Origin of the sequence: Coleofasciculus sp. G1-WW12-02, assembly GCF_040219735.1 — a bacterium.
GTDB lineage: Bacteria > Cyanobacteriota > Cyanobacteriia > Cyanobacteriales > Coleofasciculaceae > Coleofasciculus.
Genome location: NZ_JAVJRX010000050.1, coordinates 57,672 through 115,342, shown reverse-complemented (window position 1 = coordinate 115,342; position 57,671 = coordinate 57,672). Strand labels below are relative to the sequence as shown.

Here is a 57,671-nt window from a genome sequence, read left to right as displayed (position 1 = left end):
CAGACGGCAAAGGTTAGGGGCATCTTTTGAACGAATACATCTAGATGTACTCACAGAAGAAGCCGCGATTGCTTTGCTAGTGTCATTGATTGGACAAGAACGAATAGAGGCAGAACCGGAACAGGCAAAACGTCTGTGTCAAGAATTAGGCTATTTACCCTTGGGATTGGAATTAGTGGGGCGCTATTTACAGCGTAAGCCTGATTTGTCATTAAAGAAAATGTGCCAACGTTTGGAGTTAAAGCACCGTTCTCTACAAAATCCAGATGGGGATATGACCGCACAATTGGGGGTTGAAGCGGCATTTGAGTTGAGTTGGCAAGAACTGAGTCAAGAGGCTCAAAAGTTAGCTGGTTTGCTGAGTGTATTTGCGTTGGCTCCCATTCCTTGGAAATGGGTGGAACAATGCTGGTTAGACGAAGATGTAGAAGAGTTAGAGGATGCTAGAGATGATGAATTGGTGAATCGGAGTTTATTGGAACGGGTAGATAAAGGGAGTTATCAACTGCACCAACTGATTCGGGAATTCTTGAACGGGAAGTTAGAGGAATTAACGGAAGCATCAGAACTTAAACAACGGTTTTGTCTGGGAATGGTCAGGGTAGCACAGCAGATTCCTGAGACGCCAACTAAAGATGATATTGTCATAGCTACCCCAATGATTCCGCACTTAGCAGAAGCTGCAACGACTCAAAAGGATTGGTTAAGTGATGAGGCTTTAATGTGGTTTTTTGTTGGCTTAGGTCGATTTTATCAAGGTCAAGGACTTTACAGACAAGCGTTACCCTGGTACGAGCAGTACTTATCGATAACGAGAGAGCGTTTAGGAGATAACCATCCTGATGTAGCAGCCAGTCTGAACAATCTGGGTAATCTCTACAGATCACAGGGAAGGGATGAAAAAGCCGAACCTTTGTTACTGCAAGCCTTAGAGTTGAGAAAATGTCTGCTGGGTAATGACCATCCTGATGTGGCAAGAAGTCTGAACAGTCTGGCTCTACTCTACGAATCACAGGCAAGGTATAGTGAAGCCGAATCTTTGTTGCTGCAAGCCTTAGAGTTGAGTAAACGCCTCCTGAGTGATAACCATCCTGATGTAGCAGCCAGTCTGAACAATCTGGCAGGACTCTACTTATCAAAGGAAAAGTATAGTGAAGCTGAACCTTTGTATCTGCAAGCTTTAGAGTTAGATAAACGCCGACTGGGTGATGACCATCCCGATGTAGCAAGAAGTCTCAACAATCTGGCTCTACTCTACTCATCACAGAAAAGGTATGGTGAAGCCGAACCTTTGTATCTGCAAGCCTTAGAGTTGAAAAAACGTCTGTTGGGTGATGACCATCCTGATGTGGCAAGAAGTCTCAACAATCTGGCTGAACTCTACTCATTACAGGGAAGGTATGGTGAAGCTGAACCCTTGTATCTGCAAGCCTTGGAGTTGAGAAAAAGCCTGTTGGGAGATGACCATCCCGATGTGGCATGCAGTCTGAACAATCTGGCTCTACTCTACTCATCACAGAAAAGGTATGGTGAAGCCGAACCTTTGTATCTGCAAGCCTTAGAGGTGAGTAAACGCCTGTTGGGAGATGAACATCCTCTAACAATCACTATCTATCTGTGAAAATTTGCAGTTCTTGCGTGAGGAACGCAATCAATAACAAAGTAAACTTAAGCCTTCTTGAAAAGGAAATCGCGGAACCAAACGAAACAAAGTCCACCTACGCGGACTAATGAAAAACTAGGGGTGTGGAAACCCGCGCAGGCGGGTTTAGTTTGTGTAGCTGCGGTTTTAACCGCCCAATTAATGGTTAAGGTCAGTGCAACGCCTGTAATAGTCTCTCAGCAAAAAATAACAGATCAGTATTACCTGTGTGCTACTGATCTTAAACTGAGTGTGACACTCCTAATCCCCCAAGGCGATTATAAGAGTAGTAGATGTACCCCAGAGAGTTGCATGAGAGAGTGGCTCTCTTTTTTATTTGGGGATTGATACCAAATCCGCCTTTATTACCCCCTTTTGCCACGGCGATTGAAATCGCTGCTACACAAACAAAGTCCGCCTGCGCGGACTGGGTTATAACGGGGATAGCTAACCTGGATTTGTTTATGATACCAAGTTGCGTTATAACGTCTCATGGGGGTTTCACTATTATCTTTTCGGTTGCACAAAAGATGTGACTAAACCCGCCCTAATTCAGGTAGAGGAAGGTTTAGGGAGAGGATAGCACCGATAGGCGCGACGGGGCAAAACCCGCGCTGATGCAATTGTCGGGGAACTTCCCCAATCAGCGATAACGTGCTATGAATAGGGGATATCTCACCTCAAGACGCGATCGCAGGATGTCTACCCCCAGTCACCCCCTCCCAAAACCGGAATTTCGTCGCGAACATCGCTTAGGACTCGTCGTTTATGGTGGTGTTTCTCTCGCCATTTATATGAATGGTATCTGCCGCGAATTCTATAATGCTGTACGGGGTAGAGGTATCTATAAGCTGATAAAAGCCCTAACGGATGCGGATATTGTTGTGGATATCCTCTCCGGAACCTCAGCCGGCGGTATTAATGGCGTGTTGCTGAGTTACGCCCTTGCCAATAGCACCAAAGACGCGGTTGTTGACTTTCAAGAATTTGGGCAAATTTGGCGTGAGAGTGGGAATATCCGCGAATTAATGCATCACCCCTCAACCCAGGAAACCCAACGGGAGTCGGTTTTGGATGGTGCAGGGTATTATCAAACAGCCCTAGCGGAAGCGTTTGAAAAAGGCATTTATAATCGCACGGATGCGCCAGAGGGAGAGTGGGTATCTGAGTTTAATGAACTCGATTTATTCGTCACCGGAACCGATATGCTGGGACGCATTTCCCAGGTATTTGACGATACCGGTCAAGTCATTGAAGTCAAAAATCACCGCCAGATTTTTCGCCTCAAGCATCGTCAAGGACGCTACGAACCCTTTAATCCGAATAGTGACCCAGCAGATTTAAGTCGGACTCCGGAACAAACCTATCAATCCCTGGCAAAACTCTGTCGAATTACCTCATGCTTTCCCGTGGCTTTTCCATCGGTTAATGTGGGTTTAAAGGAAGATACAAATGATGTCGATCAGCGACTGATCCAATGGGGACAATTGGAGAATCGTGACTTACCCGAACAACGACCAAAAGAGGGTTATCAACTCCATTTTATTGATGGTGGAGTGTTGGATAATCGCCCGTTTAGTTACACGATTAAAGATATCTATTTTCGCACCGCTAACCGTCCCGTCGATCGCAAGCTGATTTATATCGACCCCAATCCCGATCGCTTCTTGGGGAATCCCAAATTTAATGCCATGGAGAAACCCACCACCTGGGAAGTGCTTCAGGATGCGTTAGTCGGACTCCCCACTTATGAAAGCATTAGCAACGATTTGGAGTTAATCCAAGCCCAAAATGATAAAATCTACCGCTATAATAGCTTACTCGCCAGTGTAGAAACAAAAGACCCAGCCCAACCGGGCACAGCTAACGAAATTACCGTTAATGAAGAGATTTACCTCCGCAGTCGCCTGATTGGTTTACGCGATCGCATCCTCCCCCTGATTTTACGCATGGATCGAGAGCAAACCACGGCTTCAGGGGAGGATAAAAAAGTCATTTTAGATAAAACAGGACAACAGCTAATAGCGGGTATCACTAGCCAGACAGACCGTCAAGATAAAGACATAATTCTTCAACAAGCCAGTCAGCAAATTCGTAATCTTGATATAGACTATGCCTTGAGGAAGCATTTCTATATTATTGATAAGCTCTTTAAACATCTCGATGAAACAAGCGATATCGTTGAATATAATAAGCAGCGATTACTTGTCAGTCGTTTAAATCGACAACTTAAACTGCTAGAAGTTATTCGCTTTAGTTTAGATACATTACTCAGTCATCCTCAAGTTAGTGAATCCTTCTACAGTTTACTAGAGGAAAGTTTAGAAAATTCGGATTCGGAATTTCAACAACAGTGGCGCAAGCAAGTCTATGATCGCCTCTTGCGTTTGCACCGCTTCTTCTTGGATGCGGATGGTTTAGATGACCTCTCCCCATCCGGCTTAGACCAAAATCGCCTGGAGTTCGTTCCCGCCAACTTTTTTAAGACATTACCCACCGCTGCAGAACAGTTAGAATTAGAATTAGACCAGCTTCAAGAAAAACCGAGGGACTGGTTACCGCAAAAACAGATTTCCAGTATTATTGAACAATTCCAGCAAAAAATTAGCCAACTCGATAATGACCCATCACTCCTTAATCGTATTTGGTTGGCTCAAAAATATCAGGATAGCGAGTCGGACAACTGTAGTGAACTCTTTTGCTCCATTCTCTATCAAATTGATCAGGCATCAGAAACATTAATTAAAAATAGTAACCTCATTCATTGTGACGATATTATCAATCGTTATCAAAATTTCTGTCACTTAGATCGGGTACTTTATCCCTTTGAATATTTAACCAATCTTTCCGAAAAAGATATCATTGAGACAATCCGCTTTAGTCCAGATGATGCTCAGCTAGGTTTAGGTAAGGGGAAAACCTTAGATGATAAATTAGCGGGGGATACCTTTCGAGCTTTTGGCGGATTTTTTAAGAAATCCTGGCGTTCCAATGATATGTTGTGGGGGCGATTGGATGGACTCAATCGCATTGTTGAAGCCTTAGTTACCCGTGAATCGGTGCAAAATTTTTCACGTTTTTTGGCGCGACAAACCTACAAAGAAGGATGTACAGAAGATGAATACATCGAACAACTCATTCAAGACTGTTTCCCCGATTGCACAGTCAACACTCGCCAGAAACTAAAATCCCATCTTCGCCTATTAGCTGAGCCAAACCTGTCTGATGCAGCGATGCATATCATTTTAGACGATCTGGTTTTAGAAGGTCATCGCTCAATTTTAATGACCGACTTAGAAACCGTGATTGAAGATGAAATCAGCGAACAATTAACCTGGAATCGCCAGCGGGTTAAACCGACTGATCCGGATGATGTGGAACGATTGCTGACTCAACTCGGTGATGAACCACCAAGCTATCAACCCGTTCCCGGTTATTTTGAGAAAACGGTGAATACTTTAGCAGCGGGAAAATTAGCCAAAGATGCTATTGGGAGGTTTTCGCCTCAAGCCAAAGAAGACTTCTTTCGCAATCAATACCGGATTGGTAAAGAAACTATTTTAAAAGATATTCCCGGAATTGTGCTGGCAAATCTTGCTACTCGTGCGGCTTTAATCCTGCGAGATATTATGATTACTACTCTAGGAAAGCGACGTGCGAATAAACTTCAAGGGCTTTTAAGCTATCAATTTGTGAATAAATCATTACAACTCGTCTACTGGTGGTTACAATTGAGAAGTCCAGCCGCGTTTCAAAGTCGCAATTTTATCGGAAAGCGACCACTGATATTAATTTTACAGGTAATATTCCTACTCGTTGCAGTTATCAGTGTGGTGATTACTGTTTCTAAGTCGCCTATACCCACAGCTATCGCGCTCATTGCTATATTATTGTTTTGGTTACTAGGGTATGCTTTGAAAAAGTCTTAGTCATTCGTCATTCGCCAAGGAAATGGAAACGAGGAATTCAAAATTTTATGTTTATAAGTGCCGATTTTGTAACGCTTTCATTTCCTGTCGCACATCCACAACAATCTGTAACGCTTCATTAAGTAAACGTCCATGTTCCGTAGCTTGATCGCTAACTTGTAAAGCTGTCAATGCCATGAGATTATTATCAAATAGTTCAGAATTGTATTTGATAAATCGGGCATTTTCTCTCAAAATTCGTTCCGTTTTCAAGGCTCGAATAATATCGTCACGGGTTAGCCGAAGTGCCTGAATGACTTGTCCTCGATTTTTTAAGCTTACACCAGGATTGCCGACGGCTTCAATTTTATCATTAATATCAATCGCTTTAATCACCCGATTAAATCGGTGGACATCTTCAAACAGTCTGACTAAATTGCGACATTTGCGGCTAATGGCAATTTTGCGAATATCGTTTAAGAATAAAGTAATGGCAAGAGTGGAATGGACAGAAATTAATAACGTAAAATGTTCTGGAAAAACCTGGATCAGCACAAACCCAGTTAAACTAATCAGCAGAATAATCAAAATGGTTTTAGCAATCTCTGCGATAAATTTGGGCAGAGTTGGGGGTTTCAGGAGGGTATGAACGCTTACTCCACTCAAATGTTTGAGTTCTCCTTGGGTAATTTCTAGTCCCTGTAAGTCAGGTCGCATCGTGGGTATGATAGTTTGACGTTAGCGATCCGGGTTCGGCTTAATCAGTGATACGCATAGTTGTATCTTCCTCTGTATTAGCACATAAAGTTATTGCTTAGTCGTCACGCCTCCAATCACAGACAGTAAGAAACTAACCACCATCGTAATCATAAACATCCCGCTAAGCGTTGTAAAAGCAGCCGCAATCTCCCAGCCGCCGCGACGGGGATTAAGACTTCATTCCGGTGTATTTTTGCCTGAAGCGCAATTTACCGAATCTAGCAAAAGACATAAATCTGAAATGCCAACTTGCCGCCGCCGCCTTTTGAATTTACACTAATTAAAGCTTCTCAAAAACTTATAGCAGTATTGTTAATGAAACAGCCTTCTTATGAATCATCTGGAGAAACCTGATGACTCATTCTTTAGTTCACTCAATTTGGCAAAAGTTCCAGTCGTGGTTTACCCAGGCGCAAGCAGCAGTAGCAATCGAGGATGAAGAGGTTGAGTTGCCCGATGGGATTCAGACTCAACTGGAGCAAAAAATCCAGGCACTCCCCTGTTGTCAGGTCTATCAAACCACAGTGCAAGAGGCGATCACCGATGGGGTTGAAAACTGGCAACGTCACCTGGATGCCGCCAATAGTTTGATCATTTTGGGCAGCCCCGTAGAACCAATTGCCAAAATTTTGAGCGATAGTCTGCAAACCTGGCACAATCCCCCCGTAGAGGTATTCACACCTCTACCTTACCGAATGCGCCCTCATGATCCATTAATCATGTCTCAACAAATTCAGCAAGCCCTGCAAGCCTACCCACAGATTGATGTTAAAAACCCTAAGGATACTGACGGTCTACTTGAGGCAGACTCCCTGGATGATCGAAAAACATTGGTGATGATTCCCTGTCTGGAGCAATGTTTTCTGCGCTGTATTGGGGGTTGGAATAGCATTGAATACTTACGAGACATGATCATTCATAATCGCAATTGCTTTTGGGTTATAGGCTGTAACCATTGGGCTTGGGATTTTCTGGATTTTGTGTGCCAGATTAGCGCCTATTTTAGCGAGGTGAAACCGTTACCGGAACTAGATGGAGCGATGATTCAAACCTGGTTAAACCCGATTGCCAAAACGATAGTTGAACCAGAGGCGATAGAAGACTCAGAAGATAATCTTGGTCAGGCATATTGGAGGACTCTTGCCAGTCAATCCTCTGGTGTCAGTAGTATTGCCGTTGGCGTATGGCTAAATAGCTTACGAATCGAGCGCGATCAACTAGAGGATGGTAATTTATCTCAATTGAACTTGAGCGAGACAGCGACAACCAACAAAACCCGTTTTACCTTACGTCAAACTACACCCACATTGCCTAGTTTGCCATCATTAACGGGGATTGACCGCTATTTACTTCATTCGTTGCTAATTCATGGGCAAATGAGCCATACCCATCTTGCCCTGAGCTTGGGTGAAGCAGAAAGCCAAATCCAAGCTCAGATTCAGGGGTTATTGCGAGCCGGGGTACTAGCTAGCAGCAATGGCATGCTATCAGTACGTGCTGCCCATTATGCCAAGCTGAAGATTGAATTGACGAATAATAACTTTTTTGTTGGCGAGGATTAACCATGAGTTTATCGGGTTTTGAATTGATCAGTTTTGTTCAGACAATGCCGGCGTTGTTGGCACAAATCGAGGCATCGGAAATTTTACCGCAACGAGTTCTTGCTAATATTACGCTGCAAAAAATTTTTCGTTCTCTCGTCGTTATTTTGATCGCTTATGGGAGCATATTTGTCATTCAGTCGCTCACTAGCTGGATTTCAGAACGAGTTCCCCGCCGCTTTCGATTATTGATCAAACAATCTTTGCCCTTTTTGAAAGGGTTGATTTTGATCCTAACGGTTTCCTATCTCCTGAATCTGTTTCTGAACTTGTCTCAGGAGAACCTCCTCGCATTGACAGGCACGATCGCTATTGCCCTAGGATTTGCTTTTAAGGATTACGTGAGTTCAATTATTGCAGGAGTAGTTGCACTGTTTGAAGCTACCTATCGAGTGGGCGATCGCATTCAAATTGAAGATCATTACGGTGAAGTGGTGGACTATGGTTTGCGTGAAATTCGAATCCAGACTCCTGACGACAACATTGTCTCTATTCCCCACAACAAAATCTGGACTGAAGCTGTCTCCAATGCCAACAGCGGACAGCTAGAAGCTCAGGTTCTCACTAACTTTTATTTTGCTCATACTGTAGATGCTGAACAAGTCATCCAGATTCTGTACCAGGCAGCTTACAGTAGCAAATATACGCAGCTAAAGCTCCCCATTTTAGTTGTTATGCAAGAACAACTCTGGGGTACTCAGTTCAAGCTGCGGTCTTACCCAATGGATGCCCGCGATGAATTTATCTATAAAACCGATCTGATTCGCCGTGCCAAGCAAGCCTTTGCTCGCCAAAATTTACCTTACCCAAGGTTATCAGGTATCCAAAACAATGACAGTTGCCCCTGAGCAGCTAATGTTTAAATTTGTCCGGTGAGGGCTTGAGAAAAAAGTGAAAATACTAATCTTTTTTTTAACTACACATTTACCTAGTCTTCGACGCTTAGTTTTAACCTTTAAATCCACTATAAACCCTATATTCTACTTCAAGGTTAAGAGGATTTCGCAACTAAAAGCGTCCCTTTTGATGACGTAGTCGCAGTAATGACTGAGAAACTAAAACCATCACGGGGAGTTCAATCAGAGGTCCGATGACTAAGGCAAGGGCAATTAAGGGACGTTCTCCAAAAGTAGAAGTGGCGATCGCTAAGGCAATGGGTGAATTCCGGGCAAGGGTTGTGCAATTAAAGCAAGCCACTTCTTCATAGCTAAAGTGAGCTAAACGCCCAATGATTTGACCTAGCCAGAAGTTGATAACGAAGAATATTAAGACCGGGAGCAGCATTTTTAATAGTAACTCTGGTTGTTCAATCAAAATCTCTCCTTGTGAGGCAAACATGGCAGCGATCGCCACACAAAGAAATAGCCATTGATTAGCAGCAATTTTTAGTATCAAGCGGTGCAAAATACGATTTTGCGGTTTGATTAGACGCTTTGAGATAAATGCCAAAAGCATCGGCACAACTAAAACCAACACCACACTTTCAAGCAGAATCGCTGCATCAATATCTATCAGGCTTCCAGTAAATATCAAGAGATAAACGGGTAAGAGAATGACTTGCAAGAGCAGATTCCAGGGCAGTAGAGCAGTGGCAAGCGCAACATCGCCTTGAGCAAGGCTAGTAAAGATAAGATACCAATCTGTACAGGGTGTAACCATCAGCATAATCAGTCCTACCCATAGATCGGGAGTGTCTCTTAAGAAAATTGCTCCAAGTCCCCAAGCAAAAACGGGTGTCCAGAGAAAGTTTATTCCTAAACTTAGCCCTGTCACTTTATAGTTTTGAAACGCATTCGCTAAGCGATTAAATGGAATATTCAGAAATACTCCATAGAGCATCACCATCAGAGCCGGGACAATTAAATGAACGGCATTTTCAGAGAACCAAGATATTTGGCCTAACGCTAGCCCAATAAAGATAGCTGTAATGACCAATACTGTTTGGAGCTTTTCAGTCCGACTCAAATCAGTAACCTCCGTTACATCCAGAAGCCAGAATCATGGAAAGACTACGTCCCAAAGGCTCTAGCCTCTAAGTTTATGCCTTTAGTTAGGTTCGGTAAACTGCTCTGCATGCAAAGATATCGCAGTACAGAATCTCAATGTTGAATTATTTAAGACTGCGGTGAACGTTCTACTGTTTATTCTCGGACTGCTCTTGGTGCTTTTATCGCTCCTTGATGCGCTGTGGACAGCCCTATGGGTAGATGGAGGTGCAGGTCTAGTGACCGATCTACCCGCTCCCGATCTTGCATCTGTGCGCCAAGCTGGGATTCGAGTGGTTAGTGATGAAGAGTTTATGCGATCGCGGCAATTGTGGCTAGAGTTGGTGAGATTTAGCTGAATTCGCAAGAAGCCCCACAACTTCTGCGACAAAGAGAAAATTATATTTTTATTGCAACTTGTAAACTTGTCGTGATATGCTGACTTCAAACCATAAGTTTCCTTGTGGGTATTCATCAGCAACAGATGCAAGTAATGCTGCAAAAAGTGAGTTCTTCAGTAGCCCTAAGTATTTGGAATTGTCCACCCTAGCGTGGAACTAAAGTTTTACTGTGACGAAAAGTTGCTCTCATCCACCAGTACAAAGCTTGGCGAGTAAATGCTGGTCTGAGTTGGATTGGTTCTCGTTGCAGTCAGTGAGTTAACTGAGCTCTTGCACCGTTCTCAGGAAGCTGCTCTCACCCGCCCAGAGTTAAAGCTCCGGCGTTACGGCTTAAGTAGACTAAAACTCTTATCCAGTCGTCTTTAGACGACTTAAGCTATGAGACAGTGGTTAAAACCACTGGCGGATTGTTGCCACTGGTGCAAGCTGTGAGTTTTCACCAATACATAGCATTTAGCTAGTGCAGTGCGCTCTTTAAGTCTCTAAATTAAAGCGCTAGCAACAGCTTATTTTCTCCTTATCGTACTTGTTTCTCTCGCGATCGCATGATGGGTGGGCCCAAACGCAGTGCGTCAAGAGTCTTGCTTTTTTTCGGACAGCTACATTTAGGAGGAAACTTGAACAGGGCAATTCTGAGGCGAGAGTGGTTTTTTAACACTCAGCGCGACATTATGGCAGGAGCAGTTGTGGGGCTTGCTCTGATTCCGGAAGCGATCGCCTTTTCGATCATTGCCGGGGTAGATCCCAAAGTCGGGCTTTACGCCTCGTTTATTATTGCGGTCATGACGGCGTTTTTAGGAGGTAGACCCGGTTCAATTTCTGCCGCCACAGGAGCGATGGCGCTGCTGATGATTGATTTAGTTAAAGATCATGGCTTGCAGTATCTATTAGCGGCAACCTTGTTAACAGGGGTCTTTCAAGTTCTGTTTGGGGTGGTAAAACTGAGCCGCCAAATGAGATTTATTCCTAGGGCGGTGATGATTGGCTATATCAATGCGTTGGCGGTGTTAATTTTCCTCGCCCAGTTGCCCCAACTGACGAATGTGCCGCCGACTGTATATGTGCTGACTATCCTTTCCTTGGCAATTATTTACATTCTGCCTCGCTTTACCAAAGCAGTGCCTTCTCCCTTGGTGGCACTGGCGGTGATGACGATAGCCGCGATCGCACTAAAGCTCGATGTTCCCACGGTTGGGGATATGGGAGAGTTACCCACTGCGCTACCCAGTTTTGCCCTGCCCCAAGTCCCGTTAACTCTAGAGACACTCAGGATTATTTTGCCCTATTCGGTGACTTTAGCGATCGTAGGTTTGTTGGCGTCATTTCTCACGGCTTCACTGGTGGATGAACTCACCGATACCCCCAGTGATAAAAACCAAGAAGCCAAAGGACAAGGCATCGCCAATATGGTTACAGCCTTCTTTGGGGGTATGGCGGGGTGTGGAATGATTGGACAATCGGTGATTAATGTGCAGTCTGGCGGACGGGGAAGACTATCAACTCTTGCGTCTGGGGTTTTCCTGTTAGTTGCCATATTGTTTTTACAAGATTGGGTTAAGCAAATGCCGATGGCAACTCTAGTCGCCGTGATGATCATGGTGTCAATCGGTACATTTCGCTGGTCATCCTTCAAAAATATCCCGCGCATCCCCCGCACTGAAACCGCTGTTATGTTAACGACGATGTTTGTGACAATTTTCACCCGTAATTTTGCCCTCGGCGTGGTGACAGGTATCGTCATGAGTACCGTATTCTTCTCTCGCAAGATTGCCCAGTTAGTCTTTGTGGATAAAGTGCTGAGTGACGATGGCTCTCATTGCATTTATAAAGTAGCTGGACAAATTTTCTTTTTATCCAGAGATGAATTTCTAGAGTCTTTTGATTTTACAGAACTAGTCGAGCGCGTCACCATTGATTTAACCTATGCTCACCTGTGGGATCAGGGGGCAGTGGAGGTACTCGATAAAGCGGTACTTAAATTTCGCCGCAATGGAGTAGAAGTGGAGCTAATTGGACTGAATGACGCTAGTGCTACCTTGCTGAATAAATTGGGAATTTATCAAAACTCCGATACCCTGAAAAAACAGTAAAATTTTGCCTTTTAACCCTCTTACTTTTAGGGGATAAAACCATAATGAAAACTATTTTGCTTTGTACCGATGGCTCATCTTTTGCTGAAAATGTTTATAAATATGGAGCTTGGTTTGCTACCAAATTCAATGCCCAAATCAATGTTTTATTTGTTACTGATATTCGCAGTCAAAAAGTAGCGTCTACTGGAAACTTGAGCGGTAGTATTGGACTTGGTGCTTCAGAACAACTACTGAATGAGTTGGTTAATTTAGAACATGAAAAAGCAAAGCTGAATAATCAACGGGCAAGGTTGATTTTACAAAATGCAGCTAAATTTCTCAAGGCTGAGGGTGTAGAAAAGTTTAATTTAACCAACAAAATAGGATTTTTGGTAGATTGCTTTCATGAATTTGAAGAAAATTCCGACTTAATTGTTTTAGGTAAACGGGGAGAAGCCGCAGAGTTTGCATCGGGACATTTAGGAGCCAATATAGATCGAATTATTCGTAGTAGTAGTAAGCCATGCTTAGTTACTCCCCGCGAATTTAAACCGATTGAGCGCATTTTGGTTGCCTATGACGGTAGTCTAAGTGGGAAAAAAATCCTGCAATTTTTAGGAGATTCTCCTGTCTTTCAAAGTTTAGAGATACATCTGCTGACGGTGGCTAAAAGCAACTCAGATCAAACAGCAATGGTCACACTGAATGAGGCTCAAGAATGGTTGTATACAGGAGGATTTCAGCCAGTTTTTAGCTTGATAGCAGGTGAACCAGAAAAAGCTATTGCTCACTATGTTACCGAGCAAAATATCAGTCTTTTACTAATGGGCGCTTACGGGCATAGCCGCATTCGGCATTTAGTCATTGGTAGTATCACTGCCCAACTGCTGAGAAGTAGCAATATTCCTGTATTGCTATTTCGTTAACTCAACGTCTATAAATTCAGCTTGATTTTTAAATGGAGGAAAAATTCTCGTGAACATAACCAATCAAATCCATTTCCGTAACGTACAAGGAGATATTCTTGGGGGGTTAACGGCGGCGGTTGTTGCCTTACCGATGGCATTAGCGTTTGGTATCGCTTCTGGAGCCGGTGCTTCTGCCGGTTTATGGGGGGCAATATTAGTCGGATTTTTTGCGGCTTTATTTGGCGGTACACCGAGCCTAATTTCTGAGCCAACAGGCCCCATGACAGTCATTGTCACCGCCGTCATTGCCGAACTAACTGCTAATAATCCTGCTGAAACTGGTCTGGCAATGGCATTTACCGTCATCATGATGGCAGGAGTCTTTCAAATCCTCTTTGGGGTATTGCGATTGGGGCGATATATTACGATGTTGCCCTATAACGTGATTTCCGGATTTATGACGGGAATTGGGGTCATTCTAATTTTTCTGCAAATCGCTCCTTTTATAGGACAACAAACTCCTAAAGGGGGTGTCCTTGGCGTCATTCAGAATTTACCGACCTTAATCGCTAATATCAATCCTTGGGAAACTATTTTAGGGGCAATAACCTTAGCCATTCTTTTCTTGTACCCTGCTCGACTTAAAAAGGTTGTTCCACCACAACTCGTCGCTTTAGTCATTGGTACGGCAATTTCTCTAACTTTATTGAGTGGTTTTGAGATTCGCACGATTGCCACGATTGGAGAAATTACTCCCGGTTTGCCTCAATTCCAAATGCCTACTTTTTCACCGGCAAATTTGAGGTTAATGTTTGTTAATGCAATGGTGTTGGGCATGGTGGGTTCCATCGATTGCCTGTTAACTTGCCTGGTGTCTGACAGTCTCACTCGAACCACACACAAATCCAACAAAGAATTAATTGGTCAAGGTGTGGCTAATTTAATTACTGGCTTATCTGGTGGGATTGCTGGTTCTGGAGCGACAACGGCTACTGTAGTTAATATCCAAGCCGGTGGACGCACTGCATTATCGGGTATTAGCCGTGCTTTAGTGCTTTTAATCGTCGTATTGTGGGCTGCTCCCTTAACGTCTGTGATTCCCCTGGCTGTCTTAGCTGGGATTGTTTTAAAAGTAGGAATCAATATTATTGATTGGGGCTTTCTCAAACGGGTTCACAAAATCTCTTGGAAGGCAGCCGGAATTGTCTACAGTGTGGTGCTGCTAACGGTGTTTGTAGATTTAATGGTAGCTGTAGCTGTTGGGGTATTCATCGCGAATATCTTGACGATTGAACGTCTTGAGCAACTTCAATCTGATTCGGTTAAAGCAATTACTGACGCTGATGATCAAATTGTCCTGACCGAGGAAGAAAAGCAATTTTTAGATTTAGCGAACGGGCGAGTTTTACTGTTCCATCTGAGTGGTCCGATGATTTTTGGTGTGGCAAAAGCTATTTCCAGAGAACATAGTGCGATTGCTAACTATGATGTTTTGATTGTCGATTTAGGTGACGTTCCTATCCTGGGAGTAACATCTTCTTTGGCAATCGAGAATGCCATTCAAGAGGCGATTGATGCCGGACGAGAGGTGATCGTGGTTGGCGCAACCGGGAAAGTAAAACGTCGCTTAGAAACCTTAGGTATTGCCGGTTTAATTCCCGGACAGCACTGGATGGGTGATCGCCTGACTGCATTGCAAGAAGGTTTGGCTTTAGTTCGAGAAAAGCAAGAGTATAGTTACGATGGAACTGACAAATCTTTTCCTTCTGTCGGCTGAACGGGGCTATATTCTTAGCTGACTTCCGGTTCGGGTAAACCTTTATTTAGGAATACAAATAATGTCAATTCATCAATATAGGCTTTTCCACCACAAGTACGGGAGAGCCACTTTTACTCTAACTTTTTTCAGGCGGCTGAACTTGTTTTCTGTGCTATCTCAACCCAAAGTGCAGTTAATGCGATCGCGAAAGGCACTACGATGGCTAATCCCAAAACGGGTGCATAACTGCCAAATTGCTCAAACCCAAGAGCAAATAACACCGGACCAAAAGCCGTACCCGCGACAGCGATAGTCGTTGCCAAACCACTAATCGACCCCAGATGCGATCGCCCAAAATAATAGGCATAAACTCCAGATTGAATAACTCCATTCATCCCCTGCATTAAACCCAGCAAACTGCCGTAAGCCAGCATCAAGTCAGAACCTGTCACTCGTGCTGCCATCAATAAGGCAATGCATAAAAGCACAAGCATGGCACTGAGGAGAAAGCGCGGCGAAACCCGATCCATCATGATTCCGGTGATAAAATTGGAAGCGGCTGTGACCAAGCCAAAGGGAATAAATACAACCGCAGCAACAGAGCGATCGATACCTGAAGCCGCCATAATCGAGTAATGATGGAAAATTAATCCCGTTCCTAATGCCGCTATGCAGAAATTCCCTAAAGAAAACAACCAAAAGGTGAAGGTACGCCTTGCTGCGTCTAGCGTGTAATTAACTTCCTCCGATAGTTGGGTTTGAGTGACTTTTACCCTGCCATCGGGTTGTAAACCATAGCGTTCCGGTTGTTCGCGGTAAACAAGAGCACCGATGGGGAGAATCGTAACGGCGACAAGTGCGCCGAGAATCATATAAGCGACTCGCCAACCCCACTGAGTAATCAGAAACTCAATCAATAGGGGAAAAGCTCCAATCCCGATCGCAAAGCCAATTCCTGATAAACTCAGGGCGAAACCGCGACGCCGAACAAACCAGAGATTGATCACATTGGTACTGACTAATCCGAGTGAACCCTGTCCTAAACCGCGAATAGCGATAAAGCCTAATCCTAGAGTAACTAGACCTTGCACCAATCCCATCCCCACACAGGCTAGGGCAAATAGAGATGCGATCGCAGCCACTGCTGTTCGTGGTCCCTTGCGGTCAATAAACCGTCCGATAAACGGCAAAGAAAACGAGCCTGTCAACGTTCCCAGCATATATAGCAATGAAACGACTGAGCGAGAAAGACCCAGTTCAGCGATAATTTTGTCAAGGAACACAGAAACTCCCACCGTTTGACCCGGTGTTGTCATCAGCATTCCCAAGGTGCCAGCGATTAATACTACCCAGCCATAGTAAATGGGAGAAGCCGCAATTAGGCGGCTATGCTTAACCAGTCTACGTTCAATACTCACAAGTTTGCCACCCTGGATTAGAACCCTTTCTAGGGTAGCTTTGTTGGATGTATTGGCTATCCCATAAGCAGAATAGGGCACACGGGGCATTGTCCCATCTAGGAGTTCAGGTGGGCAAGACCGTACAAGAACAAACCGCTAAAATTGTACCGGAAACTGATGCTAGGTTTACTCTAGACCAGTAATGTTGATTTTTTTACCTACTTCCTTGCCGCTACATAACCTTTTGTCCCACGATAATCAATGAGTAGGAACCATCTATATCCTCGACTGTTGGATAAGCCAGGAGGTAGGAAAGGTGGCGAACCATTTCCGGGGAATGTAAGCTGGAATAATCTCCAATGCGCTGTCGAATCGCTCGATGCTTTAAAAGTTGAGACTCTCGCTTAAACAAAATGTTTGACCAGGCTTGACCGACTCGGTAATTGATCCTCAACCCATTTTTATCAAGTAAATCACACAGCGATTTATAGCTAAAAAGTTGCTTATGATAAGAATTCGTGGGTAATCCCGCTTCATCACGCGGTTCATATAAAACATTCGGAACCGAGCAAATGAGAAAGCCACCTGGTTTTAACAAGTGAGAAAATTTGGACAGAGCACAAGCCGGATCAACAAGATGCTCTAAGGTTTCAAAACTTGCGATTGCATCTAGAGAAGATGGACGCCGTGAGTTCTATTAAAAACTAAATCGGGTACATAATTGGGCTATTATTCAGTCAGAAATTTTAACTTCTTTCCTGATCAGTTTTCTCGTACCACTTCATTAAAGGAGTCGCACTAATTCCATGTATGATGATAGATAGTACAACAGTTATGGACGTTATCCAAGCAATTCTGGCACCCAATTCTCCCTCTAAACTCTTGCCAAGAGCATAGGAAAGATAGTAGAGAGAGCCGACTCCTCGAACGCCAAACCAACCAAATAACCAGCGGGTTGCTGGGTGAAAGCGTGAGCGAGGTGACTTGGCAAAACCTAAGTTGGTAGTGCTAATCCAAGCGCCTAAAGGTCGGATGACAAAAATTAATAACCCGGCGATGAGAAGGGCTTCGCCACCGAATTCTAAAATTGGCTCAATTCGCAGGAGGGAACCTAATAGGAGAATAGTTCCCACTTCCATCAATTTTTCAAGTTGTTCGGTGAATTCCAGTTGAGAAATTCGCCGATTATGATTATGAGAAATCCGCTGTACCATTAACCCAGCAACGAATACCGCTAAAAATCCGTAACCGTTAATGAGTTCGGTCAGCGCATAGGTTATTAAAATAATACTGAGACCAAGGAAGTCCTCCATTAACACATCAATGGGTCGAAATCTTTGGAGCTGCTGATTAATTTTCATGACTCCCTTGCCGACCAAAATACCCATACCAATTCCAGCCGCGATCGCCCAAATTAAATCAACAAGAATCCATTGCTTTAACCAAACTTGCCAATTGTCGTTTTCTAACCAATAAATCCCAAAATAGACAAAAGGAAAGGCTAACGCATCGTTCAATCCCCCTTCAGAAGTCAGACCAAATCGCAACTCATCTCTATCTCCTATATGTGCCAATTGGACTTCTGATGCCAATACCGGGTCAGTTGGTGCGAGAATTGCCCCCAACAAAACAGCGGCTCCCCAGTTCAGGCTCAACAACCAATGGCTAATTACTGCTATGGCAGAAATTGAAATCGGCATGAGAAAAGCGATGAGCCGAATTGTTGAATTCCAAGCTCCTATTCTCAGAGGGCGATTCATTTTTAAGCCGCAACTAAACAGAGAGACAATTACAACAAATTCTGTGACGCGCTCCAAAAATTCGGTTTGGAGCTGAAGTTGAATCAGATCAACTCCATGGGGACCGAGAAAAATTCCAACAACTAAGTAAATGAGAGCGTAAGAAAGAGGTAATCGCTTAATCCAGCCTGAACCCATTGTGACCAAAAGGAGCAGTGAGCCAATAAGCAACAAGGCAAGAATGTAGATATCCACAAAAGTAATACCTTATTTAATAAGGGGAAAAGCTTTCTAAGAAGACACGCAGGGGCGGTACTTTAATCCGTCTCGAAGTATCCTTTGAGAATCCCTGATATTCATCCTAGGGAGAGGTTGGCTCACTCACTAACGCAAATCATTCGGACGAACGACTAAAATACCGATCGCGTTCTTGATATTGCCCACATACTGCTGTAAGTCTGAGGAAATCGTCACGGCTCCAGCCGGTGAGGCATGAATCAAACGAATTCCACCATCTGACTGGCGATCAATGAATCCGGTATGGGTAACATCTAATCCAGCAATATTCGTGGCGATGCCGATAATATCTCCAGATTGTAACTGATTATAGCTGTGGTGAACCTGATCGGTGGGAATATATTCTAAGGAGACAGCATTGAGCTGAGCTTCCATCTCTAGAATACAGTCGTAATTTGCCTGATTATTCACGAGTTGGGGATAACGGTGTCGGTGGGTACTCATAAAATTAAGCCGCTTATTTAACGGGATTCCTCCCAACGCCTGGGTAATATTTGTGACTGTTCCCCGTTTCTGGTTGTCATGAATCCAGGCTGAGAAATAATGCAAACGGCTACAATAGCCATGGAGTTGACCATTTTGGTAACGCTGATCCTGAATATGAGTGACTAAGGTGGGATAGGAATAATCCTGTCGCGCTATAGTTCGTGCGATCGCGAGTACTGTTTCCACAAATAGCACACAGTCAAATTCCTGAAGCGTCACCACCAAGGTTTCTTCTGCTGACTGGTCTAATAAGCCTGCCTTATAGGGTGTCCCCACAAACTGGTGTGCGATCGCCTGTATAATATCAGCCAGGGATTGCTCATGCAGGTTTTGGAAAATTGCCCATTCCATGACCTGTTGAAACTGTTCGATCTCATCAGTTGCAGAACTCATTGATTCAGAGACGGTGACATTTTGGGTATCGGTCAATAATGTCTGGGAAGGGGGAAAAACCAAAGCCTCTCTCCTACCAGGAGAGAAGTTTGCAGAGAGGTTTTCCACATCCCGTGACAAGTAAGAATACTTTATAAGTTCCTCGTCCTCTACTTCCAAAAGGTCGCAGGCTGCGTCTCTACAAGCTTCCCCGCCTCCAGGAGTATCTTTAGAACGATTTGTCGCTTGACTAACGGGGATAGGATGATACTCCTGAGCTTGAAAGGCAAGATCTGACCTAAAACCGCCAGAAATTACCAATCCCACAAAAGCCCAGCCAAACATTTTTCTCATTATTCCTCCTACTTCCCCGGCTTAAAAGGGCGGGTTTAGTCAAGTTATCAGATATCGACGAACATTATTGGTAAAACCCTTCCCTACCCCCTTCCAGACGCGCCAACAGACGCGCCATGGCACGTCTCGTAAATATTTCTGTGCTGCTTTCAGTTTGCCACAGCGCGATCGCTAGACCATTGATGCAGTAGGAGTTAGACAAGGATTGGTGATCTCAAACAGCTAACTTGGCTCTGTCAATTGCGCCTCAAGGCTATAAACTGAAGGATGCATCAAGTTTGAGACGATTTTATTTAAGCTGTGCGAAAAATAGTCATTGCCGGTAACTGGAAAATGTACAAGACTCAAAGGGAATCCTCTGAGTTTTTACAAGACTTTATGCCCAAGCTGGAGCAAACACCCCCAGAGCGGGAAGTTGTTCTGTGTGTTCCCTTTACAGACTTGGGAGTCATGTCCAAAAATCTGCACAATAGCCGTGTGCAGCTAGGGGCGCAGAATATCCACTGGGCTGATGAAGGCGCCTTCACCGGTGAAATTTCTGGAGCGATGTTGACCGAACTCGGCTTACGTTATGTCATAGTTGGTCACAGTGAACGGCGTCAGTACTTTGGTGAAACGGACGAAACCGTAAACCAACGCCTCCTCGCCGCCCAGCGTCATGGGTTAATTCCCATCCTTTGTGTCGGTGAAACGAAGCAACAACGAGATGCTGGAGAAACAGAATCTCACATCAGCAAGCAACTCATAGAAGGCTTGGTGGATGTGGATCAGCAGCAACTCGTGATCGCCTATGAACCGATCTGGGCAATTGGTACAGGAGATACCTGTGAAGCCGCAGAAGCCAATCGGATCATGGGTTTGATTCGCTCTCAACTAAAAGTCGCCGATGTGCCTATTCAATACGGGGGTTCGGTCAAGCCTGGGAATATTGATCAAATTATGGCGCAACCTGAAATTGATGGGGTGTTAGTTGGGGGAGCTAGTCTAGAGCCGGGGGGATTTGCCCGAATAGTCAATTATCATTGACCACCCTGAAAAACGTGGATTCTAAGAGGTTGTTCAGCGACGGGTTGAAACCACGTCGCTTAACTTGCTCTTGGCTTGAGGTTTATCGGTCATTTGTTGAAAAAACGGATAAATGAGGTAGCTAGCTTCTCGCTTCCTTGAGTATGACAAAGGATAAATGACGAATGACAAAGGACAACTAACCATCCGAGATCGTTCTTTCTGCTGGGGAGAACGCACCTATCTCATGGGCGTTTTGAATGTGACGCCGGATAGCTTTAGTGATGGGGGGGAGTTTAATACCCCAGAGGCGGCTTTGACACAAGCTCAGCGGCTGGTAGATGCTGGTGTGGATATTCTCGACATTGGCGGACAATCAACGCGACCGGGGTCTGAGGAGGTTTCGGAAGCCGCAGAACTCCAGCGTGTACTACCTGTGATCAAGGCGGTGCGTTCCTCGCTGTCTGTTCCTATCTCCGTGGATACCACCAGAGCCTCTGTCGCGAAAGAAGCTGTGGCGGTGGGTGCGGATATGGTCAATGATATTTCCGGTGGTACGTTTGACCCGGATATGTTTCCTGTGGTTGCTCAATTGAGAGTGCCAATCATTTTGATGCATATCCGGGGAACCCCCCAAACGATGCAAAAACTGACCGATTATCACAATCTCATCGACGAAATCTACCAGTTTCTAGAGGGTCAAATTCGGGCGGCTATCAATGCAGGAATTGTGCGATCGCGCCTAATCATTGATCCGGGTATTGGGTTCGCCAAAACCGCCGAGCAAAATGTACAACTGCTACAGCAACTTTCTGCCTTTCGTTACCTCGGTGTGCCAATTTTAGTCGGAGTGTCTCGCAAAAGTTTTATCGGTCGCATTCTTAACCAACCTGACCCCAAGCAACGGGTCTGGGGAACGGCGGCGGCTTGCTGTGCGGCTATTGCTTCAGGCTCTGATATTCTTAGGGTTCACGACGTTTCCGAAATGCACGATGTATGTCGGGTGGCTGATGCTATTTGGCGGTAGTAGACAATGCGGCTAACTTTTTAGTCGTGTCACGCCAGTAGACTATTTGTTTAGTCAGATTGTAAATTTTTGTAAAGAAAGTTAGCGAAACCTTGCACTAATCCCCCTTCAAAACTCATAATTTTAATCTGACGGCGATGTATAGAGCAGCGTTATCCCAGAAAAGATCAACCTGGAGTACGGATAGCCTTATGAATTGCTGTCAAGTCATCAAAAGCCGTATTTGAGTTAGCGAAAAACTACCATTAAACGGTAAAATTAAAATAGTTATTGACCTCTCTACTGGAGTTTGGATGATAAATTGAAGTAGGTTGAACAAGTGCGCTAAGCAACGACGATAGAAGAAGAGATAAAGTTCGTCTATCTAGAAAAACCTGAATTCAAAGCCTTGAAATTATGAGGCAAGTAAGACCCTTCAATTGCCAGACAAGTCAATCCCCATTGAGTAGTAAAATGAGCCAAAAAGTCTTAGATATTATGAGTCTAAGCTAAGCGGTTGGCATAGTTCAGCCCAAAGCCAAAAAGCTAACCCAACTGATTGAGGTAGCGTTTTGCCTGTACAATCAGAAATGGCAGACATTAGCGTCGTTTGTTCTCATCTATCTTTCTTTGGCAAATTTGTTAAGTTTTCTCTAAAAGACAGGAGTATCGGTAAATGTTCGGTTTTTTAAAAGGTGGCAATAAATCTAAAGACCAATCGTCAGAGGCTCCGAAAAGAAAAAAAAGTAAAGACTACTTTTTGGAGCTAGACGATATTGGGGCGGTCAAATCGGAACCGGAAGTAAAGAAACCGGAACCCGCTCAAGCAACCAAAGCCCCAGAAGCGGAAGCGAAAAAGCCAGCAGCGAAAAAGCCAGCAGCGAAGAAGCCAGCAGCTAAAGCCGCTAAAGCACCAGAAGCCAAACCGCAAAAAGCTGCACCCCAAGCGACACCCGCAGCAGCTAGCAATGGCAAAGCAGAGCCTCAACCAGGACTCACCTTTGCGCCAAACAACTTATTGCCACTCAAAGCTAACAGTGGTCGGCGGCGTCCGGGTCCGAGTATGAGTAGTTTCCTAGAGATGGCGCGTCAGATGCAGCCTCCTCGCTCATAAGCGATTTCATTGAGCGGTGTCGATGTAGAGACGTTACCTGCAACGTCTCTACGTTTGTCTAAGCCGCTTTAATTCCTTGGGGAATTAGTTCAATGTTTTGCTTAGCTATCTTTGAAGTTGTTAAACTTAAAGACCATTGGTTTTGGCAAAGTTTCAGATAGATATTAAATAACGCCTATTCCAAACGAGAACCAAGTGAACGCAACCACTGATATTGTCCAAAAACTCTTGAATCTGTGCCATGTCCTCTGTTCCACAGATTTTCTCCCACAAATATTAAGAAAATCTTAAATATACATGGGTGCGAATGGAGGGGGCTAGTTGGCTAAAACGCTTACTTAGTAGGGGTTAGGCTTCTATCGTCAATCGGGATGGGGGGAACTTAAGTCTAAAACAAGCGATCGCATGTTTTCTGTGAGGAGTGCGATCGCTCTTGCATAAAATCTATAGTTGTAATATAATGTCCGGCAAATCAACCCTAATAAAAAAGTCCGAAACCCTTGCTGTTACAGCATAACCTTTACCTGGATTAGGTTCTATCTTAACAGATCTCAGAAAATGTCATACTCGCTATAAAATAGAAGACTAAAGCATCTATCCCTATAGATGATTGGTCATTATCCTTAAATCCTATTTATGACGACCTTTTGCAAATGAGCGAGAGAACACTATTCGATAAAGTTTGGGACTACCACACCGTCGGTACTCTGCCTTCGGGTCAAACTCAACTATTTATTGGTTTACATTTAATCCACGAAGTTACCAGTCCCCAAGCCTTTGGGATGCTGCGCGAGAGGGGATTGAAGGTGCTGTATCCCGAACGCACGGTGGCGACTGTGGATCATATCGTTCCCACCGAAAACCAGGCGCGTCCCTTTGCTGATGTCTTAGCCGAGGAGATGATGCAGGTGTTGGAGCAAAGCTGTAAGGATTATGGGATTCGCTTCTATAATATAGGATCGGGGAATCAAGGGATTGTTCATGTGATTGCCCCAGAACAGGGATTAACCCAACCCGGAATGACCATCGCATGCGGTGATTCCCATACTTCGACTCATGGCGCTTTTGGTGCGATCGCGTTAGGGATTGGTACGTCTCAAGTCCGTGATGTCCTCGCCTCTCAAACCCTAGCCCTGTCTAAACTCAAAGTTCGCAAAATTGAAGTGAATGGGAAACTCCCTCCTGGTGTTTACGCCAAGGATGTGATTTTACACATCATCCGCAAGTTAGGGGTCAAAGGTGGAGTTGGCTACGCTTATGAATATGCTGGCACGACCTTTGAGCAGATGACGATGGAAGAACGGATGACGGTGTGCAATATGTCCATTGAAGGCGGTGCCCGATGTGGTTATATTAATCCGGATCAGGTGACGTTTGAGTATCTCAAAGGGCGAGATTTTGCGCCAAAAGGGGCAGATTGGGATAAAGCGGTGGAATGGTGGATGAGTATCCGTTCTGATGCCGATGCCGTTTATGATGATATCGTTACCTTTGATGCGGCTGAGATTGCGCCAACGGTGACCTGGGGAATTACACCGGGACAGGGAATTGCCGTGAATGAAGCGATTCCTGTGCCTGATAGTTTACCTGAATCGGAACGCGCGATCGCACAAGAAGCGTATCGTTATATGCAGCTTATCCCCGGTGCGCCGATTCAGGGAACCAAAGTGGATGTCTGTTTTATCGGAAGCTGCACCAATGGACGCCTGACGGATTTACGCGAAGCCGCCCAATTTGCCCAAGGAAAGCGAGTCGCGGAGGGCGTTAAGGCATTTGTTGTCCCTGGTTCAGAACGAGTCAAAAAAGAAGCCGAAGCCGAAGGATTGGATAAAATCTTTGTAGAGGCGGGGTTTGAATGGCGTGAACCGGGATGTTCCATGTGTTTGGCGATGAATCCCGATAAGTTACAAGGGGATCAGATTAGTGCATCCTCCTCGAACCGCAATTTTAAAGGGCGTCAAGGTTCAGCCACGGGGCGCACCCTGTTGATGAGTCCAGTTATGGTAGTCGCGGCGGCGGTTAATGGGAAGGTTTCTGATGTTAGACAGTTATTGTGAGGCGTGGAACACCTAATTTGGTTCATTAAGCTTAATCCTGGAAACTGTAGGGCGCACGCTCCGTGCATTGGTGTCAACTTAAGAGGAAATGCCAGCTAAGTGAGTCTTTGAATCTCGCTGCCTTAATCTTAACCCCCCTTAATCCCCCCTTAGCAAGGGGGGAAATGTTCCCTCCCCTTGATAAGGGGAGGGTTAGGGTGGGGTTAGCATCAAGGTATTGCTTTCGTTTTAAGCTTAAGTTGACACGGATGACGCGACCTGCGCCCGATTCAAGGGCAAAATCTATCCCACCATTTTAGTTGTGCCACACCGCCATCGTGGGCAAATATTATAACCCTAGAAACGCTTATATTAGAATTAGCTGCTTTTGCCCACCGAGCGAGTCATTTGGGGTGTATTACCAATTTTGCCAGCTCTCAGTTAAAACGGGTTGAAATTAAAGTATAGTGAACCGTTTTAGCCGGAAATTGCGTTCCAGGTTTATGTTACAGCAACGGAGGGAATACTATGAATATCAGAGCGATCGCGCTTGCTACCATTCTCGGTTTATCTGCGCCGACAGTTACCGAGATTATGATTAAAACACCTGTCGTCGCCCAAGCCAGGGTTCCTCTGGGGACATTCGAGGGTGGTGAATGGTCGGTCACAATTAACTACAGCAACAACGCCCTCACTTACTACGGTACTAATCAACAAACCGGTGATAACTTGATCCTCAGAGGTGCGAAAGTACGGGGAAATCCTCAACGCCGCCTTTATATCTGGCAAAATGGGGATTATCAGTATCAAGTCGCATGGCGACCCAATGATCCAAGAATTATTCGTCTTCAGGTATTCAATCCCGCAGGACAAGAAATTCTCAATCGCCTTCTCTATGAAAATTAGGGATGAATGGTAGTAGGTGATAATATTAGGTAGGTTGGGTTAAGGCATAAAACCCAACCTATTTCTGCTGTTGATCATATATTCATGTCCAAGCTTTTTTGCCCAAACTTTAAGGAGTAAATTTATGTTAAAAAGAATGTATATAGACAACTTTAGATGTCTTGTGAACTTTGAAATAAAGTTGGAAGATAATATTAGCCTATTTCTTGGATCTAACGGTTCTGGTAAAAGCACAGTCTTCGCAGCGTTACAGAAACTGCAATATTTTATTGTGAACAGGTTTCAAGTTAATCAAATTTTTCCAGGAACAGATTTAACTCGCTGGGAAACTCGCTCGATCCAAAAATTTGAATTAGACATTGAAGGAAATGGAGGAATTTACAAATATTCTTTAGAAATTGAACATCAAGGCGATTATGCCCCTCCTGTAATGCATCGTGAGAGATTGAGTTTTAATGAACAACCACTATCAGATTTCAGGATTGAAATAGAGCAGGATCAACCTGTTGTGAAAGCAATGATATACTATGATTCTCCTGACCAACAAGGAGAATTTATTCCATTTGTGGACTACTCACGTTCTGTTGTAGGTTTGGTATCTGAGAGATTGGATACTCAAAAACTGACTTGGTTTAAAAAGCGGATATATCGTTTTTTAATTGTACACATTAATCCTTGTTCCATGACAGCAGAGAGTCGCCAAGAAGATAGGTATCCAGCATGGGATATGTCAAACTATGCGGCTTGGTATACTTATCTGTCTGGAGATCAGGGAAAAATATTTGAACTCACAATGAAATTAAAACAGGTAATAGATGGATTTCATTCATTTAAAAATGAACCAATTGGGGAGGCAAAAATTCTATCATTATCTTTCCCGAATCTCAGCAAAAAGCCTTACAAACTTAACGAAATATCAGATGGTCAACGAGTTTTGATTGCACTATATACCTTGATATATTGTGCGCCTGATGAAGATTATACCTTGTGTATTGATGAACCAGAAAATTATCTCGCTTTACCGGAAATACAGCCTTGGCTGAGTACACTTTTTGATCAATGTTCAGGTGCAGAAAGTCACGGACAAGCCATTTTAATCTCCCATCACCCTACACTCATTAACTATTTAGCTAGTAGTTCTGGTTATTGGTTTGAGAGAGCCAATGAAGGAATTATACGTCTACAGTCCATTACCGATCAACAAGATACAGGATTATCACTGGCTAAACTAATCGAACTGGGATGGATTTATGACGAGTAAAGACCATAAACCAGAAGTCGTTATTTTATGCGAAGATATTGATCACGAACGATTCATCAGACAGTATCTTATCTGTTGTGGATTCGAGGATCGCAAAATCATAAATTACTCTAATGTCAAAGGAAGGAAAGTCAATAATAATAATGACTTCGTTATCAAGAACTATGCACGTCTGGTTAAAAGCTACAGAAGCAAAAATTTTCAAAATCGTGCCATAGTCGTGATGATTGATGCCGACACGAATAGCATAAATGACATATTGCGCTCTTTGCACATAGCATTAGACGAGCAGGAAGGCAAGTTAAATCGAGACCCAAGGTTACCTAATGAGAAAATTGCCATTTTTGTGCCAGCCAGAAATATTGAAACCTGGTTTTATTACATTAGTATTGATCGCAATTGCGATGAAACGACAGATTACAAGAATTCTCCAGAAATTAGAAAATTGAATAGGATCGATTTACGTATCGATTTAGCTAAATCCTCAGCAAAAAAATTATCGAGGGAAATCTGTCCTCAAGGACTTGATAGTAATGCCCTGTCTTCCTTACATCATGCCTGTGATGAGTTGAGACGACTTCTCAATTAGTAACCTGACACGAGTCCATGGGTAATTCTTATTGAATTGATGTTACACTCTACTCCAAGATAAATGGAGATATATTTTGTTAGTAGAAAAAAAGGAGTGAATTCATGAGTCAAGTGAAAACCGTGTCAGGACAAGGCGTTCCCGTTGTGGGTAATGATATTGATACCGACAGAATTATCCCCGCTCGCTATTTGCGCTGTGTTACCTTTGAAGGATTAGGAGACAAAGCCTTTGCCGATGACCGCGCCCAGGCAAAAGGGCAACATCCTTTTGACCGCCCTCAGTATCAAGGGGCAAATATTTTAGTGGTTAACGGTAACTTCGGCTGTGGTTCTTCGCGGGAACATGCGCCTCAAGCTTTGCAAAAATGGGGCATACAAGCCCTTGTCGGTGAAAGTTTTGCTGAAATCTTCTTTGGTAACTGTTTGGCAATGGGGGTTCCCTGTGTTACGGCTGAACCGGAAACAGTGAAGCAGTTACAGAGAATCCTGGAAGAGAATCCCCAAGCGCCGATAACGGTAGATTTAGAAGCCATGGACGTTCGCTGTGGTGACTTCCAAGCCTCTGTTTCAATGCCTGAAGGGGTACGGCAAACTCTGATTACAGGGACTTGGGATAGTTGTGGACAACTGGTGAAGCAAGTTGAGCAAATTCGGGAGACAGCGATGAAGTTGCCTTATCTGAAGTGGGAAACCGCCATAGTGTAAGATTGGCAACGTCTCATCTGGGATAGTAGGCTTGTAGTCAGGGCTTTAGCCCTAGATGCTGCCCTAGTAACATGCGCCAACCCAACCTACTGGCTTGACACAGCTAAAATTGTGGAATAGATCTTACCATTGAATCGGGCGCACGCCATCATTGGTGTCAACTTAAGCGCCAAAAGTAGGGGGAGCAGGGGAAGCAGAGGAAGCCCTATGGAGGTGTTCCGAGGGAACTATGACTTGTATAGGGAGCAGGGACACCTTCGCTGAAAATTAGGATTTGTGACACGCATGGCACGCCATGCGCCCCTACTCTCTATAAATTTTAGATTGCGCTGGCATAGTCTATCTCCTAGATTGTAGGGTGGGTAGTACCCACCCTACGTCTTTAAGCCGCTTTTTTGAGTGGATTATTTAGCATCACATTGCCGCTAACATCAACACTCAAATCTGTTCCTGGTACGTATCCTTTGAGCACCCACTGTTTATAGAGAGTAAATGAAGTAATTCTGTGAATTTCCTGCATGATGTCCGCAGGAATAAGGTTTTCAACAGCCCAAATAACTGAGTCTGGCTCAAACCAAATCACACGTTCAATACTGACAACCAACACAGCAGCAATATATTCAAGGGTCAGTTTGGTTGTCAAATCGGCAATCAGGGCTGCCCCAATTTGGCTGTTGCGAGTCATGATTGCTCTCGCCATCCGGTCAGCTTCTCGGTCGAATTCCAAAGAGTTCATACTTGGCTTTTGCTTTTTCTGCCTAGGATTTTCTGGTCTGGAGTCTGCACCAGAAAGTTACTGTTTTGCCAAGTATACCCAAAGATAGATGTCAGTTGGTATAAATTGTGTATCTTATTTTAAGAAAATCTTAAATATATATGGGTACGAATAAAGAAGGGTCAATTGCTAAAACTGTTACGGAGTGGGGATTAAGGCTCTGTGTAGTACATCTGCACCGGGGGATCTTCAGTTCACGAAAGCTTCCTAGCTTGGATTATATGCTAAAGGAGGCAGAGCCTCCCTAAAAGCATTCCCAGGCTCTGCCTGGGAACGAGACGACGAGACGACTAGGCAGAGCCTAGGAACAAAACTAGCCTACAGGTTGTAGCAACCGCGCTGGCGATTCACCCGGTAAAACCTTCACCTTACCATTCTCATCTACATCAACCACAGCGGTTTCTCCCTCAATGATCTGACTTGCTAACATGGCTTCGGCTAAACTATCTTCTAATAGCCGCATAATTGTCCGACGTAGCGGTCGCGCTCCATAACTGGGATCATACCCTTCTTCGACTAAACGATCTTTGAACCGTTCCGTCACTTCCAGGGTAATTCCCTGTTCAATTAGGCGAGTTGAAACTTCCACAAGTAGGAGCTCGGCAATTTGCTTAATCTCGTCTCGCGTTAACTGACGGAAGACGATAATATCGTCAAGGCGATTGAGGAATTCTGGACGGAAATATTCCTTGAGTTCATCATTCACTCGGCTGCGAATCCGGTTGTATTGAGATTCCGCCAGATTATCTGAGTCTTCAAACCCGAAACCACCGCCACCTTTTTCAATCACCCGCGAACCGATGTTCGAGGTCATGATAATCAGGGTGTTCTTGAAGTCTACGGTACGACCCTTAGCATCCGTCAAACGACCATCATCCAACAGTTGTAAGAGGCTATTGAAGACATCGGGGTGTGCTTTCTCGATTTCGTCAAACAGGAGTACTGTGTAGGGTTGACGCCGGACGGCTTCTGTGAGTTGACCGCCTTCGTCATAGCCGACAAATCCTGGAGGCGAACCGATGAGCTTGGAGACAGTGTGCGGGTCCATGTACTCGGACATATCCAAGCGAATCATCGCATTTTCTGACCCAAAGAAGTAAGCCGCCAGCGCTTTCGCCAGTTCTGTCTTACCAACTCCCGTCGGTCCAGAGAAGATAAAGCTAGCGATGGGTCGATTCGGGTCTTTTAACCCCACTCGCGCCCGCCGAATCGCTTTGGAGACGGCTGTAACCGCTTCTTCTTGACCAATTAATCGTTGGTGCAACGTATCTTCCATGTGCAGCAGCAGGGCTGATTCGGATTCGGTCAGCTTGTTAACTGGTACACCCGTCCAGGAGGAGACAATGTGGGCAATATCTTGCTCATTTACCAGAGGCGTCTGTACGGGGGTATCTGCATCGGTTTCCTCTTGCAGAATCGCCTGCAGCTCCCCTTCTAGTTCCTGTTCGCGATCGCGCAATTGGGCGGCTTTCTCAAAGTCCTGGAGACGAACGGCTTCTTCTTTTTCTTTGGTCACCTGACGCAATTGACGCTTGATGTCTCGCGTGGCTGGGGAGGGCTGACAATGGATTAAATGGACACGACTTCCGGCTTCATCAATTAGGTCAATGGCTTTGTCCGGTAAGAAACGGTCACTGATATAGCGATCTGAGAGTTTCGCCGCCGCATCCAAAGCACTATCGGAGATTTCTACCCGGTGATGCTGTTCATAAGCATCCCGTAACCCCTGCAAAATTTCAATGGTTTCCTCAACCGAGGGTTCACCAACCATAATCGGTTGGAAACGGCGTTCTAGGGCGGCGTCTCGCTCAATATGCTTACGATATTCATCCAAGGTAGTCGCCCCTACACACTGGAGTTCACCCCGGGATAAAGCAGGTTTGAGGATATTTGCCGCATCTAATCCGCCTTCTATCGCCCCAGCACCGACTAAGGTATGGATTTCGTCAATCACCAGGATAATATTCCCCGCTTGACGCACTTCCGCCATTATATTCTTGATGCGTTCTTCAAAGTCACCCCGGAAACGGGTACCGGAAATCAGTGATCCGATATCCAAGCTGATTACCTGCTTATTTTCCAACAGTTCCGGCACATTTTTATCCGTAATCCGTTGTGCCAACCCTTCTGCGATCGCGGTTTTGCCGACCCCCGGTTCTCCCAATAATACGGGGTTATTCTTGGTTCGGCGTCCTAAAATCTGAATAATCCGTTCGATTTCCTTGACACGACCCACCATAGGGTCTAACTTACCTTCTGCGGCTAACTGGGTGAGATTCCTGCCAAACTCTTCCAATGTGGCGGACTTTGATGTGCCGCCCATCATCGAAGTCCCTGGTCCTCTAGCGCTTGCAGCCGCCGCTACTTCACCGATAGCTTGAATCAGTTTAGTGCGGGCAGTTGCTGAGTTGACGCCTAAACTTTGCAACACTTTACCCGCGACGCTGTCGCTGTCTTGCAGAATGGCGAGTAACAAATGCTCTGGACCGATATAATTATGTCCTAGTTGTCGAGCTTCTTTAAAGGAGAGCTCAAACAGGCGTTTGGCTTTGGGAGTGAAGGGAATTTCAGCCGGAACAAAGCCTGAGCCGCGACCAATAATTCGTTCTACGACTTTCCGGGTCGATTCTAGGGTGATGTCCATCTCTTTGAGGACAATTGCGGCTACACTGGTTCCTTCTCGCAGCAATCCCAAGAGGATTTGCTCAGTTCCCACGAGGTTATGTCCCAGGCGACGGGCTTCCTCCTGGGCGAGCATAATAGATTTGATAGCTCTGTCTGTAAAATGTTCAAACATGATGGGTTTCCTTTACCGAAGGGTTTATGACGTGGTGAAGTGATATACTAATCACCATTTTTGTAAATTTTTATGTACGTTACACTAACACTCTACCTCTGTATGATTTACTCCATCAGTGGGCAGAACCGTAATAGTTGGGTGTAGTTGCCGTCTACAGGGGATTTCAGGGAATTTAGATTAAGGTCTGAAGAAGGCGTCCCTTTCTACCCATCTATACTTAGTTTGTTCTATTGGTCAACCGGATCAATCAGAGAAGCTGGGGGAGCAGGGGGAGCAGGGGGAGCAGAGGGAGAAGCTTATCCGAGCAGTATTGCGTCCCGCCTGACCAAGTAATGTTGAATTAACTTCCCCATCACCCTCACGCTTCCCCCGGTGGTGATGCTTCTGACACTGTGAACTGCTGTTCGAGTTGGCGATAGTGAGGTACGTCAATAAGCTGCTCAAATTCTCTTAAGGAGACGAGATTGGTGAAGCCTGCGGTAGTCCCCTTTTGGCGCAAATGACTCAAACAATCCATCATGGCTTTGTCGCTGCAAATAAGCCAGAGAGGGGATAGACGACGATTTTTAAGCCTAATTCTTGCAGTTGTTGCCCCGATAGCACAGGAGTTTTTCCCCCTTCTATCATATTGGCAAACAGAGGCACATCGGGAAGTGCTGGCGCGATCGCACTACTCCCTTTATAACCCAGTCCTTGTCAAGCGGACGAAAGGCAAGTGTAGCAGCGATTTTAATCGCCGTGACAAAAGGGGGTTACTTGATTTAATCGGACTGTTTAACCACTTGTTTTAACCCTTTCTTCCAATCGGCGGCTCTCTGGGGGTTGGGATAGGTGCCAATGAGTTCTCTTAATTCGGTTTGATGCTTGGGTTTGAGTTCCGATTTAGTGCGATTTCCCAAAAGACAGATGGCGCGTTGTAGACTATCTTTATCGCCAGGAAGTTTTGGCGGTAAGTCTACCGGAAAGGTGGGATGGGGTTTTTGGGATGATGATTTAATGCTGGTTATAGCAGGTAAATTGGCGGGGAGAGGGGAGAGATCAACGGGATTAATGTAACCATAACCCCCTTTTTTGTCGGTGAAACAGAGTCGGGGAATTCCTTTTCGTTGTGTTCCATCCAGTCTGCCAATTCTACCTCTATATTTGTGTTTGTTTGAATGGGCGGGATCAACAATACACATATCACCGGGATACAAGGTATAGTTCTCCGTGGTCGCTTTGCCGTTATCGGAGCTTCCGGTACAGTGTTTTCCGTGGTTGAGATAAACTGTAACTTGCTTCATGTGACTGATTACAGACGTAGCATGGCACATCTCTACATAATCTACGACTTAGGAATCCGGGCGAGTTTTGTGGTTCAGTTGTTAGTAACCCATTTTAATATACAGTCCTCACCCCCAGCCCCTCTCCATCCCCCCTAACCCCCCTTATAGATCCCCCTCCCGTCCCCTTCAAAAGGGGGAAGCCAGAGGATGTTTCGCTTCTGTTGCATGGGGGGAATAGGGAGAGGGGAGCAAGAGGGATTATTGTTATGCTTCCCCTGCTTCCCCTGCTTCCCCTGCTCTCTACCCCCACCACAATACTTATTCAGCAAACCCTATTGTATCCGGTCGGATGGCTCTAACAATCGTCACCGGATTCAGGGGGGTAAAACGGGTGAGTTGAGCGACGGGAATGGAACGGGAAAGCTGAACCTGTAACAATCGATATGTCCAACCGCGATCGCTCAACCAATTGACTGCCTGATTTAGATGTTCTAAGGTTGCCAAGGCTAACACGACTATTCCATTATCCACGAGTTGCCCCTGCGTGCGATCTAAAATCGCTAACAAGTTTCCTCCACTTCCGCCAATAAAAACACGCTGGGGTGTGGGTAGCTGTGACAAAATATCCGGTGCTGTACCATAGATCGAGGTAACATTCGTAACCTGTAAACGACGGCAATTTTGTTCAATTAAAGCCGTTCCCATCGCCGTTTTTTCGATAGCATAGACTTGAGACGTCGGCGATAATCGGGCAATTTCAATAGACACTGAACCTGTTCCTGCACCAATATCCCAGATAATTTGTTCCGGTTGTAGGGATAGTTCTGCTAAAATCAGGGTACGGATTTCCCGCTTCGTCATTAAACCCGGGCGATCGCGAAAACTGGCAAAGCTGTGATCCGATAACCCTAAAATGGCTAATGTGGCGACATCTAGGGGAGTATCACTGGGTTCAGGGTGACGCAGGAGAATCACGACATTCAGAGGCGCGATCGCTTCTAAGTGTACCGCATCCACAGGTAAACACCTCACTCGTTCATCGGTTCCACCTAAGTTTTCACACAACCAAAACTGGTAATCACCAGGTAAATCCAGATCAAATAACAGGTTTGCGATCGCACTCGGCGTATTTATTTTATCCGTAAGCACGGCAATTTTTTCCGTCCCCTGTTGTAGCGCTTGGGTTAACCTTTCTAAAGAACGCCCGTGACTACTAATCGTCACCGCATCTTGCCAAGGGACTTTAACCCGACTAAATGCTAATTGTACCGCACTGACATGGGGATGAAAGGTGAGGTTTTCTCGTGGCAATTCGGCTAATAATAAACGTCCCAAGCCAAAAAACAAGGGATCGCCACTTACTAACACAATGATACAGCAATTTTGGTCATTCTTTGCCAACTGACGACGAATCTCACGGATCACCTGCGTCAAATCGCCCAAAACCAAGCGGGGTGCGGGATGACCAGGGAAGTAACTTAGGACGCGATCGCTCCCTACTAACAGAGTCGCCCGTTCTACTAATTGTCGCACGGATTCTGTGAGTCCCGCCGCACCATCTAAACCGATTCCGACTACATGAATGTCATTAGTCATTTGTCATACTCGCTTCCTTGAGAAGCAAGCTACGTCATTTGTTATTAATATTTTATGTAGGGTGGGCACTGCCCACCAGCCTTAAGTCAGTTATTAATATTTCATGTAGGGTAAACAAGAGTTAAGTTCACGAATTTTCCCAGGCTAAAACAATTAAAGCATTAAGAATCGCCGCCGCGACAGGGGAACCCCCCTTGCGCCCATTAATCCGAATTTGCGGAACTAGAGTTTTTGTTAAAGCCTCTTTTGCTTCCACGACAGAAATAAATCCTACAGGTGCGCCAATAACTAAAGCTGGTTTTACTGAAGATTGTTGTAACTCAGCACATAATGCTAAAAGTGCAGTCGGTGCATTACCAAAGATATAAATGGCTTCAGGAAACTGACAATAACAACTTAATAAACCCGTTTCCGTGCGAGTCTTACCAGGAAGCGCCACAGATGCTTGTTCAACCGCAGCCATTACCGGATTCCTGAAGGTTTTGCCCACCATTCCAGTAATTCCCTGTTTAACCATACCCACATCAGTAATAATCGGGGCTTTATTTTGGATAGCTGTAATTCCGGATGCAATTGCCTCTGGACTAAAATGAATTAGTTTAGCAAATTCAAAATCCGCCGTACTATGAATCACCCGCCGGACAATAGCATATTCATCAGGTGTAAATTTATGTTTACCAATTTCTTGGTCAATGATAGCGAAACTTTGCTCTAGAATCGGATGATTTAGCGGATTCATCATAACTGCATTTAATTAACTTGCTCAATTATCCACTCTAGCTTTGCCCTAGGGCAAGTCGTTCAGTTATTCACAGTTCTTTAAGTCAATCAATCTCTCTATTCTTGATCAAATTAAGTAGCTTGCTAGAAACAGACTAAACTACATTAAGGCTCTCCCGTACCTAGGGTGATAAGCAAACCTGATTATTCTTGGAAACTTTGTGGGGCAAGACTTTCAAAACAATGTTTTTAGGGAAGCTATCACTAATATAGGCTTTTCCACCACAAGTACGGGAGAGCCCACCTTGTTGACGGACTGACTGGGTGACAAAAATTTCTCAGCCATTGTTAGCCGCAAAGCGATCGATTTTTTGTAGGGAATCAAAAAATTCAATATCTGCTTGAATAACTTCACCCGTAAATCGAGGAGACTTAAAATTTTCTAGATTAGTTGCCATGATTTGTCTTTTAAGATTATTAATTTAAAAAACTCAAAACCATTCAATTAAACCATGGATAGTTAAAGATACTAAATAACTTTATGAAATATTTCGATTTTCACTAAGTAAGAATATTATTCTCAAGAGGGCGGTTGTAGACGCTTACTTCGGCTTCTCTATAAAATCTAACGGGAGCAGTACGGAAAACCCGAAAATCCTAAATATACATGGGTAGAAATAGAGGAGGATCAATTGCTAAAACTATGACGGAGTGGGGCTTCATGCTGCATATAGTACATCTGCACCGGGGGAACTTCAATCCAATATCTGGCACAATAGCGTAGGGATGAAATTTATGGGTGAATATGGCGACTTATTTAGTGACAGGTGCGAACCGAGGTATCGGCTTAGAGTTTTGCCGACAGCTAACCGAACGAGGAGAAACGGCGATCGCGGTTTGTCGCCAAACGTCTGAAGCTCTCGACAGCTTAGGAATTCAGGTGGAGAGGGGGATTGACATCACCTCAGATCAGTCCGTTGGTGACTTAGCGGCACGTTTAAAGGATACTCCTATAGATGTATTGATTAACAATGCCGGAATTTGGCGGAAAAATACCCTCCCCCAACTTAACTTTGATACCATTCGGGAACAATTTGAGGTGAATGCGTTGGGCGCTTTGCGGGTAACCCAAGCTTTACTCCCCCATTTGGGTGCAGGTGCTAAGATTGCCATCATGACTAGCCGCATGGGTTCTATTGAAGACAACACCTCTGGTAATGCTTACGGCTACCGCATGTCTAAAGTCGCACTATCCATGGCGGGTAAATCCCTGTCGATTGATTTAAAACCTCGTCAAATTGCTGTGGCTATCCTCCATCCGGGTATGGTTAGTACAGATATGACCGATCAGAGTGGCATTCCTCCCCAGGAAGCAGTTCAGGGACTTTTAGCCCGAATTGATCAGCTCAACTTGGAAAATTCTGGCACGTTTTGGCACGCGAAGGGGGAAGTACTTCCTTGGTAAGCTCTGTTGAGTCAGGGGATAATCCATACAATAACGGACATAATATAAGGATGCGATCGCGTGACAAAATTTCCCGTCCTTTGGTGATTGCTCACCGAGGCGCAAGTGGCTATCGTCCCGAACATACCCTCGCTGCTTATGAATTAGCGATTCAGATGGGGGCGGATTACATTGAACCCGATTTGGTGATGACACAGGATGGGGTATTGGTAGCGCGTCACGAGAATGAAATCTCAAATACCACAGATGTGGCGATTCGTCCAGAATTTCGCGATCGCCAAACCACTAAAATGATTGATGGGCAAACTATCAGCGGTTGGTTTACTGAAGACTTTACTCTCGCTGAACTAAAAACCCTAGGAGTCAAAGAACGATTACCTCACCTGCGTTCGACAGAATTTGATGGCTTGTTTGATATTCCTACTCTGGTAGAAATTCTGGAACTCCTCCAACGCCAAAATGCTGCAACTGGACACAGGATTGGCATTTATCCAGAAACTAAGCATCCCACCTACTTTAACGCGATCGGACTCTCGCTAGAAGAACCATTGGTAGAAATCCTCAACCAGTACGGTTGGTGCGATCGCAACTCTCCTGTGTTCATTCAATCCTTTGAAACGGCGAACTTGAAAGCGCTCAAGCAAATCACTGATGTATCCTTGGTACAGTTAGTGAATGACATCGGTCAACCCTACGATTTTATTGCTCATCCTCAACACCATGACAATAGCAATCGGATGTATCGAGATCTGGTAACGCCTCAGGGGTTAAGGGAAATTGCTGATTATGCAGATGCGATCGGGATTAACAAACGTCTGATTGTACCCACAGGAGCGGATGGTTACTTGTTACCCCCCACCTCGTTACTCGATGACGCTCATGCTCAGGGTTTGCAGGTTCATGGCTGGACATTCCGCAATGAAGAGGTTTTTCTCGCCCCAGACTATCAAGGTAATCCTGAATTGGAGTATCAGCAATTCTATCGCCTGGGAATTGACGCACTATTCAGTGACTTCCCCGACACAGCGCTTCAGGTTTCTCGATCATCGGTGTAAGTTCGTAGCCTGCTACGTCTGTCATAAACGGAAAATTGAGAAAAATTAGAGTTTTTTAACCTGACTTACAAAAGTACATAAGTACTACAATGCGGCTAAAACTATTGCGAGATTTGGATTATAGCGATTTAAGAGAGAAGCTTACTGGGTAAACCGTCTCCTGAGATGGCGGAACATCTTGTTTGATGAGAAGGGCTTGATTTCCCTTTCACCAAATTTTCACGATTGAGATTTTTAATGGTGGGTGTAAGTTCGAGGTAAGCTTGTCGCTCAATAAATACGATGGGGTTGAGTTTACTTACGCCAAAAACGGACTTAAAGCAAGATTTGTGGCAATTGCCCATTACGCCGATAGGAAGGGTATGTCTGGAACAACCTGCCAGGAAAAGGGATCTATCTTTAGGAGACCGAGTAAAAATACTTACCGACGACCCAGCTTTTATGAAAGTGAAGCTAAAGAATATGAACAACTCTATAGTAACTTTGATGTTACGAATTATTGAGTCACACTTCTTAACATAAGCAAATCTTACATTACAATTCTTAGCATAGACTAGCTTTGTTAAAAAACTCTGACGAGAGAATATAAGTCACCCCTTCTATCATCAGGGTTTCACTGTGGCAACTCCCAGAGAGAGAATCAATAGCACCCACTTTGAGGGAAAGAGAAAGTCACCCTCCGGATCAACGAATAATTTAACCTGATTCAACTGATAGCCATCACTTAAACACCACTAAACCTAGGACGTATTTCAAGTGTATTTCGGTTCAACTATAGTCATAGTGAATAATCTACAGTTTTGTGTATTACGTTTAATTTACTCAAACCTAGTAACTTCGGTGTATCTCTTAACCCGGAACTTCTGTGAAGAAAACTTAAAGCATAAGATGTACTTATTAAGGTGGTATGAACTCTCAATGAAGCTTTGGTAAAGATCATTGATCTGGAATTTTATCTTGCTATAGTTTAATTATAGAGCAGTGGCAAAAAAAGATTTCTCTCAAACTTCTACTAATCGGGTGTGCCACTAACAGGTTAAATCAACAACTAAAGAAAAACTCTCTGATAAGAGCAGTTTATCTCTCAAAACTTTAGGGCTAGGTGAAGAAACACTCAGCTCACAGGTTCGTACATCTACTCGGAGAAAAGAATAATGAAACTCGTTGCATCTACCGCGATCGCTCTCAGCTTAACATTTTCTACTCAAGTTGGAGTAGCTCCTGTTTCTGCCAATGCCAGCATGGAAAATAGGATAAGGCAAGACCAGCCTGTGAGTCCTCAACAGCAGATAGAGGATGCGACGAGTCCCAATATGTGTCGTAGGATATGGGGCTTTTGGTGGTGTTAATAACATAACTATTTAAATTTCATAAATCTCTGTTTAGAGAATACATATATTCAAGGAGCAGAGAAGATTCAAACCTTAAGGGGGTATGAGTTGTTATACTCTTACTATTGCCCCCTGATGTGCTTATATGGAAAGACAGCCCTATCCATTCTGGTTACTTACAACTCTTCCCTACTGCATTCTGATTTCAGTTAGCTCTGCTCAAGGGCAAATTGTCCCCGATGAGACATTACCTACCAATGTTAATAGTGCGGACAATCTTCAATTCACTATCACTGGCGGTAGCCAAGCCGGAGGAAACCTTTTCCATAGTTTTGAGGAGTTTTCAGTACCGACGGGTGGATCGGCTTTATTTGACAACACCTCTACTATCCAGAACATTATTAGCCGTGTGACTGGTGATTCAATCTCGAACATTGATGGTTTACTCAAAGCGCAAGGTAATGCCAATTTATTTCTCCTCAATCCTAATGGCATTATCTTTGGCACTGAAGCAGCCTTAGATTTGGGTGGTTCCTTTATTGCTAGTACAGCCAATAGTGTAAAATTTGCCGATGGCACAGAGTTCAGTGCCACTAACCCCTCAGCCTCATCGATACTGACCGTCAGTGTTCCTGTAGGACTGCAATTTGGAAACTCTCCTGGACGGATTATCAACCGCTCTCGAGCAAGTCGGGGTGATATGCAGGAAAAATTCAATGGTAGTAGAGTTCCTGCGGGTTTGAGAGTGGATGCAGATAAAAGCTTAGCACTGGTAGGTGGTGAAATTATCTTAGAAGGTGGTAATCTAACAGCACCAAGTGGGCGGATTGAAGTAGGAAGCGTTGGTAGTAACAGTAGGGTCACGTTGAACCCAACGAATCAAGGTTTGGCTCTAAGTTATGAGGATGTTGAAAAGTTTCAAGATATTCACCTATTCCAAGCAGCTATCATTGATGTAACCGATCTGAGTCCTTTGTTTAATGCTGGAGATATCGGTAGTGGTGATATCCAAGTACAAGGCAGACAAATAACACTTGCCGATGGCTCATTAATTTCTTCTTTCACGTTTGGGTCAGTTTCAGCCGGAACTATAGTTGTGACGGGTTCAGAATCAGTAGAACTGAGTGGATTTTCAGAAATTCTGGGGTCTAGCAACATAAACACGAATACGGGAGATGACGGAGATGCCGGAGACATAAAAGTTAATACTCGGCGGTTAATTGTCCGGGATGGAGCAGGAATATCTACTAGTTCATTTCCATTCATCAAAGGTTCTGCTAGTACAGGTCGCAGCGGAAATTTAACTGTAACTGCATCAGAATCGGTACAAATAACTGGTAGTTCCCCAAATGTCGGATCAAGTGATTTAAGGGTTGATACCCAAACCAATGGAGATGCTGGAAATTTGGAGATTACTACAGGACGGCTGATTATTGAGAATGGGGGAAAGGTATCAGCAGCGACCTCGGGTGCAGGTCAGGGTGGGATGATAACGGTCAATGCCTTGGATTCCGTGGAAATAATTGGTACAGGTATTGCTGAAGAGAATCAGATTAATTCCAGTACGTTAGAAGCGTCCAGTCAAGGAACAGGCAATGCAGGAAATTTAATGATTACCACCAATAACTTGAGACTCCGAGATGGAGGAAAGGTATCAGCAGCAACCTCAGGTGCAGGTCAGGGTGGAACGTTAACGGTAAGCACCTCAGATACTGTAGACGTTATTGGTAATGGTTTAGGAGAAGATGGTCAGCTTCTGACGAGTCGATTGGAAGTTTCAAGTGAAGGAACGGGTGATGCGGGAAATTTAACAATTGCAACCAACAACTTGAGACTCCGAGATGGTGGGGAAATCAGGGCGACCTCAACTCAAGCTGGGGGAGGTAATATCGACATCACGGCTGAAGATATTCGTCTACGCAACGGTAGCTTGATTAGTACCAGTGTTTTTGAGAGTATCGGTGGTGGTGGCAATATTACGATTAACTCCGATGTCTTTATCGCTCTAGAAGATAGTGACATTCTGGCAAATGCCTTTGATGGCAGGGGAGGTAATATTGAGATTGTCTCTCCCGTGTTTCTGGCAGACCTTTTCTCCAGTGGTCAAGCAACAGCCGTAGGTCGCAACCCAGGCTCCTTTGAACCATTTCGCGGGAATGACCGCGTGGATATTTCAGTAGAGGCATTGGGTACGAGTTCCACGGCGACGTCTGGTAGCTTATCAGTATCTTCTCTGAGCTTGGATCAAAATTCTATCTCGTCCCTATCCACTAATTTTGTCCCTCCAGAGCAAGTAATTGCCGATAGTTGCCTTACCCACCGCAATAAGGAGCAAGGTAGCTTTATCGTGACAGGTACGGGTGGTTTACCCAATACCCCCTATGATCCACTACAGGGTCGCTATACTGTCACTCAGGTTCAGGGCATTACTGGCGATGGGGGACAACAAACAACTGCACTAACGGTCAATTCCCCATCCTCAACCCCCAGTTTCTGGAAACCCGGTGACCCAATTCAAGAAGCTCGCGGTATGATGGTAACGTCTGATGGACGTATCATAGTGGGTACTGCTCCTGAACTGGTGGCGATGATTAACACTGATGATTTAATCTGCTATCAGGCGGCATCACCAGAAGAATAGCGAGTCCCCTAATAGCAGTTGGTAGAGACGTAAGGCGTGGAACGTCTCTACAAGAGGGATAAGTGTGTAGTTTTTGTTACGGTTTTTTGGGAATTAGGGGATCGATTTCGATTACATCGACTGGTGTTCTATAGCAGTTCGCTCTCGCTCCCGTTACAGTACAAGTGATCCTTCAAACATCTACCCATTAACAATAGGCGAAAAAGCAGTACCCTAAACAAGTGCAGCCATCTGCCATCAGCCATCTGCCTTTTTGTACTAGCCTTCTAACCATCAAGGAGCGCACAGACATAGGATGTGGAAAGAACTGAGACAAAAAATTTGGGCAGGGCGAGGTGTCTGGACTGTTGCTCCTGGTGTAGCTGGACTCGTTATTTTATTACGGCTGCTCGGCTTTTTACAGCCTTGGGAATGGGCAGCTCTTGACCAATACTTTCGTTTGCGTCCTCAAGAACCTGTTGATGAACGAATTCTGATTGTGGGAATTAGTGAGGCGGATCTAAAAAAGGTCGGACAGTGGCCCATTCCTGATTCTGTCCTGGCTAAACTCCTCAAAACCATAAAAGCTCAAAACCCCAGAGTGATTGGTCTTGACCTTTATCGAGATTTACCTGTTTTGCCCGGTCAGAACGAATTGGTCAAAGTTTTTGAAACTACTCCCAATTTAATCGGGATAGAAAAAATTAATCAGCAAGATCCTAACGCTAGTGTAGCTCCCCCACCGATGTTAGACCAAAAAGGACAAGTGGGGTTTAATAACGTGGTGGTCGATGCGGATGGCAAGCTGCGTCGAGGGTTGCTTTATATGGTTAAAAACGATCAACCCACTGTGTCGTTTAGCATGAGACTGGCGTTGATGTATTTAGAAGCGCAAAATATCATAGCTCAACCGTCACAAACGCATCCCAAAATTTTTCATTTAGGGAAGGGAGTATTTCAACCTTTTTCAGCCAATGACGGCGGTTATGTTAGCGCAGATGACGGGGGTTACCAGATTTTGCTAAACTATAGGGGTCCGGCGCGTACCTTTTCCAGGGTGTCATTGACAGAGGTACTTGAAGATCGGATACCACCAGACTTAATGCGCGATCGCCTCGTTTTAATTGGGGCAACGGCAACTAGCCTGAATGATTTCTTCTACACCCCTTATAGTGGTGATAAAATTGCCACCCAAGAGCGCACACCTGGGATAGAAGCTCAGGCTAACATCATTAGTCAATTGCTCAGTTCAGCCTTAGACGGACGTTCTGGACTCAAAACTTGGTCCGAACCCATCGAAGTGGTCTGGATTTTCCTCTGGTCTTTAACGGGTGCAACCCTGTGTTGGGTTTTGCGAGATGCTGGAGGTTTGGCTAAATTACTGCCGCGTTGGACACTAATCAGCCTTTTGTTTGCGCTGGCAGGTTTGGTGGGGAGCAGCTACTTAGCCTTTATCATCAGCAGTTGGTGGATTCCTGTAATTCCTCCCGCCTTGGCTTTATTGGGTGCCGCTACAGCAACTACGGGGTACATCGCCAACTTCGAGCGTGAAGAGCGACACACTGTTATGAATTTATTCGGTCGCCATGTAACGAAGCAAATCGCCGAAGCAATTTGGCGCGATCGCGAACAACTTCTCAAAGAAGGACGTCTACGTGGTCAGAAGATGACGGCGACGGTTCTGTTCTCAGACCTGAAAGGGTTTAGTACAGTAGCAGAAAATATGGGTTCGGAAGTGCTTATGGCTTGGCTGAACCAATATATGGATGCTATGGCTGGGACGGTGCTAGACCATGGCGGTGTTGTGGATAAGTTTATCGGAGATGCGGTGATGGCTGTGTTTGGCGTGCCGATTAAACGCACGACATCCGAGGAAATTGCTCAAGATGCTATAGCCGCCGTCAGCTGTGCTGTAGCCATGGCACAGAAACTGCAAACCCTCAATCAAGAGTGGCAACGTCAAGGCTATCCCCAAACAGCGATGCGCGTGGGAATTGCTACAGGAGATGTCGTCACAGGTAGCTTGGGAAACTCTCAAAGGCTCGACTATACCACCCTAGGAGATAGCGTGAATGTCGCGGCTCGATTAGAAAGTTACGATAAAACTCTAGATGGGGGAATTTGCCGGATTTTAATCAATGAAGAAACCTATCAGCATCTGCAAAATCAATTCCCCACGAAACAAATCGGTCAGGTTAGACTCAAAGGGCGCGAACAGTTAACCGCAGTTTATCAAATTTTGCTGTAGTTGTTCAAAATGCCATGTATAATGATTTAGATTTTGCCAGCAAAGAGCGCTATTGAGTCTAAAATTCTTCAGGCAAAATTTTTCAACAGCTAGAGTAGGTGCATCACATCCAAACCCTTTGTAAAAAGACCCTTATGAAACGAAGGACTTAACCTCATGAACACTACTCGGCAAAAATTAGTAACGATCATTGCCGGGACAGCTTCAATTCTTTCCCTGCAAATGTTCGGCTTTTTAGATCTACCTGAACCCCAGATTTTTCAGTCGTCAAAAAATTTAGAATTTCTGACCTCGACCTGGAAAGATCTACCCGCCAATGCGGAGTTAAAATCAACGTCAACCAATCGCGCGTCTAAACAATATATACCACCCGTGGCAAGTAATCCACGGCGGACGATTGGGTCGGGTTCACGCGGCTGTAGCCAATCGTTAACCAACGATTTAGTTACGTTATTGATCCCATCTGAGGATTATGCTGGACAAACCACATCGGGTCATCCTACCTTTTTCTGGCACTTATCACAGCCTGTCTCTGTACCCATGCGGTTTGCTCTAGTGGAACCTGGAGTTCCTGAACCGCTATTTGAGAAACAGATTGACTCTCCCCAGATGGGAATGATGCAGTTGCAACTTCCCAAAGATCGACCTGAACTGCAAACCGGACGAACCTATAAATGGTCAGTAACTCTGATCTGTAATACCAAGCGTCCGTCAGCCAATCCCGTATTTATTAGCTGGATTGAGCGTGTACGCACACCAGGGGTTTTAGAACAACAACTGCCATCGACTCCTCCTACCAAGAGCAATGTGCCAACACAGGTGTGGCGCGATCGCGCTTGGAGCTATGCTGAATCTGGGCTTTGGTACGATGCCTTAGCGGCGATGTCCAAAGTTCCAACAGCTAATTCCCATGAGTTAGCCACCAACGATGATTTTCTGGCACTGCTTGAGCAAGTTGGTTTAACTCAAGTGACCCAGCAAGAGCGGCTCAATGTTGCCACAAGACTATCAACATTCTAGTGGACAGCCCACTAGCTTCGAGTAGGTCTTATGTAACGGAAAGCGGGTAGAGCGTGAACATTCGTGCAATAACGGGAGTAGGGATAAATGGTATATCCCTACTCCCTCTTTTGAGTTCTATTGAGCAAGCCCTAACTAATTCCAATTCCCAATCAGAATAAACGGCGACCAAACCGCAGGATGATTATAGTTGACATTAGAGATCATCTGAAGCTGCGCCTGTCTTAACGCTTCTGCCCGGGTGATGTCAGGTTGGCTCAGTTGGCTATAAAATTCGGCAATCAGCGGAACAGTCGCTTCATCATTGATATACCACAGCGTCGCTAAAGCACTCTCGACACCCGCTCGAACAGCGACACCCGCAATTCCTAAGGCTGAGCGATTGTTACCCGTCGCCGTTTGGCAAGCACTCAAGGTGAGGAGTTTCACCGCTTCTCGACGACCGCGAGAACGCAATAAATTGTCGAGTTCTTCAATACTAATTTGTTGATCATAACCCAGTAGAAATGTACTCTGGGAATCGACACCAAATTTGCCATGGGTTGCCATGTGAACAACGGGAAAATTTTTGCGTCGTAGTTTTGCTTGCAAGTTCGAGAATGTAAATTCCTGATCAATTAACTCAGTCCCGCCTAATATTTCTTCGACCGCATTTAGCTCAGCTTTTACATTCGTGAGGGCGGAAAAGGGAGGTCTAGCAACCGTTAAACCCATACTCAACACACTTAAGTGATTGTGATCTAACGGTTGACTCGTAGTCAATGACAGACTGGGGGTAATCGCAATGGGATACTTCTCAATCAAAAACTTTTGACCATCATGCAGCGCACTCATGGGTATCTGACGCAAGACGCCATCGTTGATGAAGACTAACGTCTTGGGTTGCATGAGAGCTAAATCAGCTTCCAGAGGACGAATCAGCAGATTATAAATTTCTTTTGCTTGGAAGATATATTGCTCTGTGGTTCGCAGTTCGAGAAAGTAGCGTAGCTGCTCAATCTCGGCTTCCATATCTTCCTTACTGATGGGGACAGGATAGTTTTTCAGGGAACCATCGGGCGAGCGCAGGATCATTTCGGTGCGATCGTTCAAAATGATCGAGTAGATGACAGCCGCATTGGCATCGGCTAATCCTTTCTCATTTTGGGCTTTGTCTTTCGCTACTTGCACACATTCATCGCCGAAAAAGTTTTCCAACTCTGCTAGTTTGAGCAGTTCGACGATATCGATGACTTTTTTCAGGGGTGAGGCTGCTACCTGGGAATTAGGATCGCTCAAATCGCCACTAGAAGCATTCAGGAGCAAATCAATCAATTCCCGATAAACGGGTTCAACCTGTTCCCGGAAATCCAGTTGTAACTCTTTATTCGTGACTAAATCGCCGCGAATGTTTTGCAGCGTCGAGATCGCCCCTTCATAAGCGGAAATGGCTTGAGTGGTGGCTCCTCTAGCTTTCAGCATCCGCCCTGCTTGCCATTGCCAGCGATACAAACTATCGGATGATTGAATTTGCTGGGCTCTAAATTCCGCTTGGCGAGTCAACTCCATCGCCGTGCTGTAGTCTCCGGCTGATTCATACAATTGTCCTAAGCTCCCTAGGGCAAAGGATTGAGCTTTAGCATCGCCAATCTTTTGAGCAACCATCATGGCTTGGCTCAAAAGCTGGATCGACTCCTGTGTCGAAGCCTCTGATTCGATACGTTGAAAACTCTCTGCTAGGTTAATCAACGTATAGGCTTTCTGTCGCGAATCGGGTATTCTGACTAGGAGTTCTCTGACTCGTTGCCAATTCGTCTGGAGAAATTCTTGATCAGCACTACTCAATGGTTGGGCTGAATTATTACCAACATTGACTAGATGACGACTAATCACCCAGCGATTTAAATTCATTAAGGCTTTAATTTCGGTCAAACTCTCTAAGGCTTGAGCCGTTTGTAGACTTTGCTCAAAAAATGTTCTTGCTTGGGTCCAATCCTGAATCGCTTCTTGGGTTAAGCGCGTTGTCTGTTCAATATCTCCTTCTAACTCAGCCACCTGCGCCTGATAACTATACCGGGTGGCTTGGCTCATGTAAACATTCCCCAAGTTATTCAAAGCTGTGGCGATAAAGCTGGTATTATTCAATTCGCGGGCAATTTTTAGGCTACGTTTGTGGGCAGACAGCGCCTGATCATAGTTTCCCAAACTCCAGTGAGCATTGCCTAAAGCGCCCTGAGCGGCTGCTTGCGTTAAGGGATCTGGGTATTTAGTGGTGAGTTCAATGGCTGACTCTAAGAGAGTAATCGCTCGCGGATGCTGTCCTAAATCATTGTAGGTTTGGGCTTGTTCAGTTAATAGCCCCGCGATCTGTTTGCGGTTTTCTGCATCGGGCAAAGCCTGGTAAATTTGGATCGCCTTTTCCCAGTGCGCGATCGCCTGAGCTAGTTCCCCCATTTGCCGATAGGCTAAAGCTAGGTTATTGTGAACAATTGCTCTATCTTTTTCGTCGGTGATTTGAGGTAGGGCTTGTTCCCAAAAGGTAATGGCTTGGGCAAATTCTCCGATTTGATAGGATTCAATTCCCTTGGACACGAGCTGTTTTTCAGCAGTCGGTGTGAGCAATTGCTGCTGTTGAATTTCTGTTGCGGATTCGGCTTGCCCAGTGGACCAGGGATGAAAGCTGATACAAAAGACAAGGCTGGCTAAGGATAATCCAATAAATCGACGCCAAAGCTGCCAACCGTGGGACATTTTTCGGAACAACGATAACGATTAACTCTATTTTAGGAAATTTCCACCGGAACTGGGTGGTCTAAATTTGAGAATCTCAGGGTTTCTCAACGTGCAAAAACAGGGGACAATTAGTCTTCGCAAGCTGCTACTATATTGTATTTCTTCCGGTAACTGATGATAAAAGCAGAACAAGAAATAAAAGAATATTACTTAGCATGAAGGCAATGGGGTATGAATTATTTTTTTGGGCAACTAGACGCTTAAAACAGTCCGGGGTTTCTCTGCATCCTTGTCAACCGATGACCTTTGCGCTACGGTTTCATGTTTAAACGGTTTCTTTGGGCTTTAAATATGCTGTACTTGAGCTGGAGTTGTACCGCCCTAGCTCAAGACTTGCCATCGATGAGTCAAACTAATCCGGATATTCCACCGGGTATCCTGGAACCCACCCGTCCCACTCTGCCTTCTTTACCGACGACGCCCCCATCACTTCCCCCATCACTTCCCCCACTCACACCCACTCCGGAAATTAACCCAACATCTATACCAGATTTAGATATAAATGTCAAGATAAAACGAGTGGAGGTATTAGGGAGTACGGTTTTTTCTGGGACTCAATTACAAGCCGTTGTTGCGCCTTTTATTGGTCAAAATGCTTCCTTTGAAGAATTATTAGCGATTCGCACGGCGATTACCCGGTTATATACGGATAATGGCTACACCACCTCTGGTGCTTTTTTGCCGTCTCAGGATATTACTGATGGTGTGGTGAGTATTCAGGTGGTTGAAGGTAGTATTGAACGGATTGATATTCAAGGATTGGAACGTTTGCAGGAGGATTATGTGCGATCGCGGATTCAGTTGGCGGCTCAAACCCCGGTGAATCTTCGTCGCTTGGAAGAAGCACTGCAACTGCTGCAACTTGATCCGGTACTCGATCAAATTCAAGCGGAGTTATCGGCGGGAACGATAGCAGGTACGAGTGTCTTAACCCTACAGCTAGAAGAGGCAAAACCTTGGACAAGTGCTGTGACTATAGAAAATCGAGACTCTCCCAGTGTCGGTTCCCTAGGGGGGACAGTGAGAGTAGAGAATCGGAATCTGTTGGGATTAGGCGATCGCTTGAGTGCAGACTATAGCATAACTGAAGGTGTTGATCAGTATGGTCTTAGCTATGAAATCCCCTTAAATCCCAGGGATGGTAAGTTAAGGCTCAGCTATAACCATAGCGATAGTGAAATTGTCGAAGATCCGTTTTCAGTCTTAGACATTAACTCCCACTCGGAAACCTTTTCAGTTGGGTTTCGCCAACCGATTGTCCACAAGCCGACGAGTGACTTTGCCCTTTCCTTGTCCCTGGATTTGCGTCAAAGTCAAACTTTTGTCCTTGAGGATATCCCATTTTCCTTTTCCCTCGGACCTGAAGATGGGGAATCGAAAGTAACCGTATTGCGGTTTAGCCAAGACTGGGTAAATCGTTCAACGGATCGCGTCTTAGCTGCGCGATCGCAGTTTAGTTTTGGTTTAGATGCTTTTGATGCCACAATCAATGATACGGGAATTGATGGGCGTTTTATGAGTTGGGTGGGACAGTTTCAGTGGGTGCAGGCTTTAGGCGCTGATAGTATCATTATCGCTCGCGCTGGAGCGCAACTATCGAATGATTCTCTCTTACCTCTCGAACAGTTCAGTATTGGCGGAATTGATACCGTGCGCGGCTATCGCCAAAATCAACGTGTGGCTGACAATGGAATTATTGGTTCTGTGGAAGTTCGTTTACCGATTATCCGCCAACCGGAGGGGATTGGGACTGTCCAAATCGCTCCTTTTTTTGATATTGGCACAGTTTGGAACCACGAGGATGAAGTTACGAGTCCTAACACCTTAACCAGTATTGGGTTAGGACTTTTGTGGCAACGCGATCCGTCTTGGTCCGCGCAACTGTATTGGGGGATTCCCCTCAATAATGTTGAGGATGAAGGAGGTTCTCTGCAAGACAATGGGATTACCTTTTCCATTCTTTTTCGACCCTTTTAGGCGATTTTAAACCATCTTCTCTGGAAATTATTGAGTAAAGGGCGACCCGATACAATGGAGTGGATGAGTGGTGTTCATTGATGCAGGCGGGTCGCCCCTACAGTATATTGATCATTATCTCCCCATCTCTCTACCCCCACCGCTTGCACTTATTCAGCAGACCCTATTGATGTCGGATCGTGTCATAAATTTTCACATACTTAGATGCCGAAGTACTCCACGAGTAATCATACGCCATACCTTGAAGTGCCAATTTACGGAACTCTTCAGGATAGTCATACCACAATCCCAACGCCCGATCCATCGCGGATTCCAACGCATAATAATCGGTGTGATTGAATACATACCCATTGCGTTTTTCCATGGGGTGAGTCGAGTCGTGATCGCGGTCAAATACAGTATTAACAAGTCCCCCCACGCTCCGCACAATTGGTACGGTTCCATACTTTAAGCCAATGATCTGAGTTAGTCCGCAGGGTTCGTAATTACTAGGCACCAGAATAAAATCTGATCCGGCATAAATCAAATGAGATAACTCTTCATTAAAGCCTAGTTCTAAATGGACATCAGGATTATCATTTAAGTAGTATTTCTCGTGCCAGAACCAGGAATTAATTGCCGCCGCTGTGGCTGAACCTAATAAAACGAATTGAGCGCCCTTGTGGAGTGAATAGTAGATGGCGTGATGGACGAGATGAACTCCTTTTTGATCATCTAAACGACCAATAAATGCCACAATCGGTTTATCGACATCCTGTAGCAGCAGCTGTTCTCGCAACGCTTTTTTATTTTTCGCTTTGTCTTCAAAGGTATCTGGGGCGTAGGGATAGGGAATATAGCGGTCTTGTTCCGGATTCCAAAAATCATCGTTAATGCCGTTGAGAATCCCGGTAAACTTATCCTGATGCAAATGTAAGATATGACCTAACCCACATCCTATGGGCGTGAAACGAGCTTCCCAGGCATGATGAGAAGAAACAGTTGTAACGGCATTAGAGTACACAATACCGCCTTTCATAAAGTTTATGGCAAAGGGATTAAAATTATCTTTCAATCGATCATCCTGAAAATAATAGGATTCCTGATTCAACCCGGTTGCCCTAAGAATCTCATTTCCCCCCATTCCTTGGTGCTTAAAGTTGTGAATGGTGTAGCATATCCGTTGATTCCCCATGCCATGATATTTGTAGATCTCAAAGAGCATGACTGGGAGTAAACCCGTCTGCCAATCGTGACAGTGGATGACATCAGGACGTTTATTACTCTGCAGTAGAAACTCTAACGTGGCTTTACAGAAGAAAGCAAACCGCACGTTATCATCATCACAACCGTAGTAGCAGCCCCGATTGAAGAAATTATCCTGGGAATGGGGTTCAATAAAGAAACAGACTCGTCCATGAACCCAACCACAATAGACGGAACAGTGAATTGCCGCACCATACCACGGTACCCATAGATTAATATAAGCATCATGGAGTCCCCAGATGTGGTCATAGCGCATATTATCGTATTTGGGCAGAATCAGCTCGACGCAATGTCCCTGAATTTCTAACTCCCGGCTTAGACCATATACCACATCCCCTAAGCCTCCGGCTTTGATCACAGGGGCGCATTCAGAGGCAACCTGGATAATGTACATTCCGCTTCCTCGCTTAATTATCCCATTTTTAAACTATGATTTTGTACCATTTTTCGTCAGCCTCTGTCATCCGCTAAACAGGGGAAGCTGGGGAAGCAATGTTCCAGAGGTGCCATGACACCTCTGGGAGCTCTTGAAGCTGGGGAAGTAAATGACAAATGACAAAGGACAAAGCGAATCATGTACGTATTAATCGGCGGCGCGGGATTAGTGGGGTTGAGTTTAGCCCAGCAGTTAGTGGAATTAGGACATACGATCGCGATTATTGATACAGATCCTACAGCTTGTCGGTATGCTCGCGAACAAGTGGGGGTTATGGCATTTGAAGGGAGCGCCGTCACTACCCAAGTGCTACTCGAAGCTGGGATTCGCAAAGCTAATGCAATGGCGGCGGTGCTGCGAGATGATGCTTTGAATTTGGCAATGGTTACTCTTGCTAAACACTATGGTGTTCCCCATATTATTACTCGCATACGCCAACGGGATTTTAAAGAGCCTCTACGCATTGCGGGCGCTCATCATATCATTAGCACCGTTGACTTAGCCGTAAATCGCATGGTCAACGCGATAGAATATCCGGAAGTGGAATCTATTATGCACTATGAACAGGGTCAGGTGGAAGTATTTAAACTTGGGATACCTGGAGAGTCGGATGTAACGGGTCGTACTGTGACTCAAGTGATTCAGGATTCTCGGTTTCCTGTCGGTTCTTTAATTATTGGCTATCAATCCCATCCTCATGCAGATTTAGTAATTCCTCATGACAATACGGTACTCGAACAAGGATCAACGATACTTGTTGTGACAAAAGCGGAACTGTTGCACCAAGTCATCAATTTTTTAGGGGTTGGTTCTAAACTTCCGCCGCTCGAATAGATTTACAAAACAGGGAATACAAGGGGAAATTATTGCTCTAATCTGTTTTTATTGCAAGTCCCTACGTTAAACTTTTAGGGATTGAATATGGTTATCGAATATGACGAAAAGTTCCTCTTTCGTTATCTTTGATTCAACCACATTCAATACCAACTGCTCAGCTTCAGGCTTGGAAAGAGTTAGTTTATAACCGTTAAGTTGAAGAAAAGTAATTGCTGCTGCTAGGGCAATCCTCTTATTGCCATCTATAAAAGCATGATTCTTGGCTAAATGATAAAGATAAGCGGCGGCTTGTTCATGAATAGTTGGATGGAGTAATTCACCAAAAAAAGTTTGCTGGGGCTGGGAAAGAGCTGATTCAAGTAAGCCCTTGTCTCTTAAACCCAGCGCCCCACCAAACCTTTCTATTAATCGTTCGTGGATAGCTATAACGGCATCTTCTGGAATAAATTCAGGATTTGGCAAGATTAGCGTACACCTCTGCCCATTCATCCTCAGTATCCATGAAAGCTTGTATAGCTCTCATCGTTAAAGAATCGGAAGTGATAGTTTGTTCCTTTGGTGGATTCAAAGTTTGTGCAGCGATTAGCTGAGAAGTATTACCGGAAACTGTTGTTCCCCTACTCCCCTTAATACGCTGCCGACGACGATGGACAGGATAGATCGCCTTATTTGGGTAACCAATAACATGATAACGACAACCCTCTATCGCCACTGCTAATGAATTTCGACGGTCAGTGATAATCTTGCTCATCCCTTTTTCACTTTTGCTGTCAAAGCAGTCTCTTTGAACATCTTGGTATTTAATTTTATATCTAGCCATACACTTACTTGTTTAACTATAACATAAAGGAGGTAAGCCTAAATTTACGCCATGCTGCACTAATCATCCTCTAATGTCAACAACTGCTCATCGATTTTTTTTATCCGCTCTTGCACCACAGCTTCAGATAGAATCCGCTTCCGCAGGGCGTCTGTTAACGCTCCTTTTTCTGCTAAGAGTAATTGCCGACGAATCGCTTCTAGTTTCGTGCGATCGCGCCGATTTTCTGGTGAGTCTTCTGAACGCTGATTATAGATTTCCCGCAAGGTTCTATCAGCCGTGGCGACTCGCAGTTGATAGGAGGCTCGCATTTCTTCATAAATCGATTTCGGTAATACCCCAGTTTTCAGGAGACTGTCTAATTCATCTTGTGCCGCTTTAGCCGTCATCAATTGAGCTTGCAGTTCCTCAATCTGCTGATAGGATTCTGAACGATAAGATAACTTCAAACGCCGTACCACCCAACGTAAACTTAGCCCCTGTCCCACCAAAGAAATTAAAACAATGCCTAAAACGATCGCAATCAGAGTTTCTCGTCCCGGCAAATCAGCAGGTAGACTCAAGGCTAGGGCGGTGGAGAGTGAGCCTTTAATATTACCGGCAAAGAGGATATGACGCCAACGTACTGGAATTGGTTTATCAAAAAAACGCACCCAGGATAGCAAGGGATAAACAGTCAACATTCGCCCAACTTGATAAGCAATTAAGGCTAAAAAAACAGCAGGTAAAGTTTGCCACAGGGTAATCACGTTAATCTCTAAGCCAATCAGTAAAAAAATAAACGTATTAACGCCAAATCCGGCATATTCCCAGAAGCTAAATAAAGTAACTTGATTCGAGGCAGACGTCACCTGTGAATGTTCAAAGTTGCCCACAATCAGTCCCGCGATTACCACAGCAACTACACCCGACACATGCAAAACCTGTCCCGTTTGGAATGCGCCTAAAGCCAGAGCCACGGTGAGTAAAATTCCGCCCAAGGGATCTTCAGTTTTGCTCAATAACCCAATACTCAGATATCCCAACGCCGCGCCAACTAAAGCACCACCAATGAGTACGAATAAAAATTCTTGAACGACATCCAGCGCCGATAATGCCCCCGTTTCATGAATTGTCAAAATTAGACTAAATAAGACTAACGCGACATCATCGTTGAGCAGGCTTTCTCCCTCAACTAGAGTAACCAATCGGTGGGGAACCGAAACCTCTTTAAAGACAGCAATGACTAAAGCAGTATCGGTAATGGATAAAATCACACCTACTAGTGCAGCGGGTATCCAATCTATGCCTAACTCAAATTTCAATAAAACTGAGGTAATCCCCGCACAGAGTAAAACACCAGGTCCGGCGAGAAAAACAATGGGTTTAATCGTGCTGCGGAGGCGAGAAATATCGGTATTAATTGCCGCTTCAAACAGGAGAATCGGTAAAAAGAGATTAAAAATCAGCGCCGAATCCAACCCGACGCGACTGGGTAAGAGTTCCGTAATCGCTAATCCGGCTAACACTAACCCCGTAATGTAAGGAATACGGAATCGTCGCGAAATCAAAGCCACTCCTGTGGCGACTAATAACAGAATAATCAGGAAACTGACAAGTTCTGCTACATTCCCCTCACCCTCGCTGACGGGAACATTCAGGAGGATGCGATCGCTAAACCATTGCCCAAGGTTGGTTAATATTAAGCTGGTGATGCTATTCGTGATCAGTAAATTCACTCCTGGCTCAATCCCGTATCTTTCATGTAACTTAACAGCCAATTTGCAGCGGTGGCTCGACGAGTCTGTCTCGGACCAAATTCGCCGATTTTATAGCCTTTAAATCCTAACTGTTCTTTCAATAACTGTTTATTGTCCTTGGGAATCGAACGAGTTAATTTAACTGTGGCGGGACGACTCTCGATAAAGTTAGGCGGTTCCGGATAGTCCTGTTGCCATTCCGGAGGTACATTGGTACAATCCCATTGGTTTGTTTTTTGGTCATAGCGATAACCCAAATAGTGCCAGACGAGTTGATTTACGGTATCATCATCCAGTTCTTCATTCAATATTTGCCAAAGGGTTTCGGTATTGAGTGGAGGAAGTTGAGGCATCAGTTTAAGAGTTTTGGGTTTTGAGTGTGTAGGGGCGGGTTTGACGACTATCGTTTCTGGGCTTACCCAGATGCGACTAAACCCGCCCCGACTTTACCCTTCGCTTTTCGGGCATAGTTTTGAGCGGCTATTTGGCGCTAGCTATTGATGATAATGTTACCTCAAAACCCGTCCTTGAGTTAAATAGTTTTGAGTGTAGAGACGCACAGGGGCGCGTCTGGTTGTGAGTTGCTCCTAAACAGAAGGCTTGGCTAACAGGACTTGTGTGTGCCTGATACCGATTTTGCCAATAAGGTAGAGTACAAAAGATGCACTAAAATTGATGTATAATCATATCACCAATATTGTCTATTTTGCAAATTTGTTACTTTTCAATAAAATGGCTAACTCAGAAAATGCAATTATTGAGGATTATTTAAACTGTCGCCAGCAGGTTCTATCTGAACTATCTTCTCAGGAGTTATGGAATGCTTGCAATACTGATTCAGAACCAATTGAGGTTGAACCCACCGAACTAGAAACTATAGACTATACAAATTTATCTTCAGAAAGACAGACAGGGCGAAGCATTCGCGACGGCAATTTAGCCGTCGAACCGAAAAATCTGGGCGCGAATGCTTCTCCCCTACGAATACGAATGTTATGAATGCGTAAATTTTGGCTATCGCTAACTGCGGTTTGCTACTTTGTGTTGACAAAAATTTCAATGTTATTCATAAAAATAAGGTGGGCAATGCCCACCCGACAAAGACGCGATCGCGGAGCGGATTGGATTCCTTACTGCCAGACAAATACTTTGGCTTCGTATCCGCCAAGATCAATGGTTAAATTATTATCGTTGGCTTCCACCTCATAGTTACCTGTCCACTCGTGCCAAATGCCATTTTCAGGAAAGTTGGAAAGAGTATACCCAGCGAGGAAATTATCAGAAAAATTGGCAACGACAGCAACACGAGAGCCTTGATCATTCCAGCGGACATAAGCCAGAACTTTGGCGTCTGGATCTTCAAAGAAGAAATTAATGTTCTCAGTATAGAGAGCACTATTGTTTTTTCGCAGTCCGATTAACCCCTTATAGTAGTCCCACAACTCGCGATTATGATCATTACCCAGTAGTTGCCAATCAATCTTTCTGGACTCAATGGATTTCGGTTGATATTCCCCAAACTCTTCACCCATCCACAGCAAAGGAATACCAACTGCTGTCATTAGCAAAACAGCCCCTAACTTAAGGCGTTTGAAGGCTTCTTCATCAAAGATTTCCAGATTCGCCAAATCAACCATCAGGCGTTCGTGATCGTGATTGGTCAAGTAATTTACAACATTAGTCGTTCCTAGGTAGCCTTGACGCTTACAATCAATCACATCCTTAAGTGATTCTAACTCAAACCTTTCACCACAGATGTGAGGTTTAACCGTGTGGTAAAAGCTATCATGCCAGCAACCATCCATCGGTCCATCAACATTAGTGATGCTGGGATTGTCAGGGATGTATTCGGCAATATTGTAAAATGGTTTTGCCCCTGCGGTTTTTTTAGCCTCTTGGACAATCCAATGCATAAAGTCGTAGTTGGCAATTTGCCGCGCTGCGTCGTAACGAATGCCATCAATATGATATTCTGTGATCCAGAACCGAACTACATCACCGATAAACTTCCGCGCTGGGTAAGTCTCTAGATTTTCGTCGTAATGTTCGTAGTTAAATTCGGGTCCCCAGTTGTTATCCGGGTCACGGGGAGAGTGATGATACCAGTAATCGTGGTCAATTTGAGTGAGAGGGCTTTCCGATTCTGAGTGGTTGTAGATCCCGTCCATGATTACCCGAATTCCTCTAGCATGACATTCGTCTATCAGATGTTTCAATTCATCTGTAGAACCATAGCTAGACTCAGTAGCAAAGAAATAGCGAGGATTGTACCCCCAACTGTAGTCACCGGGATATTCTTTGATAGGCATTAACTCAATCGCATTAATTCCCAATTCCACCAGATAATCTAACTTTTCAATAACATGCTGGTAATTCCCCCGTGGATAAGGATCATCTTCGCCACCGGAAAAGTCACCGACATGCATTTCATAGATGACTAATTCATGGTCAGGAGGTAGAGGTTTATTGTCATGCATCCAAACGTAAGTATCGACGATGCGTGCTCCATCTTTGATCCGCACGACGCAGTTCTGAGTCGGATCTTCAATATCGGTAGCGTAGGGATCATTGACCTCTACCCATTGATCAGACTCAAAAAACCAAGAATTGGATTGAACCCGGAATTTGTATTTATAAATACCA

General features: G+C 44.7%; 45 protein-coding genes and 1 pseudogene (2 of these 46 cut by a window edge). 25 read left to right on the top strand and 21 right to left on the bottom strand.

The features are described from left to right. Positions 1–1,621, top strand: partial view of a tetratricopeptide repeat protein gene (locus RID09_RS09165; protein WP_446335636.1) — the 3' portion only. It extends 1,238 nt beyond the left edge of the window; the window shows 1,621 of its 2,859 coding nt (coding positions 1,239–2,859); its start codon lies beyond the left edge, outside the window; its stop codon occupies positions 1,619–1,621. Between the two features lie 680 nt (positions 1,622–2,301). After that, positions 2,302–5,571 carry a patatin-like protein gene (locus RID09_RS09160; RefSeq protein WP_446335635.1) on the top strand — a complete coding sequence of 1,090 codons (3,270 nt, stop codon included), beginning with the start codon at positions 2,302–2,304 and terminating at the stop codon, positions 5,569–5,571. Between the two features lie 51 nt (positions 5,572–5,622). Here the strand turns inward: RID09_RS09160 and RID09_RS09155 are convergent, their stop codons facing one another. Continuing rightward, positions 5,623–6,267, bottom strand: coding sequence for a hypothetical protein (locus RID09_RS09155; RefSeq protein WP_446335634.1), 645 nt, complete (start codon positions 6,265–6,267; stop codon positions 5,623–5,625). Positions 6,268–6,662: 395 nt separating this feature from the next. On the opposite strand from RID09_RS09155, the gene RID09_RS09150 reads away from it, so the two are divergent. Both RID09_RS09150 and RID09_RS09145 read left to right on the top strand, forming a co-directional pair. Further along, positions 6,663–7,871, top strand: coding sequence for a MarR family transcriptional regulator (locus RID09_RS09150; protein WP_446335633.1), 1,209 nt, complete (start codon positions 6,663–6,665; stop codon positions 7,869–7,871). A gap of 2 nt (positions 7,872–7,873) precedes the next feature. Beyond that, positions 7,874–8,758, top strand: a complete 885-nt coding sequence (locus RID09_RS09145; protein ID WP_446335632.1) for a mechanosensitive ion channel family protein — start codon at positions 7,874–7,876, stop codon at positions 8,756–8,758. Between the two features lie 160 nt (positions 8,759–8,918). Here the strand turns inward: RID09_RS09145 and RID09_RS09140 are convergent, their stop codons facing one another. Further along, entirely contained in the window at positions 8,919–9,875 is a 957-nt protein-coding gene (locus RID09_RS09140; RefSeq protein WP_446335631.1) for an arsenic resistance protein, read from the bottom strand. Positions 9,876–10,035: 160 nt separating this feature from the next. Between RID09_RS09140 and RID09_RS09135 the strand changes: the two genes are divergently transcribed. The 4 genes from RID09_RS09135 (at position 10,036) to bicA (ending at position 15,053) form a co-directional block, all read left to right on the top strand. After that, entirely contained in the window at positions 10,036–10,254 is a 219-nt protein-coding gene (locus tag RID09_RS09135) for a hypothetical protein (protein WP_446335630.1), read from the top strand. A 713-nt stretch (positions 10,255–10,967) separates the two neighbouring features. Beyond that, positions 10,968–12,386: a SulP family inorganic anion transporter gene (locus tag RID09_RS09130; protein WP_446335629.1), complete on the top strand. Its 1,419-nt coding sequence runs from the start codon at positions 10,968–10,970 to the stop codon at positions 12,384–12,386. A gap of 44 nt (positions 12,387–12,430) precedes the next feature. Continuing rightward, entirely contained in the window at positions 12,431–13,294 is an 864-nt protein-coding gene (locus tag RID09_RS09125; protein WP_446335628.1) for a universal stress protein, read from the top strand. 49 nt (positions 13,295–13,343) lie between these two features. After that, positions 13,344–15,053: a bicarbonate transporter BicA gene (bicA, locus tag RID09_RS09120; protein ID WP_446335627.1), complete on the top strand. Its 1,710-nt coding sequence runs from the start codon at positions 13,344–13,346 to the stop codon at positions 15,051–15,053. A 128-nt stretch (positions 15,054–15,181) separates the two neighbouring features. On the opposite strand, the gene RID09_RS09115 is transcribed toward bicA, so the two are convergent. The 5 genes and pseudogenes from RID09_RS09115 to RID09_RS09095 all read right to left on the bottom strand — a co-directional run bounded on the left by RID09_RS09115 (position 15,182) and on the right by RID09_RS09095 (position 19,885). After that, positions 15,182–16,543, bottom strand: coding sequence for an MFS transporter (locus RID09_RS09115; RefSeq protein ID WP_446335626.1), 1,362 nt, complete (start codon positions 16,541–16,543; stop codon positions 15,182–15,184). A gap of 124 nt (positions 16,544–16,667) precedes the next feature. After that, a pseudogene (locus RID09_RS09110) lies at positions 16,668–17,102 on the bottom strand (class I SAM-dependent methyltransferase); the annotation flags it as partial. 79 nt (positions 17,103–17,181) lie between these two features. Next, positions 17,182–18,429, bottom strand: coding sequence for a cation:proton antiporter (locus RID09_RS09105; protein WP_446335625.1), 1,248 nt, complete (start codon positions 18,427–18,429; stop codon positions 17,182–17,184). Between the two features lie 129 nt (positions 18,430–18,558). Beyond that, the gene (locus RID09_RS09100; protein ID WP_446335624.1) at positions 18,559–19,683 is read right to left on the bottom strand and encodes an N-acetylmuramoyl-L-alanine amidase-like domain-containing protein; all 1,125 of its coding nucleotides are present in this window, start codon (positions 19,681–19,683) and stop codon (positions 18,559–18,561) included. A gap of 64 nt (positions 19,684–19,747) precedes the next feature. Beyond that, positions 19,748–19,885 carry a hypothetical protein gene (locus RID09_RS09095; RefSeq protein ID WP_446335623.1) on the bottom strand — a complete coding sequence of 46 codons (138 nt, stop codon included), beginning with the start codon at positions 19,883–19,885 and terminating at the stop codon, positions 19,748–19,750. A gap of 98 nt (positions 19,886–19,983) precedes the next feature. Between RID09_RS09095 and tpiA the strand changes: the two genes are divergently transcribed. The 8 genes from tpiA to leuD all read left to right on the top strand — a co-directional run bounded on the left by tpiA (position 19,984) and on the right by leuD (position 28,307). Further along, entirely contained in the window at positions 19,984–20,709 is a 726-nt protein-coding gene (gene tpiA, locus RID09_RS09090) for a triose-phosphate isomerase (protein WP_446335622.1), read from the top strand. Positions 20,710–20,866: 157 nt separating this feature from the next. After that, on the top strand, positions 20,867–21,715 hold the full coding sequence (gene folP / locus RID09_RS09085; RefSeq protein WP_446335621.1) for a dihydropteroate synthase: 849 nt from the start codon (positions 20,867–20,869) through the stop codon (positions 21,713–21,715). A gap of 655 nt (positions 21,716–22,370) precedes the next feature. Continuing rightward, positions 22,371–22,808, top strand: coding sequence for a hypothetical protein (locus tag RID09_RS09080; RefSeq protein WP_446335620.1), 438 nt, complete (start codon positions 22,371–22,373; stop codon positions 22,806–22,808). A 653-nt stretch (positions 22,809–23,461) separates the two neighbouring features. After that, positions 23,462–24,865, top strand: a complete 1,404-nt coding sequence (gene leuC / locus RID09_RS09075; protein WP_446335619.1) for a 3-isopropylmalate dehydratase large subunit — start codon at positions 23,462–23,464, stop codon at positions 24,863–24,865. Between the two features lie 507 nt (positions 24,866–25,372). After that, on the top strand, positions 25,373–25,750 hold the full coding sequence (locus RID09_RS09070) for a hypothetical protein (RefSeq protein WP_446335618.1): 378 nt from the start codon (positions 25,373–25,375) through the stop codon (positions 25,748–25,750). 124 nt (positions 25,751–25,874) lie between these two features. Continuing rightward, positions 25,875–27,011, top strand: coding sequence for an AAA family ATPase (locus RID09_RS09065; RefSeq protein ID WP_446335617.1), 1,137 nt, complete (start codon positions 25,875–25,877; stop codon positions 27,009–27,011). After that, complete coding sequence (locus RID09_RS09060; RefSeq protein ID WP_446335616.1) at positions 27,001–27,600, top strand: hypothetical protein; 600 nt, start codon at positions 27,001–27,003, stop codon at positions 27,598–27,600. The genes RID09_RS09065 and RID09_RS09060 overlap by 11 nt, the downstream gene beginning before the upstream one ends. A gap of 104 nt (positions 27,601–27,704) precedes the next feature. Next, the gene (gene leuD, locus RID09_RS09055; RefSeq protein WP_446335615.1) at positions 27,705–28,307 is read left to right on the top strand and encodes a 3-isopropylmalate dehydratase small subunit; all 603 of its coding nucleotides are present in this window, start codon (positions 27,705–27,707) and stop codon (positions 28,305–28,307) included. Between the two features lie 382 nt (positions 28,308–28,689). Here leuD and RID09_RS09050 read toward each other — a convergent pair whose 3' ends face one another. From RID09_RS09050 to RID09_RS09020, 7 genes are all read right to left on the bottom strand, one after another. Next, on the bottom strand, positions 28,690–29,043 hold the full coding sequence (locus tag RID09_RS09050; RefSeq protein ID WP_446335614.1) for a hypothetical protein: 354 nt from the start codon (positions 29,041–29,043) through the stop codon (positions 28,690–28,692). Positions 29,044–29,395: 352 nt separating this feature from the next. After that, positions 29,396–31,879: an ATP-dependent Clp protease ATP-binding subunit gene (locus RID09_RS09045; protein WP_446335613.1), complete on the bottom strand. Its 2,484-nt coding sequence runs from the start codon at positions 31,877–31,879 to the stop codon at positions 29,396–29,398. 361 nt (positions 31,880–32,240) lie between these two features. Beyond that, a complete protein-coding gene (locus RID09_RS09040; protein ID WP_446335612.1) occupies positions 32,241–32,402 on the bottom strand; it encodes a hypothetical protein in 162 nt (53 codons plus the stop codon). Then, entirely contained in the window at positions 32,399–32,527 is a 129-nt protein-coding gene (locus RID09_RS09035) for a hypothetical protein (protein ID WP_446335611.1), read from the bottom strand. Before RID09_RS09035 ends, RID09_RS09040 begins: the two co-directional genes overlap by 4 nt. A 116-nt stretch (positions 32,528–32,643) precedes the next feature. Next, a complete protein-coding gene (locus RID09_RS09030; protein ID WP_446335610.1) occupies positions 32,644–33,165 on the bottom strand; it encodes a hypothetical protein in 522 nt (173 codons plus the stop codon). Positions 33,166–33,465: 300 nt separating this feature from the next. Next, entirely contained in the window at positions 33,466–34,743 is a 1,278-nt protein-coding gene (gene cbiE, locus RID09_RS09025; protein WP_446335609.1) for a precorrin-6y C5,15-methyltransferase (decarboxylating) subunit CbiE, read from the bottom strand. 127 nt (positions 34,744–34,870) lie between these two features. After that, positions 34,871–35,482 (bottom strand): cobalt-precorrin-8X methylmutase, encoded by a 612-nt coding sequence (locus RID09_RS09020; protein ID WP_446335654.1) that lies wholly within the window; start codon positions 35,480–35,482, stop codon positions 34,871–34,873. A 786-nt stretch (positions 35,483–36,268) separates the two neighbouring features. Here RID09_RS09020 and RID09_RS09015 point away from each other — a divergent pair. The 6 genes from RID09_RS09015 to RID09_RS08990 all read left to right on the top strand — a co-directional run bounded on the left by RID09_RS09015 (position 36,269) and on the right by RID09_RS08990 (position 45,202). Beyond that, entirely contained in the window at positions 36,269–36,928 is a 660-nt protein-coding gene (locus tag RID09_RS09015) for an SDR family oxidoreductase (RefSeq protein ID WP_446335608.1), read from the top strand. A 50-nt stretch (positions 36,929–36,978) separates the two neighbouring features. Next, positions 36,979–37,983 (top strand): glycerophosphodiester phosphodiesterase, encoded by a 1,005-nt coding sequence (locus RID09_RS09010; protein ID WP_446335653.1) that lies wholly within the window; start codon positions 36,979–36,981, stop codon positions 37,981–37,983. A 1,154-nt stretch (positions 37,984–39,137) separates the two neighbouring features. Then, positions 39,138–39,332, top strand: coding sequence for a hypothetical protein (locus RID09_RS09005; RefSeq protein ID WP_446335607.1), 195 nt, complete (start codon positions 39,138–39,140; stop codon positions 39,330–39,332). A gap of 127 nt (positions 39,333–39,459) precedes the next feature. After that, on the top strand, positions 39,460–41,955 hold the full coding sequence (locus tag RID09_RS09000) for a two-partner secretion domain-containing protein (RefSeq protein ID WP_446335606.1): 2,496 nt from the start codon (positions 39,460–39,462) through the stop codon (positions 41,953–41,955). A 295-nt stretch (positions 41,956–42,250) separates the two neighbouring features. Next, on the top strand, positions 42,251–44,182 hold the full coding sequence (locus RID09_RS08995) for a CHASE2 domain-containing protein (protein ID WP_446335605.1): 1,932 nt from the start codon (positions 42,251–42,253) through the stop codon (positions 44,180–44,182). Positions 44,183–44,338: 156 nt separating this feature from the next. Continuing rightward, the gene (locus RID09_RS08990; RefSeq protein ID WP_446335604.1) at positions 44,339–45,202 is read left to right on the top strand and encodes a DUF928 domain-containing protein; all 864 of its coding nucleotides are present in this window, start codon (positions 44,339–44,341) and stop codon (positions 45,200–45,202) included. Between the two features lie 135 nt (positions 45,203–45,337). Here RID09_RS08990 and RID09_RS08985 read toward each other — a convergent pair whose 3' ends face one another. Continuing rightward, on the bottom strand, positions 45,338–47,932 hold the full coding sequence (locus RID09_RS08985; protein WP_446335603.1) for a CHAT domain-containing protein: 2,595 nt from the start codon (positions 47,930–47,932) through the stop codon (positions 45,338–45,340). A gap of 303 nt (positions 47,933–48,235) precedes the next feature. On the opposite strand from RID09_RS08985, the gene RID09_RS08980 reads away from it, so the two are divergent. After that, positions 48,236–49,951, top strand: a complete 1,716-nt coding sequence (locus RID09_RS08980) for a ShlB/FhaC/HecB family hemolysin secretion/activation protein (RefSeq protein WP_446335602.1) — start codon at positions 48,236–48,238, stop codon at positions 49,949–49,951. Positions 49,952–50,114: 163 nt separating this feature from the next. Here RID09_RS08980 and glgA read toward each other — a convergent pair whose 3' ends face one another. Next, positions 50,115–51,590, bottom strand: a complete 1,476-nt coding sequence (gene glgA / locus RID09_RS08975) for a glycogen synthase GlgA (RefSeq protein WP_446335601.1) — start codon at positions 51,588–51,590, stop codon at positions 50,115–50,117. 180 nt (positions 51,591–51,770) lie between these two features. On the opposite strand from glgA, the gene RID09_RS08970 reads away from it, so the two are divergent. Next, positions 51,771–52,466 (top strand): potassium channel family protein, encoded by a 696-nt coding sequence (locus RID09_RS08970; RefSeq protein ID WP_446335600.1) that lies wholly within the window; start codon positions 51,771–51,773, stop codon positions 52,464–52,466. 66 nt (positions 52,467–52,532) lie between these two features. Here RID09_RS08970 and RID09_RS08965 read toward each other — a convergent pair whose 3' ends face one another. The 4 genes from RID09_RS08965 to RID09_RS08950 all read right to left on the bottom strand — a co-directional run bounded on the left by RID09_RS08965 (position 52,533) and on the right by RID09_RS08950 (position 55,381). Further along, on the bottom strand, positions 52,533–52,931 hold the full coding sequence (locus RID09_RS08965; RefSeq protein WP_446335599.1) for a type II toxin-antitoxin system death-on-curing family toxin: 399 nt from the start codon (positions 52,929–52,931) through the stop codon (positions 52,533–52,535). Further along, positions 52,918–53,289 (bottom strand): hypothetical protein, encoded by a 372-nt coding sequence (locus tag RID09_RS08960; protein ID WP_446335598.1) that lies wholly within the window; start codon positions 53,287–53,289, stop codon positions 52,918–52,920. Before RID09_RS08960 ends, RID09_RS08965 begins: the two co-directional genes overlap by 14 nt. Positions 53,290–53,348: 59 nt before the next feature. Further along, a complete protein-coding gene (locus tag RID09_RS08955) occupies positions 53,349–54,929 on the bottom strand; it encodes a cation:proton antiporter (protein WP_446335652.1) in 1,581 nt (526 codons plus the stop codon). A gap of 74 nt (positions 54,930–55,003) precedes the next feature. Then, positions 55,004–55,381, bottom strand: coding sequence for a DUF1823 family protein (locus tag RID09_RS08950; RefSeq protein WP_446335597.1), 378 nt, complete (start codon positions 55,379–55,381; stop codon positions 55,004–55,006). Between the two features lie 379 nt (positions 55,382–55,760). Here RID09_RS08950 and RID09_RS08945 point away from each other — a divergent pair, with 379 nt between their 5' ends. Beyond that, complete coding sequence (locus tag RID09_RS08945) at positions 55,761–56,027, top strand: hypothetical protein (RefSeq protein ID WP_446335596.1); 267 nt, start codon at positions 55,761–55,763, stop codon at positions 56,025–56,027. Positions 56,028–56,158: 131 nt separating this feature from the next. Here the strand turns inward: RID09_RS08945 and RID09_RS08940 are convergent, their stop codons facing one another. Then, positions 56,159–57,671, bottom strand: partial view of an alpha-amylase family glycosyl hydrolase gene (locus RID09_RS08940; protein ID WP_446335595.1) — the 3' portion only. Its footprint extends 140 nt past the window's final position; the window shows 1,513 of its 1,653 coding nt (coding positions 141–1,653); the start codon falls outside the window, past its right edge; it ends in the stop codon at positions 56,159–56,161.

What these genes read in the sequence shown, in the direction of transcription:
- RID09_RS09050 (WP_446335614.1), bottom strand. Translation starts at nt 29,043, where the DNA reads ATGAACTCTTTGGAATTCGACCGAGAAGCTGACCGGATGGCGAGAGCA.
- RID09_RS09130 (WP_446335629.1), top strand. Translation starts at nt 10,968, where the DNA reads ATGGCAGGAGCAGTTGTGGGGCTTGCTCTGATTCCGGAAGCGATCGCC.
- folP (WP_446335621.1), top strand. Translation starts at nt 20,867, where the DNA reads ATGACGAATGACAAAGGACAACTAACCATCCGAGATCGTTCTTTCTGC.
- RID09_RS09000 (WP_446335606.1), top strand. Translation starts at nt 39,460, where the DNA reads ATGGAAAGACAGCCCTATCCATTCTGGTTACTTACAACTCTTCCCTAC.
- RID09_RS09115 (WP_446335626.1), bottom strand. Translation starts at nt 16,543, where the DNA reads ATGCCCCGTGTGCCCTATTCTGCTTATGGGATAGCCAATACATCCAAC.
- RID09_RS09080 (WP_446335620.1), top strand. Translation starts at nt 22,371, where the DNA reads ATGTTCGGTTTTTTAAAAGGTGGCAATAAATCTAAAGACCAATCGTCA.
- RID09_RS09010 (WP_446335653.1), top strand. Translation starts at nt 36,979, where the DNA reads ATGCGATCGCGTGACAAAATTTCCCGTCCTTTGGTGATTGCTCACCGA.
- cbiE (WP_446335609.1), bottom strand. Translation starts at nt 34,743, where the DNA reads ATGACTAATGACATTCATGTAGTCGGAATCGGTTTAGATGGTGCGGCG.
- RID09_RS09045 (WP_446335613.1), bottom strand. Translation starts at nt 31,879, where the DNA reads ATGTTTGAACATTTTACAGACAGAGCTATCAAATCTATTATGCTCGCC.
- RID09_RS08980 (WP_446335602.1), top strand. Translation starts at nt 48,236, where the DNA reads ATGTTTAAACGGTTTCTTTGGGCTTTAAATATGCTGTACTTGAGCTGG.
- RID09_RS09155 (WP_446335634.1), bottom strand. Translation starts at nt 6,267, where the DNA reads ATGCGACCTGACTTACAGGGACTAGAAATTACCCAAGGAGAACTCAAA.
- RID09_RS09040 (WP_446335612.1), bottom strand. Translation starts at nt 32,402, where the DNA reads ATGATGGATTGTTTGAGTCATTTGCGCCAAAAGGGGACTACCGCAGGC.
- RID09_RS09145 (WP_446335632.1), top strand. Translation starts at nt 7,874, where the DNA reads ATGAGTTTATCGGGTTTTGAATTGATCAGTTTTGTTCAGACAATGCCG.
- RID09_RS08950 (WP_446335597.1), bottom strand. Translation starts at nt 55,381, where the DNA reads ATGCCTCAACTTCCTCCACTCAATACCGAAACCCTTTGGCAAATATTG.
- RID09_RS09160 (WP_446335635.1), top strand. Translation starts at nt 2,302, where the DNA reads ATGAATAGGGGATATCTCACCTCAAGACGCGATCGCAGGATGTCTACC.
- leuD (WP_446335615.1), top strand. Translation starts at nt 27,705, where the DNA reads ATGAGTCAAGTGAAAACCGTGTCAGGACAAGGCGTTCCCGTTGTGGGT.
- leuC (WP_446335619.1), top strand. Translation starts at nt 23,462, where the DNA reads ATGAGCGAGAGAACACTATTCGATAAAGTTTGGGACTACCACACCGTC.
- RID09_RS08960 (WP_446335598.1), bottom strand. Translation starts at nt 53,289, where the DNA reads ATGGCTAGATATAAAATTAAATACCAAGATGTTCAAAGAGACTGCTTT.
- glgA (WP_446335601.1), bottom strand. Translation starts at nt 51,590, where the DNA reads ATGTACATTATCCAGGTTGCCTCTGAATGCGCCCCTGTGATCAAAGCC.
- RID09_RS08990 (WP_446335604.1), top strand. Translation starts at nt 44,339, where the DNA reads ATGAACACTACTCGGCAAAAATTAGTAACGATCATTGCCGGGACAGCT.
- RID09_RS08970 (WP_446335600.1), top strand. Translation starts at nt 51,771, where the DNA reads ATGTACGTATTAATCGGCGGCGCGGGATTAGTGGGGTTGAGTTTAGCC.
- RID09_RS09015 (WP_446335608.1), top strand. Translation starts at nt 36,269, where the DNA reads ATGGCGACTTATTTAGTGACAGGTGCGAACCGAGGTATCGGCTTAGAG.
- RID09_RS09125 (WP_446335628.1), top strand. Translation starts at nt 12,431, where the DNA reads ATGAAAACTATTTTGCTTTGTACCGATGGCTCATCTTTTGCTGAAAAT.
- RID09_RS09020 (WP_446335654.1), bottom strand. Translation starts at nt 35,482, where the DNA reads ATGAATCCGCTAAATCATCCGATTCTAGAGCAAAGTTTCGCTATCATT.
- RID09_RS08995 (WP_446335605.1), top strand. Translation starts at nt 42,251, where the DNA reads ATGTGGAAAGAACTGAGACAAAAAATTTGGGCAGGGCGAGGTGTCTGG.
- RID09_RS09060 (WP_446335616.1), top strand. Translation starts at nt 27,001, where the DNA reads ATGACGAGTAAAGACCATAAACCAGAAGTCGTTATTTTATGCGAAGAT.
- RID09_RS09030 (WP_446335610.1), bottom strand. Translation starts at nt 33,165, where the DNA reads ATGAAGCAAGTTACAGTTTATCTCAACCACGGAAAACACTGTACCGGA.
- RID09_RS09150 (WP_446335633.1), top strand. Translation starts at nt 6,663, where the DNA reads ATGACTCATTCTTTAGTTCACTCAATTTGGCAAAAGTTCCAGTCGTGG.
- RID09_RS09070 (WP_446335618.1), top strand. Translation starts at nt 25,373, where the DNA reads ATGAATATCAGAGCGATCGCGCTTGCTACCATTCTCGGTTTATCTGCG.
- RID09_RS09100 (WP_446335624.1), bottom strand. Translation starts at nt 19,683, where the DNA reads ATGAGAAAAATGTTTGGCTGGGCTTTTGTGGGATTGGTAATTTCTGGC.
- RID09_RS08945 (WP_446335596.1), top strand. Translation starts at nt 55,761, where the DNA reads ATGGCTAACTCAGAAAATGCAATTATTGAGGATTATTTAAACTGTCGC.
- RID09_RS09005 (WP_446335607.1), top strand. Translation starts at nt 39,138, where the DNA reads ATGAAACTCGTTGCATCTACCGCGATCGCTCTCAGCTTAACATTTTCT.
- RID09_RS09065 (WP_446335617.1), top strand. Translation starts at nt 25,875, where the DNA reads ATGTTAAAAAGAATGTATATAGACAACTTTAGATGTCTTGTGAACTTT.
- RID09_RS08985 (WP_446335603.1), bottom strand. Translation starts at nt 47,932, where the DNA reads ATGTCCCACGGTTGGCAGCTTTGGCGTCGATTTATTGGATTATCCTTA.